Origin of the sequence: Corynebacterium sp. KPL2861, assembly GCF_040225475.1 — a bacterium.
In the GTDB taxonomy this organism is placed as follows: domain Bacteria; phylum Actinomycetota; class Actinomycetes; order Mycobacteriales; family Mycobacteriaceae; genus Corynebacterium.
The window spans coordinates 56,510-113,573 of the sequence record NZ_JBEHFW010000002.1; the positions used below are offsets into that span (position 1 = coordinate 56,510).

Annotated in this window: 53 protein-coding genes (2 of these 53 cut by a window edge); 27 read left to right on the forward strand and 26 right to left on the reverse strand. The window is 59.0% G+C overall.

The features are described 5' to 3' along the window. Window positions 1–179, reverse strand: the start of a protein-coding gene (locus ABRP84_RS01870) for a DNA-3-methyladenine glycosylase I (RefSeq protein ID WP_349852424.1). The gene continues 481 nt to the left of window position 1, outside the view; only the first 179 of its 660 coding nucleotides appear in the window; its start codon is at window positions 177–179; its stop codon lies off the left edge, out of view. Window positions 180–351: 172 nt separating this feature from the next. Here ABRP84_RS01870 and ABRP84_RS01875 point away from each other — a divergent pair, with 172 nt between their 5' ends. Both ABRP84_RS01875 and ABRP84_RS01880 read left to right on the forward strand, forming a co-directional pair. Then, window positions 352–765, forward strand: coding sequence for a DoxX family protein (locus ABRP84_RS01875; protein WP_005279936.1), 414 nt, complete (start codon window positions 352–354; stop codon window positions 763–765). Then, window positions 752–1,453 (forward strand): zf-HC2 domain-containing protein, encoded by a 702-nt coding sequence (locus ABRP84_RS01880; protein ID WP_349852426.1) that lies wholly within the window; start codon window positions 752–754, stop codon window positions 1,451–1,453. Before ABRP84_RS01875 ends, ABRP84_RS01880 begins: the two co-directional genes overlap by 14 nt. A gap of 20 nt (window positions 1,454–1,473) precedes the next feature. On the opposite strand, the gene pmt is transcribed toward ABRP84_RS01880, so the two are convergent. Then, window positions 1,474–3,099, reverse strand: a complete 1,626-nt coding sequence (pmt, locus tag ABRP84_RS01885; protein WP_502879766.1) for a protein O-mannosyltransferase — start codon at window positions 3,097–3,099, stop codon at window positions 1,474–1,476. Window positions 3,100–3,123: 24 nt separating this feature from the next. Between pmt and rsmI the strand changes: the two genes are divergently transcribed. The 3 genes from rsmI to metG all read left to right on the forward strand — a co-directional run bounded on the left by rsmI (window position 3,124) and on the right by metG (window position 8,078). Next, the gene (gene rsmI / locus ABRP84_RS01890) at window positions 3,124–3,972 is read left to right on the forward strand and encodes a 16S rRNA (cytidine(1402)-2'-O)-methyltransferase (protein ID WP_349852428.1); all 849 of its coding nucleotides are present in this window, start codon (window positions 3,124–3,126) and stop codon (window positions 3,970–3,972) included. 282 nt (window positions 3,973–4,254) lie between these two features. Beyond that, window positions 4,255–6,111 (forward strand): BCCT family transporter, encoded by a 1,857-nt coding sequence (locus tag ABRP84_RS01895; RefSeq protein ID WP_349852430.1) that lies wholly within the window; start codon window positions 4,255–4,257, stop codon window positions 6,109–6,111. Window positions 6,112–6,245: 134 nt separating this feature from the next. Next, window positions 6,246–8,078, forward strand: a complete 1,833-nt coding sequence (gene metG, locus ABRP84_RS01900; RefSeq protein WP_284902126.1) for a methionine--tRNA ligase — start codon at window positions 6,246–6,248, stop codon at window positions 8,076–8,078. A 93-nt stretch (window positions 8,079–8,171) separates the two neighbouring features. Here the strand turns inward: metG and ABRP84_RS01905 are convergent, their stop codons facing one another. Both ABRP84_RS01905 and ABRP84_RS01910 read right to left on the reverse strand, forming a co-directional pair. Continuing rightward, window positions 8,172–8,672 (reverse strand): GNAT family N-acetyltransferase, encoded by a 501-nt coding sequence (locus ABRP84_RS01905; protein WP_349852433.1) that lies wholly within the window; start codon window positions 8,670–8,672, stop codon window positions 8,172–8,174. Window positions 8,673–8,786: 114 nt separating this feature from the next. Continuing rightward, complete coding sequence (locus ABRP84_RS01910) at window positions 8,787–9,167, reverse strand: GNAT family N-acetyltransferase (protein WP_349852435.1); 381 nt, start codon at window positions 9,165–9,167, stop codon at window positions 8,787–8,789. Window positions 9,168–9,192: 25 nt separating this feature from the next. Here ABRP84_RS01910 and ABRP84_RS01915 point away from each other — a divergent pair, with 25 nt between their 5' ends. From ABRP84_RS01915 to ABRP84_RS01930, 4 genes are all read left to right on the forward strand, one after another. Continuing rightward, window positions 9,193–10,032, forward strand: coding sequence for a TatD family hydrolase (locus ABRP84_RS01915; RefSeq protein WP_349852437.1), 840 nt, complete (start codon window positions 9,193–9,195; stop codon window positions 10,030–10,032). 269 nt (window positions 10,033–10,301) lie between these two features. Continuing rightward, window positions 10,302–11,477 (forward strand): resuscitation-promoting factor, encoded by a 1,176-nt coding sequence (locus ABRP84_RS01920; RefSeq protein ID WP_349852439.1) that lies wholly within the window; start codon window positions 10,302–10,304, stop codon window positions 11,475–11,477. Between the two features lie 88 nt (window positions 11,478–11,565). Further along, complete coding sequence (rsmA, locus tag ABRP84_RS01925) at window positions 11,566–12,429, forward strand: 16S rRNA (adenine(1518)-N(6)/adenine(1519)-N(6))-dimethyltransferase RsmA (RefSeq protein WP_349852441.1); 864 nt, start codon at window positions 11,566–11,568, stop codon at window positions 12,427–12,429. Continuing rightward, window positions 12,426–13,406, forward strand: a complete 981-nt coding sequence (locus ABRP84_RS01930; RefSeq protein WP_349852443.1) for a 4-(cytidine 5'-diphospho)-2-C-methyl-D-erythritol kinase — start codon at window positions 12,426–12,428, stop codon at window positions 13,404–13,406. The genes rsmA and ABRP84_RS01930 overlap by 4 nt, the downstream gene beginning before the upstream one ends. A gap of 51 nt (window positions 13,407–13,457) precedes the next feature. Here the strand turns inward: ABRP84_RS01930 and ABRP84_RS01935 are convergent, their stop codons facing one another. Further along, window positions 13,458–14,777: a hypothetical protein gene (locus ABRP84_RS01935; protein WP_349852445.1), complete on the reverse strand. Its 1,320-nt coding sequence runs from the start codon at window positions 14,775–14,777 to the stop codon at window positions 13,458–13,460. 91 nt (window positions 14,778–14,868) lie between these two features. On the opposite strand from ABRP84_RS01935, the gene ABRP84_RS01940 reads away from it, so the two are divergent. The 4 genes from ABRP84_RS01940 (at window position 14,869) to ABRP84_RS01955 (ending at window position 19,518) form a co-directional block, all read left to right on the forward strand. Continuing rightward, on the forward strand, window positions 14,869–16,677 hold the full coding sequence (locus ABRP84_RS01940; RefSeq protein WP_349852448.1) for an ABC-F family ATP-binding cassette domain-containing protein: 1,809 nt from the start codon (window positions 14,869–14,871) through the stop codon (window positions 16,675–16,677). Further along, a complete protein-coding gene (locus tag ABRP84_RS01945) occupies window positions 16,644–18,377 on the forward strand; it encodes an alpha/beta-hydrolase family protein (protein ID WP_349852451.1) in 1,734 nt (577 codons plus the stop codon). The genes ABRP84_RS01940 and ABRP84_RS01945 overlap by 34 nt, the downstream gene beginning before the upstream one ends. A 138-nt stretch (window positions 18,378–18,515) precedes the next feature. Beyond that, entirely contained in the window at window positions 18,516–19,094 is a 579-nt protein-coding gene (locus ABRP84_RS01950) for a hypothetical protein (protein WP_349852453.1), read from the forward strand. Window positions 19,095–19,194: 100 nt separating this feature from the next. Next, entirely contained in the window at window positions 19,195–19,518 is a 324-nt protein-coding gene (locus ABRP84_RS01955; RefSeq protein ID WP_005279956.1) for a putative quinol monooxygenase, read from the forward strand. Between the two features lie 225 nt (window positions 19,519–19,743). Here the strand turns inward: ABRP84_RS01955 and ABRP84_RS01960 are convergent, their stop codons facing one another. Both ABRP84_RS01960 and ABRP84_RS01965 read right to left on the reverse strand, forming a co-directional pair. After that, complete coding sequence (locus ABRP84_RS01960) at window positions 19,744–22,797, reverse strand: acyltransferase family protein (RefSeq protein ID WP_349852456.1); 3,054 nt, start codon at window positions 22,795–22,797, stop codon at window positions 19,744–19,746. Window positions 22,798–22,935: 138 nt separating this feature from the next. After that, window positions 22,936–23,733: an HAD family hydrolase gene (locus ABRP84_RS01965; protein ID WP_349852458.1), complete on the reverse strand. Its 798-nt coding sequence runs from the start codon at window positions 23,731–23,733 to the stop codon at window positions 22,936–22,938. A 68-nt stretch (window positions 23,734–23,801) separates the two neighbouring features. On the opposite strand from ABRP84_RS01965, the gene ABRP84_RS01970 reads away from it, so the two are divergent. Then, window positions 23,802–24,836, forward strand: a complete 1,035-nt coding sequence (locus ABRP84_RS01970) for a 3-hydroxyisobutyryl-CoA hydrolase (RefSeq protein ID WP_349852460.1) — start codon at window positions 23,802–23,804, stop codon at window positions 24,834–24,836. On the opposite strand, the gene ABRP84_RS01975 is transcribed toward ABRP84_RS01970, so the two are convergent. From ABRP84_RS01975 to ABRP84_RS01985, 3 genes are read right to left on the reverse strand one after another with little or no spacing between them, the layout of a single operon-like run. Then, on the reverse strand, window positions 24,826–26,007 hold the full coding sequence (locus ABRP84_RS01975; protein ID WP_349852462.1) for a DUF6882 domain-containing protein: 1,182 nt from the start codon (window positions 26,005–26,007) through the stop codon (window positions 24,826–24,828). The two genes, ABRP84_RS01970 and ABRP84_RS01975, sit on opposite strands and share 11 nt — an antisense overlap. Before the next feature lie 25 nt (window positions 26,008–26,032). After that, window positions 26,033–26,632 (reverse strand): TetR/AcrR family transcriptional regulator, encoded by a 600-nt coding sequence (locus tag ABRP84_RS01980; protein WP_349852464.1) that lies wholly within the window; start codon window positions 26,630–26,632, stop codon window positions 26,033–26,035. Next, complete coding sequence (locus ABRP84_RS01985; RefSeq protein WP_349852466.1) at window positions 26,625–29,003, reverse strand: MMPL family transporter; 2,379 nt, start codon at window positions 29,001–29,003, stop codon at window positions 26,625–26,627. Before ABRP84_RS01985 ends, ABRP84_RS01980 begins: the two co-directional genes overlap by 8 nt. A gap of 184 nt (window positions 29,004–29,187) precedes the next feature. On the opposite strand from ABRP84_RS01985, the gene ABRP84_RS01990 reads away from it, so the two are divergent. Further along, a complete protein-coding gene (locus tag ABRP84_RS01990; protein ID WP_284783375.1) occupies window positions 29,188–29,841 on the forward strand; it encodes a hypothetical protein in 654 nt (217 codons plus the stop codon). 7 nt (window positions 29,842–29,848) lie between these two features. Here ABRP84_RS01990 and ABRP84_RS01995 read toward each other — a convergent pair whose 3' ends face one another. Together ABRP84_RS01995 and ABRP84_RS02000 are read right to left on the reverse strand one after the other, a co-directional pair. After that, window positions 29,849–30,388: a gamma carbonic anhydrase family protein gene (locus ABRP84_RS01995; RefSeq protein ID WP_349852469.1), complete on the reverse strand. Its 540-nt coding sequence runs from the start codon at window positions 30,386–30,388 to the stop codon at window positions 29,849–29,851. Continuing rightward, a complete protein-coding gene (locus ABRP84_RS02000; RefSeq protein WP_349852471.1) occupies window positions 30,388–30,792 on the reverse strand; it encodes a hypothetical protein in 405 nt (134 codons plus the stop codon). Before ABRP84_RS02000 ends, ABRP84_RS01995 begins: the two co-directional genes overlap by 1 nt. A 74-nt stretch (window positions 30,793–30,866) precedes the next feature. On the opposite strand from ABRP84_RS02000, the gene ABRP84_RS02005 reads away from it, so the two are divergent. Then, window positions 30,867–31,736, forward strand: coding sequence for a patatin-like phospholipase family protein (locus ABRP84_RS02005; protein ID WP_349852473.1), 870 nt, complete (start codon window positions 30,867–30,869; stop codon window positions 31,734–31,736). Window positions 31,737–31,889: 153 nt separating this feature from the next. Next, window positions 31,890–33,455, forward strand: a complete 1,566-nt coding sequence (locus ABRP84_RS02010) for an aspartate-alanine antiporter-like transporter (RefSeq protein ID WP_349852475.1) — start codon at window positions 31,890–31,892, stop codon at window positions 33,453–33,455. 44 nt (window positions 33,456–33,499) lie between these two features. On the opposite strand, the gene ABRP84_RS02015 is transcribed toward ABRP84_RS02010, so the two are convergent. Then, complete coding sequence (locus tag ABRP84_RS02015; RefSeq protein WP_349852477.1) at window positions 33,500–35,134, reverse strand: peptide chain release factor 3; 1,635 nt, start codon at window positions 35,132–35,134, stop codon at window positions 33,500–33,502. Window positions 35,135–35,158: 24 nt separating this feature from the next. Then, entirely contained in the window at window positions 35,159–35,995 is an 837-nt protein-coding gene (locus tag ABRP84_RS02020) for an SDR family NAD(P)-dependent oxidoreductase (RefSeq protein ID WP_349852479.1), read from the reverse strand. Between the two features lie 117 nt (window positions 35,996–36,112). On the opposite strand from ABRP84_RS02020, the gene ABRP84_RS02025 reads away from it, so the two are divergent. Further along, on the forward strand, window positions 36,113–37,465 hold the full coding sequence (locus ABRP84_RS02025) for a TrkH family potassium uptake protein (protein WP_349852481.1): 1,353 nt from the start codon (window positions 36,113–36,115) through the stop codon (window positions 37,463–37,465). After that, entirely contained in the window at window positions 37,458–38,150 is a 693-nt protein-coding gene (locus ABRP84_RS02030) for a potassium channel family protein (protein WP_349852483.1), read from the forward strand. Before ABRP84_RS02025 ends, ABRP84_RS02030 begins: the two co-directional genes overlap by 8 nt. On the opposite strand, the gene pth (ABRP84_RS02035) is transcribed toward ABRP84_RS02030, so the two are convergent. Beyond that, window positions 38,147–38,794: an aminoacyl-tRNA hydrolase gene (gene pth / locus ABRP84_RS02035; RefSeq protein ID WP_349852485.1), complete on the reverse strand. Its 648-nt coding sequence runs from the start codon at window positions 38,792–38,794 to the stop codon at window positions 38,147–38,149. The genes ABRP84_RS02030 and pth (ABRP84_RS02035) overlap by 4 nt on opposite strands. A 35-nt stretch (window positions 38,795–38,829) precedes the next feature. Here pth (ABRP84_RS02035) and ABRP84_RS02040 point away from each other — a divergent pair, with 35 nt between their 5' ends. Next, window positions 38,830–39,825: a nitronate monooxygenase gene (locus ABRP84_RS02040; protein ID WP_349852488.1), complete on the forward strand. Its 996-nt coding sequence runs from the start codon at window positions 38,830–38,832 to the stop codon at window positions 39,823–39,825. A 63-nt stretch (window positions 39,826–39,888) separates the two neighbouring features. Beyond that, window positions 39,889–41,343, forward strand: coding sequence for a glyceraldehyde-3-phosphate dehydrogenase (locus tag ABRP84_RS02045; RefSeq protein ID WP_349852491.1), 1,455 nt, complete (start codon window positions 39,889–39,891; stop codon window positions 41,341–41,343). Between the two features lie 70 nt (window positions 41,344–41,413). On the opposite strand, the gene ppk2 is transcribed toward ABRP84_RS02045, so the two are convergent. The 7 genes from ppk2 to ABRP84_RS02080 form a co-directional block, all read right to left on the reverse strand. Beyond that, window positions 41,414–42,289: a polyphosphate kinase 2 gene (gene ppk2, locus ABRP84_RS02050; RefSeq protein WP_349852493.1), complete on the reverse strand. Its 876-nt coding sequence runs from the start codon at window positions 42,287–42,289 to the stop codon at window positions 41,414–41,416. A gap of 100 nt (window positions 42,290–42,389) precedes the next feature. Next, window positions 42,390–43,229, reverse strand: coding sequence for a fumarylacetoacetate hydrolase family protein (locus ABRP84_RS02055; RefSeq protein WP_349852495.1), 840 nt, complete (start codon window positions 43,227–43,229; stop codon window positions 42,390–42,392). A 5-nt stretch (window positions 43,230–43,234) separates the two neighbouring features. Then, entirely contained in the window at window positions 43,235–43,768 is a 534-nt protein-coding gene (gene pth / locus ABRP84_RS02060; RefSeq protein ID WP_349852497.1) for an aminoacyl-tRNA hydrolase, read from the reverse strand. A 187-nt stretch (window positions 43,769–43,955) separates the two neighbouring features. Next, window positions 43,956–44,615: a 50S ribosomal protein L25/general stress protein Ctc gene (locus tag ABRP84_RS02065; protein ID WP_239269139.1), complete on the reverse strand. Its 660-nt coding sequence runs from the start codon at window positions 44,613–44,615 to the stop codon at window positions 43,956–43,958. A 458-nt stretch (window positions 44,616–45,073) separates the two neighbouring features. After that, window positions 45,074–46,048 (reverse strand): ribose-phosphate diphosphokinase, encoded by a 975-nt coding sequence (locus ABRP84_RS02070; RefSeq protein ID WP_284771310.1) that lies wholly within the window; start codon window positions 46,046–46,048, stop codon window positions 45,074–45,076. Between the two features lie 16 nt (window positions 46,049–46,064). After that, window positions 46,065–47,510 (reverse strand): bifunctional UDP-N-acetylglucosamine diphosphorylase/glucosamine-1-phosphate N-acetyltransferase GlmU, encoded by a 1,446-nt coding sequence (gene glmU, locus ABRP84_RS02075; protein WP_349852499.1) that lies wholly within the window; start codon window positions 47,508–47,510, stop codon window positions 46,065–46,067. 69 nt (window positions 47,511–47,579) lie between these two features. Beyond that, window positions 47,580–48,776: an MFS transporter gene (locus ABRP84_RS02080; RefSeq protein ID WP_349852501.1), complete on the reverse strand. Its 1,197-nt coding sequence runs from the start codon at window positions 48,774–48,776 to the stop codon at window positions 47,580–47,582. 137 nt (window positions 48,777–48,913) lie between these two features. Here ABRP84_RS02080 and ABRP84_RS02085 point away from each other — a divergent pair, with 137 nt between their 5' ends. After that, complete coding sequence (locus ABRP84_RS02085; protein ID WP_023026098.1) at window positions 48,914–49,630, forward strand: trimeric intracellular cation channel family protein; 717 nt, start codon at window positions 48,914–48,916, stop codon at window positions 49,628–49,630. 38 nt (window positions 49,631–49,668) lie between these two features. Here the strand turns inward: ABRP84_RS02085 and ABRP84_RS02090 are convergent, their stop codons facing one another. From ABRP84_RS02090 to ABRP84_RS02100, 3 genes are all read right to left on the reverse strand, one after another. After that, window positions 49,669–49,818, reverse strand: a complete 150-nt coding sequence (locus ABRP84_RS02090) for a hypothetical protein (RefSeq protein WP_349852505.1) — start codon at window positions 49,816–49,818, stop codon at window positions 49,669–49,671. A gap of 119 nt (window positions 49,819–49,937) precedes the next feature. Continuing rightward, window positions 49,938–50,564 (reverse strand): Ltp family lipoprotein, encoded by a 627-nt coding sequence (locus ABRP84_RS02095; protein ID WP_023026102.1) that lies wholly within the window; start codon window positions 50,562–50,564, stop codon window positions 49,938–49,940. Window positions 50,565–50,653: 89 nt separating this feature from the next. Next, window positions 50,654–51,031 (reverse strand): hypothetical protein, encoded by a 378-nt coding sequence (locus ABRP84_RS02100; RefSeq protein ID WP_023026104.1) that lies wholly within the window; start codon window positions 51,029–51,031, stop codon window positions 50,654–50,656. 324 nt (window positions 51,032–51,355) lie between these two features. Between ABRP84_RS02100 and ABRP84_RS02105 the strand changes: the two genes are divergently transcribed. From ABRP84_RS02105 to ABRP84_RS02115, 3 genes are all read left to right on the forward strand, one after another. Then, window positions 51,356–52,264, forward strand: coding sequence for an NAD(P)/FAD-dependent oxidoreductase (locus ABRP84_RS02105; RefSeq protein WP_349852508.1), 909 nt, complete (start codon window positions 51,356–51,358; stop codon window positions 52,262–52,264). A gap of 185 nt (window positions 52,265–52,449) precedes the next feature. Next, the gene (locus ABRP84_RS02110; RefSeq protein WP_232208523.1) at window positions 52,450–53,415 is read left to right on the forward strand and encodes a DUF4300 family protein; all 966 of its coding nucleotides are present in this window, start codon (window positions 52,450–52,452) and stop codon (window positions 53,413–53,415) included. Between the two features lie 585 nt (window positions 53,416–54,000). Further along, on the forward strand, window positions 54,001–54,465 hold the full coding sequence (locus tag ABRP84_RS02115) for a hypothetical protein (protein ID WP_349852510.1): 465 nt from the start codon (window positions 54,001–54,003) through the stop codon (window positions 54,463–54,465). Between the two features lie 250 nt (window positions 54,466–54,715). Here the strand turns inward: ABRP84_RS02115 and ABRP84_RS02120 are convergent, their stop codons facing one another. Next, window positions 54,716–55,129, reverse strand: a complete 414-nt coding sequence (locus ABRP84_RS02120) for a hypothetical protein (protein ID WP_349852512.1) — start codon at window positions 55,127–55,129, stop codon at window positions 54,716–54,718. A gap of 606 nt (window positions 55,130–55,735) precedes the next feature. Between ABRP84_RS02120 and ABRP84_RS02125 the strand changes: the two genes are divergently transcribed. Together ABRP84_RS02125 and mfd are read left to right on the forward strand one after the other, a co-directional pair. After that, window positions 55,736–56,353, forward strand: coding sequence for a TetR family transcriptional regulator (locus ABRP84_RS02125; protein ID WP_349852515.1), 618 nt, complete (start codon window positions 55,736–55,738; stop codon window positions 56,351–56,353). Beyond that, window positions 56,354–57,064, forward strand: partial view of a transcription-repair coupling factor gene (gene mfd, locus ABRP84_RS02130; RefSeq protein WP_349852517.1) — the 5' portion only. 2,931 nt of this gene lie beyond the right edge of the window; the window shows 711 of its 3,642 coding nt (coding positions 1–711); the start codon lies at window positions 56,354–56,356; the stop codon falls past the right edge of the window.

The following is a 57,064-nucleotide window of genomic DNA, read 5'->3' on the forward strand; positions in this document are numbered from 1 at the left end:
TGGAAGGACTCCAGGCTCAGGCGCTCAAATAGGCCGGCCTCGTCCCTAATGGGAAGGCCCCATTCGGTGTCGTAATAATCCGTCAATAGCGACGACGTCACGGCCCACGGCGTGCGGGCTACTCCGTGCTCGTCATAGGCCAGCGGGGTGCGTTCTTCGGTGGTGGTGTCAGTGTCCATGGATGGTTCTCCTATTGGTGTGTTGTGCCTATTTTCCTTGTCTTTCTCCATTGAAGCAGCGATTGCGGGTGGGATGCAGTGTGTACCTCGCCAGATGGTGAAATTGCGAGCTCAGGGCGTGGGGCGGCGGTGTCTTCGCGTTGGGGTGGGCATTCGATGTAGTCTATTGACCATGAATAGACCTGCCGTTCGTGATGCCGCGTTGCTGCTTTTTCGGTTGGTCCTCGGGCTCATCTTTATTGCGCACGGCGTGGACAAGATGTTCATGGACGGAATGGATGAGACGGTTGGGCAGTTTTCTGCCCTCGGCATCCCGCAGCCACAGATAGCCGGTTATGCCGCCGCAATCGGGGAGATGGTGGGTGGCGCCTTCCTCGTCATTGGTTTGTTAACCACCTTTGCCGCTGCGGCGCTGGCCGTGGACATGGTGGGCGCGCTGTACTTCGTGCACTGGGGAAATGGCCTCTTTGCCGGCGACGGTGGCATCGAGTACCCCTTGGTGCTGTGCATGTCCCTCATAATGATCGTTATTTTTGGTTCTGGCCGGGCGAGCTTGGATAGGGCGTTAAGCAATGTTGACGCATAGCCAAGTGCAAGCGGCGATTTCCGCCCAGCTGGATGGCGAAGAAGCGGAGCTTTCCGCAGACGTCATCGACGCCCACCTAGAACACTGCGCGGAGTGCCGAGCGTTTCGCGATAAGGCAGCGGCGCTATCGCGTTCCTTAAGTTTCGTGGAACCGGCGGATTCCGGCATGTCGCCGCCGACCGATCTGTCAGAGGTGATCCTCGCCGGGGTAGAACCGGAGTGGAAGCGGGCATCGAGCGCCAGGCAGGCCAACCTCACGGTGGCACGCAGTGCCTTGGTAGTCATGGGACTCGTTTTTGCGGTGTGGGCCATCGCACAAGTGGTGCGCGCTTCCGGCCTCGTGCCGCTGGGCACAGAGGGTTCGGTGCTGGATCCTTCGGCCGATCCAGACCGCGCCAACCTGCTGATGGAAGGCGCGGCCGTGCGCTTTGGCATGGCGTGTGGCCTGCTGTGGAGCGCCTGGCGCCCAGCCTCTGTGACCGGGCTTTTCCCGGTATCCGCCACGATGTTTGCATTTCTTTTTGGCTTTGGCGTGCGCGATATTGCGCTCGGCACCGTCACCATGGAACAGGTCTATTTGCTCATCGCTACCGCGCTGTCGACCATGAGTCTGGCCTGGGCGTGGGCTGCCGAGAAGGGCTACCTGGTGCGCGCGTGGTGGAAATCCTTGAACGCGCAGCCGCACTAAGGCGAACGGGTTTCTGGCACCTATTTCCAGCTGGGCAGCCACATCATGGATTGATACCAAGACTCCGGGATGATGAAGCCGTATAAGATGGGCGCGAAGTAGAAGAACATTGCGACCACCAGCGCGAGGTAGCAGGCGGCTGCAAACGTTCCCCGCCGCATCGACCCGCCAGCGATGCGCCTAATCCACCGCCACCTGATGGGCTTACCGCGTCCGACCATTTGGCCTAGCGTGAGGGCGAGAAGCACGATGACAAACGGGATAAACGCGGTGGCATAAAAGAAGTACATCTGCCGGTCAAAGGCCGCCAGCCACGGGAGAAATCCGGCCGCAAAGCCCACGAGGGGAATGAGGAAGGCGCGGTTGCGGCGGATGATAAGCGACCACAGCCCCCAAAGTACTGCGGGGACTACCAGCCACCAGATCGCCGGGGTGCCAAAGAGGTAGAGCATCTTGCGGCATTCGCCACCGCCGCTGCATTCCAGGTCCGTACTTGAGTAATACAAAATGGGCCGAGCCCCGGCCAGCCATGCCCACGGCTTGGAATCCCACGGGTGGTGGTGGCCACCAGAAGAGGTCAAGCTGGCGTGAAAATCCAATACGGATAAGTGGTAATAAAACCAGCCGGCCACAGGCTCCGGTAAGTGCATGAGCCAAGAGTCTTCCCCGATGGTCCCATCCACCTTGGCGTGCCGGTAGACCGCGGTCTCTGAGGCAAACCACGCGCGCCAGCTCCACACATAAATCATTACGGGCACGGCGACCAGGGAGGCGAGTGCTGCGGGAGTATCGCGAATGAGCGTTCCCACAATATAGCGGCGAATGCCATACTTGCGACGCAGCGCGAGGTCACTAAAGACGCAGAGCAGGCCGAAAAACATGATGTAGTACAGCCCAGACCATTTCACCGCAAGTGACAGGCCTAAAAAGACTCCGGCGGTAAAGCGCCACCACCGGAAGCCAAAGCGTGGCCCGAATGGGGAGGTGCCCATCCCACCGCTCAACAGGGCGTGGTGGAGGCGCACGCGCATCTGCTGATGATCGCGGGCTAGTGCCCACGCTGCGGCCACGATGAAAAAGACCTGGAAGATATCCAGCATGCCGAATTTCGCGGAGACCAAGAGGACGCCATCGCAGACGGCCAGAATGCCGGCAAAGGTGGCCACTTGCCAGGAAAAGGACAACCGACGGGCCAGCGCCATGGTCATCAGGACGGTGCCGACGCCGAAGAGGGCCGTCATCAAGCGCCAGCCCAGCGGGGTATAACCAAAGACCCATTCCGAAATGGCAATGATCTGCTTGCCCAGCGGCGGGTGAACCACGAGCCCAAAGCCCGGGTTGGTCTCGATGCCGCCGATGAATAAGTTATCCCAGCTTTTGACCATGTCCCAGGCCTGGGGAACGTAGTGCTTTTCATCGAAGACGGGAGTGCCCTGTGATACCGGCGCGGTAAGGCCCACGAACCGCGTGATCAGTGCGAGAACGGCGATGATGCCGGTGCTTATCCAATCGGCCTTGCCCCACGTGTAGGTGCGCGGTGCCGGCGGCATCACGCGGTTATGCGGGGTGCGCGGTGAGCTAGCGGGGGCAGCGGTAGCAATAGTCACGAAGAAGAGTTTAGGCGACGAGCCTTCGCGCGGGCGCATAGGAGAATGTGGAATGCTAGAGGCATGTCAGCTTTAGGTCTGGAACCACTTCCGCGCGGCGTTATCCTCGCCGCCACGCCCTTGGGGAATGTCGGTGATGCCTCTGCGCGCCTGATGCAGGCATTGGCGCATGCGGATGTCATCGCCGCCGAAGATACCCGCCGCGTGCGCAACCTGGCGCAGGCCCTGGGCATCGAAATTTCCGGCTCTGTGGTGTCCAACTTCGACCACAATGAGCAGGCGCGTGCGCAGCAGCTTATCGATGCCGCCCAGCACGGCACCGTCCTCGTGGTCACCGATGCCGGCATGCCAATCATCTCCGATCCCGGTCTGTCACTGGTGGCCGCGGCCGCCGAGCGCGATATCCCCGTGACGTGTTTTCCGGGTCCTTCGGCGGTGCCCACGGCGCTTGCCTTGTCTGGCTTGGGCGTGGGCCACTTCCTCTTCGATGCATTCCCGCCGCGCAAGCCCGGCCCGCGAAAGGCGTGGCTGGAATCGCTGCGCAATGAAAAGCGCGCCATCGTATTTTTTGAATCTCCCCACCGCATCGCCGATACGCTTGCCGATGCCGCCCAGGTCCTCGGCGCCGATCGCCCCGCCGCGGTATGCCGCGAGCTGACCAAGACGTACGAGGAGGTGCGCCGCGGTTGCCTAGCAGAGCTGGCCGAATGGGCAAGCGAGGGCGTGAAGGGCGAAATTACCGTGGTCATCGAAGGCGGAACCGGCGCTGCTGTGACCGCCGCAGACTTGGTCCCGCAAGCCTTGGAGCTTGCCGAGGCCGGCATGCGCTTGAAAGACGCCTGCAAGCAGGCTGCCAAGGGGACTGGGGTGTCCAATCGGGAGCTTTATGATGCCGCGTTGGATGCCCGCTGAGCGCCCGCTATTTGAGCTCTTGTTGAGCCGTCCGCAGGTTATTTCTATGCAGCGTATAAAACGTCACAATTACTCGTGCTAACTGGTGGTTTCACGCTTCTATATATGTTATCGAATCGTTATCTTTCCCGGGCGTGTGACGCCTAAAAGCTGTCTACGTGGGGATATGCAGCCTATAAGCATGCAGGAAGCCTTAAGGAAGTACTCAAAAATGTATGTAAGCTGGGGTTTTGGTAGCAAAACGGTTTGAAAAATTGGGGTCGCGCCACCAGTCTAGAGAGCATGACTAATACTGAAAATAACGGCGCTGGTCTGCCCGAAGAGGGGAAGGGGCCCGGCGAAGCGCCGGCTGGGACCACTTCTGCTGCTTCGAGTGAACAGCCGATTGAGGATTATCAAACGGTAGAAGAGGCACTGGACGAGCAAACGGCGACGAGCCAGATCCAGGACATGATCAACTCTGAGGGGTTCCACCCCGAAGAGTATGACGATCCGGAAATCGAAATCGCCGCAGACCGCGATAATATCCCCATTGACTGGACCATCATGGGCATCGCGGGTGTGCTCGTGGCCGCCATCGTTATCTGGGGCCTTGCCGCACCGGATAACTTCGCGGACTTTTCTTCCGCGGCCCTGACGTGGGTCGTCGATAAGTTCGGTTGGGCCTATGTGCTCTTCGGCACCGTCTTTGTGGCCTTCGTTATCTTCATCGCGTTCTCTAAGTTTGGCTCCATTAGGTTGGGCCACATCAATGAGGAACCGGAGTTTTCCACGCCTTCGTGGATCGCCATGATGTTCGCTGCCGGTATGGGCATCGGCCTGATGTTCTACGGCGCTTCCGAGCCGCTGGCGAACTACCGCGACGGTACGCCTGGCCAAGGAACGGAAAACGTGGGCTCGTCCATGGCCTATGCCATGTTCCACTGGACGCTGCACCCCTGGGCTGTCTACGCCATTGTTGGTTTGGCCATCGCGTACTCGACCTACCGCATCGGCCGCAAGCAGCTGTTGAGCCAGGCCTTCGTGCCGCTCATCGGCGAGCGCCGCGCCAACGGCGGATTGGGCAAGTTCATTGACATCTTGTCCATCTTCGCCACCGTCTTCGGCACCGCCTGCTCCCTGGGTCTTGGCGCGCTGCAGATTCAGGCCGGCTTGGAAGCCTCCGGCATCATCGATAACCCAACCCAGTCTGTGGTTATCGGTATTGTGTTGGTCCTGACCTTGGCTTTCTTGCTGTCCGCGCTCTCCGGTGTGGGCAAGGGCATTCAGTACGTGTCCAATGCCAACATGGTCTTGGCTGCGGTGCTGGCTATCTTCGTCTTCATCTTGGGCCCAACCGTGACCATCCTGAACCAGATTCCGGGATCCATCGGTAACTACTTCAACTACTTCACCGAGATGATCGGCCGTACCGCCGAGTCCGAAAACGGCACCGCCGGTGAGTGGCTGTCTGGCTACACCATCTTCTACTGGGCATGGTGGGTCTCCTGGTCCCCATTCGTGGGCATGTTCCTGGCACGCATCTCCCGCGGCCGCTCCGTCCGCGAGTTCTGCTTGGGCGTCCTGCTCATCCCAGCGGGCGTTTCCACCCTGTGGTTCGCCATCTTCGGTGGCACCGCAATCCACATGGAGCAAAACGGCGAATCCATCACCGGCGAATCCGCCGAAGTAGAGCTGTTTAACCTCCTGCACAACCTGCCCGGTGGCTTCATTGCCGGCGTCGTCGCCGTCATCTTGCTGTCCACCTTCTTCATTACCTCCGCAGACTCCGCTTCCACGGTGATGGGTTCGATGACCCAGAATGGTGCCGCAACCGCGAAGCCGTGGCTATCCGCCCTGTGGGGTGCCCTGACCGCAGCCGTTGGTTTGACCCTGCTCTTGGTCAATGAGGACGCACTGTCCAACCTGCAGAATGTCACCATCGTGGCGGCGCTGCCGTTCTTGTTCATCGTCATTGGCCTGATGTTCGCCATTTACAAGGACTTGAGCCAGGACATCATTTACCTCGAGTACCGCGAGGCGCAGCAGTTCCAGCGCAAGATGGCCCGCGAGCGCCGCTTGCACCGCGACTACCAGCGCACGCAGGTGCTCAAGAAGCGCCGCAACGAGCGTTTGAAGAACCCGATGAAGCGCAAGTAGATAGAGCATCTACCGCCTTCGGTAGCAGCGCCCGCCGCTTTCCCATACTTGGGAGGGAGGCGGGCGCTTTTCGGTGGTAGAGATAATGTGCCCTCAACGTGTGTTCGTGCAGGTGCTTCGATAAACTGGACTCCATGACTGAGTCTTTAGTAGTAAATGTTGCCTGGCCATACGCCAATGGCCCGCGCCACATCGGTCACGTGGCTGGTTTTGGCGTTCCCTCTGACGTATTCGCTCGGTTCCAGCGAATGCGTGGCCGCAACGTACTCATGGTCTCCGGCACGGATGAGCACGGCACCCCGTTGCTGGTCCAGGCCGATAAGGAAGGCGTATCCGTCCGCGAACTCGCAGACCGCTATAACCGCCAAATCGTCAACGATCTGGCCAACCTCGGGTTGTCGTATGACCTTTTTACCCGCACCACCACCCGCAACCACTATTCGGTGGTACAGGAGCTGTTCAAGGGTCTCAATGAGAACGGCTACATGCTAAAAGAGACCACAAAGGGGGCAATCTCTCCGTCCACCGGCCGCACGCTGCCGGACCGCTATATCGAGGGCACGTGCCCCATTTGCGGTGCCGATGGCGCCCGCGGTGACCAGTGCGATAACTGCGGCAACCAGCTGGACCCGGTAGACCTGATTGACCCAGTGTCCAAGATCAACGGCGAAACACCGCAGTTCGTGGAGACCGAGCACTTCCTGCTGGATCTGCCGTCGCTTAAGGACGAGCTGCAAAAGTGGCTTTCCACCCGCGAGGATTGGCGCCCGAACGTGCTGAAGTTCTCTTTGAACCTGCTGGAGGATATGCGTCCGCGCACCATGACCCGCGATATTGACTGGGGCATTCCCATTCCGGTGGAAGGCTGGCAGGACAATAACGCGAAGAAACTATACGTGTGGTTCGACGCCGTCGTGGGCTACCTGTCCGCCTCCATCGAGTGGGCGCACCGCACCGGCCAGCCGGAGGCGTGGAAGGAATTCTGGCAGGACCCAGAAACCCGTCATTACTACTTCCAGGGCAAGGACAATATCACCTTCCACTCGCAGATCTGGCCGGCGGAATTGCTGGGCTATGCGGGCAAAGGCTCGAAGGGCGGCGAGCTGCACCAGTACGGCGAGCTGGACCTGCCCACGGAAATCGTCTCCTCGGAATACTTGACGATGTCCGGCTCCAAGTTCTCCTCCTCCAAGGGCGTGGTGATCTACGTTAAAGACTTCCTGGCGGAGTTTGGCCCGGATCCGCTGCGCTACTTCATCGCCGTGGCTGGTCCCGAAAACAACGACGCGGACTTTACATGGGATGAATTCGTGCGCCGCGTCAATAATGAGTTGGCCAATGGCTGGGGCAACCTGGTCAACCGCACCGTGTCCATGGCGCACAAGAACTTTGGAGAGGTTCCGGTCCCGGCGGCCCTAGAGGAGCGCGACGAGGCCATTTTGCAGCTGGCGGAGGAGACCTTTACCACCGCCGGTAACCTGCTGGAGCAATCCAAGTTTAAGCAGGCCATCGTCTCCATCATGCACGTGGTGGGCGAGGCGAATGCGTATATCGCCTCCCAGGAGCCGTGGAAGTTGGCCAAGGATGAAACCCAGCGCGAACGCCTGGCCACCGTTTTGTGGACCGCTCTGCAGGTCGTGTCTGACTGCAACGTCATGCTCACCCCGTTCCTGCCGTTTACCGCGCAGAAGGTGCACGAGACCTTGGGCCGCACCGGCGAATGGGCCGCGCAGCCTGAGGTACGCGAGGTCAAGGACGATATCCCGGTTGAACTCGTGGGTGCGGGCCTTCCGCCAGAAAACCACGAATATCCGGTAATTATGGGTGACTACACCCAGCAGCAGGCCAAGTGGGAGCGCATCCAGGTGGCACCGGGTACGACCTTGGCAAAGCCGAAGCCGCTGATTTCCAAGCTGGATCCAGAGCTCGGCGAGACCGGCCCGGAATGGGCGCCGGTGATGAACTAGCTCGGTAACCCCAGCGTAGATACGAAGGCGCGGTGGCCAATCCCAATGAAAGGGGAAGGCCACCGCGCTTTTGCTATGCCTAAAAGGTTCTGCCTAGTGCTGGAAATCACGCTGCAGGTGAACCAGGCCTAGGCGCACGCCGTCCTTGGTGTGGATATTGGGCATACAGCCGGTTTCTTTAAACCCAAACTTCTTGTGCAGTGCGATGGAACCGGCATTGGTATCCACGATGTAGGTAATCATGGTCTCGATATAGGGATCGTCGGCGGCGATGTCCATGAGGGCATCGAGAAGCTCAGAGCCCACGCCCTTGCCCTGGGCTGCGGGGGAGATGTACACGGAGTCTTCGACGGTGCCGTAGTAGATGGCGGGTGTGACGAATTGAAAGTAGGCGGCCCAGCCGATGATTTCATCATCGTCTACGGCAACAAGCACGGGCGAGCCCGCCTTGGACATGTCCTTGAGCCAATCCTCGCGGTCTGCAACCTCTTCTTGCCAGGTAATGAGGTTATTGGCCGGTTTAGCGGCGGAGGCGGCGTTGTAGATGGCGGAAATGGAGGGGGCATCGGCAAGCTCAGCGGGGCGAATGTGCATTAAAAGTCCTTTACACCAGAAGTTCTAAGTGAGTGAGGCTAAGCCAGTGATCGAATTTGTAGGTTACCTCTTTGAGAGTTCCCACGTTTTCAAACCCGAACTTTTCATGCAACTTTAATGATGCCGTATTAGTAGGGCGAGCAGCGAATGCACCTTGTCATCCGCCCGGGCGCGGTCTACCAGCTCGCGCATAAGGGCGGTGCCCACGCCTTGGCCCTGGGCATTGGGGGAAAGGTAAATCGTGGTTTCATAGCAGCCCTGCCAGATGCAGGGATCGCGGTAGGGGTGATAGAGCGCCCAGCCCAAGTATTCGCCCTCGTCGGTTTCGGCAACGAGGAAGGGACAGTCCAGTTCCTGGATGTGGCGCAGGTGTTCTTCGCGTTCAGCCACGGTGACTGGGGTGGAATCAAAGATGACATCGGTGTGCTCGATGGCCCAGTTGAGGGTATCGGTCATGGCGGGGACATCACTCAGGTCCGCTGGTCTGATCAACATAGCTGCCAATATTACAATTGTGGGTATGTCTAAAAAGAAGCCACGTCCTACTCCCATTCCGGCCCCAGGGCTCAGCGGCCTCAGCGATGCACATACCCACCTTTTCTCGCATAAAGATACCGATGAGGTGCTGGTCAACCGCGCCCGCGCTGCTGGGATATCCCGCCTGGTGACGGTTGGCGATGACCGCCGCGAGTCCGAGGCAGCCCTTGCGACCGCGCGCGCGTTTCCCAACGTGTACGCCGCCTGCGCCATCCACCCGGTGCGGGCGAATGAGCTAGACGCGCCCACCAAAGCCGCGTTGGAGGAGATGGTGGCGGATCCGCGGTGCGTGGCGGTGGGAGAGACCGGCATGGACGCCTATTGGGTCCACCACGAACCGGAGACCACCGCGAGCTTGGTCCAGCAGGAAGAATCCCTACGCTGGCATATCGATCTGGCGGTGCGCACCGGCAAGACGCTCATGATCCATAACCGCGAGGCGGATCAAGACTTGCTGCGCATTCTTGCCGATGCCCCCACGCCTGAGACCGTCATGCTCCACTGCTTCTCTTCGCCGCTGCGGGTGGCAGAAGAAGCATTAGAGCGCGGCTACGTTTTGTCCTTTGCTGGCAATGTCACCTTCAAGCGGAATGCGGAACTGCGCCAGGCAGCCGCGCTGGCCCCGGCCGGGCAGTTGCTTGTAGAAACCGATGCGCCGTTTATGACTCCAGAGCCGTTCCGCGGGCAGCGCAATGAGCCGTCCCTCATCGGGCACACCTATGACTGCATTGCACGGGCCCGCCACCAAACCACTCAGGCATTGGCGGCGGAGGTCAATGAGACTTTTGACCGTGTGTATGGAATTAGCATGACAGGAAAGTGAGGATTGTCACAAAATTAAATCCGCTGGTCGCTGGTGGTATGGGTGCTGGATGTGACAACTGTTTTCGCCCGTTATAACTGTGGCGCACCGCTTCTCGACTTTCCCTACTCGTTATCGTATTGTTATTGATTGTTCGTTGAGGCTTTACGCCTCTACCTTCCCGCCGCGCCGGTTCACAGTGGAGCAGCGCGGCATCGCCGCTGGTTTTCCCTAGCCAGCGGCAACAATTGTGATACTGGATAGACAGCACCACCGGAGATTAACTACACATGGCACCTCACCACATTAAGCGCATCAATAATTCACGTTCCCTGCCCCTGCGCCTGGCAACGGGTGGCGTCTTGAGCACCCTCGCCGTCGGCGGCGTCGTGGCGATTGCCGCGCAGAAAGACTTGGTCGTAGAAGTCAACGGCGACAAGGTAGAGCTGGCCACCTTTGCCAAGGACGTGGACGGCGCCCTGCAGGCCGCCGGCGTCCAGGTGGGCGAAGAAGATATCGTCTCGCCCGCACCATCTGAGTCCGTGGCCGATGGTGATGAAATCTCCGTGCGCACCGCTAAGCCGGTCGCCGTGTCCATCGATGGTGATCAACAGCAGCTTTCTACTACCGATCTCACCGTGTCTGACCTGCTCAATAACTTGCAGGGCGTAAACCCGGGAGCTGCCGTGAAGTCTGGCGAGGATGACGTGGATAAAGATACCCAGCTGAAAGACGGTATGGATCTAGAGGTCGTTTCCCCCAAGATCATCAAGATCAACGATGGTGGCAAGAATACCTACACCAAGATTGCCGCCAAGACCGTGGGCGATGTGCTCAAGAAGCGCGGTATTAAGCTCGATGAGGATGACCGCGTCTTCCCAGCCAAGGAAGAAAAGGTCACCGAGGGCATGTCTATCAAGGTAGAACGCATCGACATTCAGACCGAGGATGTCACTGAGGAATTCGACGCCGAGCCGCATTTCGTGGATGACCCCGAACTGGAAGCCGGCGCCGAAGAGGTGCGCGAACAGGGCGAAAAGGGCAAGCGCGAGATCACCCGCAAGGTAACCCTGAAGAATGGCAAGAAGGAATCCGAAGAGGTCATCAAGGACGAGGTCGTTGTAGGGCCAAAGCCTGCGACCATCGCCCGCGGCACCAAGCAGGCGGAGCCGGAGCCGCAAGGCGGTAACTCGGGTGCGTCAGCCCCCGCCGTGGCCGATGGCTCCGTATGGGATTCCATCGCGCAGTGCGAGTCCACCGGTAACTGGTCCATCAATACCGGAAATGGTTTCTCCGGCGGCCTGCAATTCACGCCTTCCACGTGGGCTGGCTTTGGGGGCACCGAATACGCGCCCGAGGCATGGCAGGCCACCCGCGAGCAGCAGATCGCCGTGGCACAGAAGGTACAGGCTTCCCAGGGCTGGGGCGCATGGCCTGCATGCACCTCTAAGTTGGGGCTGCGCTAAAAAGCACGCACAGCACCGCGCACTCTGCACCCCGCGTCATTACGGCGCGGGGTGCGATTTTCTGCATTCTTCTACTAGGTTAGAAAACATGACTGATTCCCCGGGCGCCGCGCTTTTAGGCCCAGTAGAAATCCGAGCTTTAGCAGAGAAACTGGATATCACGCCCACCAAGAAATTGGGGCAGAATTTCCTCCACGATCCCAATACCATTCGCCGCATCATCGCGGCCTCGGACCTGGATCCCGCAGACCGCGTCGTGGAGATCGGCCCCGGGTTGGGGTCGCTGACCTTAGGGCTGGTGGAATCCGTTGAGGATCTCACCGCGGTGGAAATCGATCCGCGCCTGGCGGCGCAGCTGCCGGCAACGGTGAGTGAGCGCGCGGCGGACTACGCTAAGCGCCTGCGCGTGGTGGAAAAGGACGCGCTGCGCGTGACCAGCGAAGATGTCGCGGCACCTACGGCGCTGGTGGCCAACCTGCCCTATAACGTGGCAGTGCCGGTGCTCTTGCACTTTTTGGAGACCTTTCCCTCCATCCGCCGCGTGCTCGTCATGGTGCAGCTGGAGGTGGCGCAGCGCCTCGCTGCGGAGCCCGGCAGTAAAATTTACGGCGTGCCTTCCGTGAAGGCCGGATTTTATGGCACGGTGAGCCAGGCTGGGACCATAGGCAAGAATGTCTTTTGGCCCGCGCCCAATATCGCCTCCGGTTTGGTGCGCATCGATGTCTTCGATACCCCGCCTTGGCCGGTTGACGATGCCGCGCGCGCTGCGGTCTGGCCGCTTGTCGATGCCGCCTTTGCCCAACGCCGCAAAACCCTCCGCGCCGCGCTATCGGGCCACTACGGCTCCGGCGCGGCCGCCGAGGAGGCCTTGCGCGCGGCCGGAATCGATCCGAAGCAGCGCGGGGAAAAGCTCGCTGTTGCAGACTTTGTACGATTGGCAGGACTACAGTGAGCGCACCACACGGAAACGAGCCGATCACCTATACCGCGCATGCGCACGCCAAGGTCAATGTGCGCCTTGGCGTGGCGGAACCGCGGGAGGATGGCTTTCATGAGCTAGTCACGGTCTTTCAGTCCCTGAGCCTGCACGATACGGTAACGCTGACTGATTTAGGCAACCCCGAAGTGGATAAGCCCCGCGTGCAGCACCTCAAGGTATCCGGTCCGCACGCGGCGGGCGTGCCCGAGGACGATACGAACCTGGCCTGGACTGCGGTAGACCGCATCATGCAGCACCTGTATGTCACCCGCGGCGGCATCAAGATTCCAGAGGTGGGCCTTGAGATTCACAAGGCGATTCCCACCGCCGGCGGCATGGCGGGCGGTTCTGCGGATGCCGCGGCGGCGCTGCGCCTTGCCGAGCGCTGCTACGGCCGTTATTACGGGATTGATTCGGTAGGAGATCACATTCTGAATGCCTTGGGCGCCGCCCTCGGCTCCGATGTGCCGTTTACCTTGCTGGGCGGCACAGCGCTTGGTACTGGGCGCGGGGAGCAGTTGACCTCCATGATGACCAGGGGCACCTATCACTGGGCGCTGATCGCTTCTGACCGTGGGCTCTCAACACCAAGTGTGTTCAGCAAACTCGATGAATTGCGTGATGCAGGGCGGGTAACCGCGCCGGCGCTCGATACGACGGAGGTTTCCCAGGCGCTTATCTCCGGCGATGCCCACCGTGTGGCGGCGCACCTACACAATGATCTACAGCCCGCCGCGCTATCCCTGCGCCCAGATCTCCGCAAGACCTTAGAGGCGGGCATGGATGCGGGCGCGCTCAACGGTATCGTCTCCGGCAGCGGGCCCACCTGCGCGTTCTTATGCGCTTCGCAGGAAGATGCGGAGGAAGTTGCAGCACAGGTCAGCATAGAAATACCGGGCACCAAGGGCGTTGTAGCCCAGGGCCCGGCTGCGGGTGCGGAGGTGCTCTAGCTTGGGGCGAGTGGGGGCATCGCCAAGCACGAGCACTAGAGCGCTGGATATTTAGAGCACGGCCATTTCGGTGGGCTCAAAGTCCAGCTCGTAGCGGTCGGTTTCCTTACCGCGCAAGAGGTCGATGACGACGAGCTCCTTCTTCTGCGCGTCCGTGATGTAGGCATAGCCATTGGCGGCCTTCAGGATTGGGCCCGGCTGCTGCCACTCCTCGTTTTCCTTCCACTTGGAAATCGCGTCGATCTGCTTGGTGATTTCGCCGGAGTCTGGGTCGATGACATTGAGCTTGCCATCGGTGGTGAGCACTAGGGCCTCGCCCATCGGGCCGCGTGCCAGGGAGCGGAACCAGTAGGAGCCGTCCAAGTCCACCTTCTTGGCGGAGTAGTCCTCGGTATTGATCAGCGTCACGGAGGTGGGGTGCTCGGACTCGGCGTCCTTGTCGGTCTTATTATCGGCCAGGATGACGTTCGATTCCTCAGAACCCGCGGCGTTTCCGGAGCGCTGGTAGCCATCGGCACCGGCATAGCCGGAGACGTCTACCTTGTGGAACTTGGAGCCGTCAAAGACTACGGGGCCGTCTTCGCAGCCAAAGAAGAGCTTTCCATTTCCAGCGGCTGCTTCGCCGTGGACGCCGGGGCACTTGGTGGTCTCATCCAAGACCTTGCCGTCCTTGTCCAGGTGCTGGATGGTGTGGCGCTCGTCCTCGGTGCCCTTGGTGATGACCACGGAGCCATCCTCAAGCGGGACGGCCACGCCGTGGTGCGCCTCGCCCGTCTTGACGGTGTTGACGGGCTTGGCGTCCTTGGAGCCGATGTCCTCGGTCTTATAAATCTTGGCTACGCCATCGCCATCAGAAAATAGGGCGGTAAAACCATCGTGGTGGACTACGTGGCCAGCGTGGGGCGCCTTAATCTTGTCATCGCCTAGCTCTGGATCTGCGGTGTAGTAGTGATTGTGGTCGCCGTGAGCCTTGGTGATGCGGCCGGTGTCGTAGGTGAGGAAGTTATCGCCCTTGGTCACCATGACGTGGCGGTCGTTGCCGGCGTCATTGAGGCGGAGGAAGGCATTCATCTCTTCTTCATCGAGGACGTCTCCGGATTTGGCATCGTAGGTGGTCAGACCATCAGCGTGGGAGAAGACGATGCGCGTGGGAAGCTGGGCTACCTCGGTCTGTCCTTCTTCGGCCTCCATGCCGTCGTGGGAGTGGCCCTCGTGATCATGATCGTGGTCATGGTCATGTTCGTGGCTTTCCGCGGTGGTGGATTCGCTGGTGTTTTGGGCGTCGGTGTCTTCTTCCGGCGCCGAGCAGGAAGCGATGGTGAGCGCTGAGGCAGAGAGGATAGTGCAGAGGGTAAGTGTGTGCTTCTTCATACACACGCAGAGTATTGCAAGTGAAATTCGGTAGCAACATGTTTTGGAATGCGGGGGTGACGGTAGGGAGGTATTAAGATGAGTCCCTGTTATGGCAAACCTGATTAACCTCGAGCAAGTCACGAAATCCTATGGCTTAAAAACTCTCCTTGATGGGGTATCACTCGGCGTGCAAACCGGGGATCGCATCGGCATCGTGGGCGTGAACGGCGGCGGCAAGACCACGCTGCTGGAAGTACTCACCGGCATCGAGCCGCCGGATTCCGGCCGCGTATCCCACACTTCGGATCTGCGCATGGCTGTGGTGACGCAGCGATTTGATCTGCCCGAAGAGCTCACCATCGCTCAGGCGATCATTGAACCCCTCGAGCTCGAGACCTATGAATGGGCTTCCAATGCCAAGGTGCGCGACGTGCTCGGCGGCCTTGGCATCGTGGACCTGGGGCTGGATACTCCCGTGGGCTCCCTGTCCGGCGGCGAGCGCCGCCGCGTCAACCTTGCCGCCGCGCTGGTGCAGGATTTAGACCTCGTGGTGCTCGATGAGCCCACGAACCACCTTGACGTGGAAGGCGTGCAGTGGCTGGCGGATCACCTGCTCAAGCGCAACCTCGCCGTCATCGTAGTCACCCACGATCGTTGGTTCCTCGATACCATCGCCACTTGGACGTGGGAGGTTCACGACGGCACCGTCGATGCGTACGAGGGCGGGTACAACGACTGGACCTTCGCCCGCGCCGAGCGCGCCCGCCAGGCCGATGCGATGGAGCAGCGCCGCAAAAACCTGGCCCGCAAGGAATTGGCGTGGCTGCGCCGCGGGGCACCGGCGCGTACCTCGAAACCGCGCTACCGGATTGAAGCCGCGGAAGCGCTTTTTTCTAATGTCCCCGAGCCGCGCAACAAGGTTGAGCTCATGTCCTTTTCCAAGCAGCGCCAGGGCCGCGTGGTCATCGAGCTAGAAGATGCCACGATCAAGTCCCCGGATGGCCGCACCTTGGTAGACCACCTCACCTGGCGCCTGGCCCCGGGCGAGCGCATCGGTCTCGTCGGCGTGAATGGGTCTGGAAAGACCACGCTGCTGCGCACGCTGGCGGGTGAATACGAGCTCGCAGCCGGAAAGCGCATCGAGGGCCAAACCGTGCGCTTGGGCTGGCTGCGCCAGGAACTCGATGACTTGGATCCGCAGCGCCGGCTTCTCGATGCCGTCGAGGACGTTGCCACCTACGTGCAGCTAGGCAAGAAGGAGCTCAGCGCCTCTCAGCTGGCCGAACGCCTCGGCTTTTCCGCCAAGCGCCAGCGCACCCCGGTCGGCGACCTCTCCGGTGGCGAGCGTCGCCGCCTCCAGCTCACCCGCGTTCTTATGGCAGAACCCAATGTTTTGCTGCTAGATGAGCCCACTAACGACCTGGACATCGATACGCTCCAGGAATTGGAATCTCTACTCGATTCTTGGCCGGGTACCCTGGTGGTCATTTCGCACGATCGCTACCTCATCGAGCGGATTGCGGATAATACGTACGCGCTCTTTGGCGATGGCAACCTGACGAACCTTCCCGGCGGCATCGACGAGTATCTGCGCAAACGCGAAGAAATCGAGGCTGGCAAGAACACTGGGGTTATAAACCTGGGAGAAAAGGAGTCGGAGGCGGCGGCACCGAAGCCGGAGAAGAAGCTTTCTTCCCAGCAAGAGCGCGAAATCTCCAAGAAGATGAATGCCCTCGAGCGGAAGATGCAGAAGCTGGAAAAATCCGCCGCGCAGATCAATGAGAAATTGGCTGCGGCGGCAGAAGAAGTTGATACCGAAGCGATGACTCGCCTCGATACGGAAATGAAGGACAACCGCAGCGCCTATGAGGATTTGGAGATGGAATGGCTGGAGTTAGGGGAGAAGCTCGAGCAGTAGAAGCGCGCATCGCCGATATTGTCCGCCACCTCGATCCGTGGGGCATTATCGGCGCCGCCGTTCTGTCTACCTTGGGCCTTACTCCTTCCATTTTGCCGCGCGATTGGCCCTATCAAGGCCTGGTCTCAGGCCTTGCCGCCGGGCTTGGCTACGTGGTGGGCATCGGCGTGAAGCTGGTGTGGTACCGCTTCGTGGTCAGCAAATGGGCGGATAAGTATCCCTGGCTTGCTGCCTCTGCGTGGGAGCCTAAGCGCTACCGGCTACTCGCGCGCATCGCCACAGGCGCGTTTATCGCGTGGATGGTCGGTTTCGTCATTATCGCCGTCCGGTGGCAGCACCAGCTCGCACGCGTATATTCCGTACCCGCGCCGTCTATGTCGAGCTACCTGCTGGTGGTGCCTTTGGCCTTGGCGGTATTTACCGCCTTTCTGCTTATTCTGCGCTCCATTATCTTTCTGGTGCGCTGGTTAGCGCGCCGCTTCCCGCAGCGATTCCGCTCCACATACCGCCGCCTTGGGGCAGTGCTCATCGTTGCGGTCATTGTTATCTACACCGTTGAAAACATCATTCCCGGCGCCATCGTGGGCTTGGGCGATAGGGTATTTACCGCCCAGAACGCCGACCCCGATCCGGACGCTCAGCGCCCCACCCTGAGTGAGCGCTCCGGATCGCCTACTTCCGATGTCGACTGGAACGGCGTGGGCCTGCAAGGCTCCCGGTTCCTAAGCTCCGGCGCGCATAAGGCCGAGCTAGAACAGGTGACCGGGAAACCTGCCAAAGAACCCATCCGCGCCTACGCCGGCCTGGGTAACCGCGACTCCAATGAGGGGCGGGCGCAGCTGCTTATCGATGAACTCGAGCGCACCCACGCCCAAGACCGCAAGGCCCTCTTGTTGACCATGACTACCGGCACCGGCTGGGTATCGTCCTATTCCGCGCAAGCCTTCGAACTACTCTATGGTGGGGATACCGCCATTGCCGCGGCGCAGTATTCCGCCATGCCGTCTGTATTCCACTTCCTTGGCGGCGGCGGCCAAGTAGAGCGCGCCGGGGAAGAGTTCATCAACCCCATCGTGGACTGGTGGAATTCACTGCCAGAAGATGACCGGCCCAAGCTCTACCTCTACGGCGAGTCCTTAGGCACAACCGGCATCGAGGCCGCCTTTTCCGGGGTGCGCGATATTGCCAATTCCGTCGATGGCATCTTATTGACTGGCCCGCCGCACTTTAACCAGTTGCGCTCGCAGTTTGTGGAGCGCCGTGATCCCGGGTCCACAGAAATCTCGCCGGTCTACGCCGGCGGCCTCGTGGTTCGCTTTGCCAACGACGTGGACCAGGTTCGCCGCTGGGGACGCGTTCCGGAAGAGGAGTGGGGCAGGACCCGCATGCTGTATATTCAGCATCCTTCCGATCCGGTGAGCTGGTGGTCGCCCGAATTGGCCTTCAAAGAGCCGGATTGGATGAAAGAAGATACCCCCTATTCCCGTGAACGCGTGATGCAGTGGATGCCTATTATTACCTACCTGCAAGTTGCCGCGGATCTACCCGGAGCCAAGGATGTTCCCGATGGTGTGGGCCATAATTACGGGAACTCTGTCCTCGATGGCTTTGCGGCCATCGCCGGGCCCGATGTTGCCCGCTCCATTGATTCGGAGGAGCTGCAGCGGCAATTCGATGAACTCGATGTAGGTATTTATTAGGCCTCCTGGAGGCTTCTTCACTACCGCGAGGTAGCCGAGAACTCACCGAGCGCCGTTTCTATAACAAAGCCATATCGAAGTGCGGTGGAACCGGCGATATGCTTTCGCCCTCTGAAAAGTTATGACAGGCTGAAAATTATGAAGCCGATTCGAAGCGCCACCGCAGCAGTCCTGACCACCGTACTCGCCCTGTCCGGCACCACGGCAGTGGCTTCTGCGGAGCTTAACGCGACCCCGCAGGTTCAGCAGGTGTCTACCCTTGCTGAAAAGTACAACGTTACTTTGCCCAGCTTTCTAAAGGCCGCACCCGAAGCTGAACCGGAAGTAGCAGCGGAAGAAGCGCCTACGGCTGAAGCCGCACCGGAGCCTGAGGCCTTCGAAGCCCCGCAGGTTGCCGCTGACTTGCAGGTAGCCACCGCTGATCACCTAGCCCAGGCTGGCCACCACCCGGATGAGACCGCAAGCGCTATCGCGCAGGAATGGGCAAACCAGGGTGCAAACGGTGAGCTAAAGTACTACGGCGATGTGGCAAGCGGCGTGACCCACACTGAAGAAGGGCAGGGCAATGTTTACCGTCTGTCCGAAGAGCAAGCCCAGGAGCGCCTCAACTGGTTTAACCGGGGCCTCGAGGTAACCCCCGGACCTGAGTACGGTTATGGCGTCGCCACCGCCTTTGACGGCGAGTTCATCTACATCGCGGAGTACTTCCTCAACTAGTTCTTAGCTTCCGCGGAACCTGCCCCCGATTCTTCCGAGGTCCGCGTGCATGGCAGAACAGCCATGACGTAGTGGACACATCATTGGTAGAATCGGGGGCATGATTTTGATTAACGTACAGTTCCACGTAAAGCCTGAATACGCCGATACCTTCCTTGATGAGATCAACTGGTACACCGAGGCTTGCAACGCCGAGCCTGGATGCATCGACTTCAAGTGGTACCGCGATCCGGAAGACTCTCAGCGCTTCCTGCTGCTCGAGTCCTACGCAGATGGCAAGGACGTAGAACACGTTCAGGGCGAGCACTTCAAGCGCGCCTGCGACGAATTCCCTAAGTACCTCGTAGAGACCCCAGACATCATCAACGTCCACATCGATGGACGCACCGGGTGGGACAAGATGGGCGAGTTCGCCGTCGATTAATTACGCTGCCTAATACTAAAGACCGCACTCATGTGAACCATGGGTGCGGTCTTCATTTATGCGTTCACCTACGAGTCGGAGCTTATAACCCCGCCCTTCGCGGTCACGGGCGGGGAACCCGCCCGTGAGATCGAACCACCCCGCGAGCGCGAAGGGGCGGGCGAGGGTGGGGCCAAGGTAGGAAGCCGGCGCACATGCGCTAACTGCCTACCGCCGCGCTCTCCGTTAAGCCTGGCATTGTGAGGACACGCTCTTGTCGTATTTGGAATATTGCTTCAGAGCGTCATAGAAGGCGTCGGAATAGCCGGTGGCGCCTTCGGGAAGCGGGTGGACGCCATCGGAGTAGAGCATGTCCGGATTATTTTCGGCGTAGCCACACCAGTCAGCGATATAGGCATTGTCGTATTCCTTGGCGGCGTCGATGACGTCCTGCTGGGACTGCGCCATCCACTCGCGGTCACCGTAGGGAACCACCATTACCACGGTATGGTCTTTGCCGATGATGTCCATGGCCTGGCTGATTTGATTTGGCTGGGCGGCGCCGTTGGTACCGAATCCCAAGAATACGGTATCGCGCAACGTACCGGCATCCTTCATTTGCTGAAGGATTTGGATACCTACCGTGTAGTGGCGGGATTCCTGGGCGTCGATATAAATGCCAGGGAACCGTTGGCTGAGGGCATCACTAGCCGCCAGCATCACCGAATCACCGATCGCGGTAATGTCCGTTCCCTTCGGGATGGGGCGGGTCTTGGCGTCGTCCTTTTCCTTCGCCCCGTCTTTATCGTCTTCAGTCGATGCTGTCGATGGCGCGGATGCCTCCGGTGGAGGTGGGTTATTGCTTTCGTTTTGCTGCTGGAGCTGGTCGAGCTGCTGCTCCAACTCGGTCTTGCCGCTGGAATTGACCACGCCGTAGACAACACCAACCAGAGAGGCGACAACCAAGAATGGGACCACTGGCCACATGGCCTTGCCAAAACCATCCTTGAGTTCGCTGAAGCTCGGGCGCGAGGCCCAGTAGTTCTTCCACGTCTTCTTGTACCCGCCGCGGCGGAAAGGGTTCTCGATGAATTGATAAGAGATCTCTGAGAGGATCAGGGAGATGGGGATGGCGATCAAGCCTAGAATCCAGGAGTCCTCAGAGTTCTGATTGCCGTGGAATAGCGCCTGCAAAATCATGATGACCGGCCAGTGCCAGAGGTACAGCGAGAAGGAACGCTGACCGAACCATCGCATGACTTTGGTTCTAAATAGCGGCGTCATCGGGCCGTACTCGTGAATGACACCCCACACCATGAGGGCACCAAGGATGCTGGTGAGGAAGAGTCCGCCGCGGTAGGTAAATTCGGCATCGTCAGGCATGAGGAATAGTTGCGCAACGTAGCCGATAAGTGCCAAGAAGCCAATGATGCCGGCGGCGCGGGTTTCTACCCTGCCGGTGGTGGCCCAGGAATCCGCGTTGGGATCGGACTTCGTAGAGGTCATCAACAAGGAGAGGACTGCACCGGTCAACAGGCCGAAAGCGTGGGTATCCGTGCCGTAGTACACGCGGGTGGGATCTTCGCCTGGGGTGAAGATAAACCACATGGCCGCGAAGGAGGCAAGCCCCAGCACGCTGGCGACCACGACTGGAAGGCGGCGCGGCTGGCGCGATGAGATGCGGAAAATACCCAGCATGAGCAGCGGCCAAATGAGGTAGAATTGCTCTTCTACGGCGAGTGACCAGTAGTGGGCGAATACCTGGATCTCGTTATCAGCAAAATAGGATTGCGAGGTGGCAATCTGTGTCCAGTTATTGACAAAGAACAGAGTGCCGAAGAATTGCTGACGCAGGCCGACGGCCAAATCTCCGCCAATCCACGCAACGATTGCCGTACAGAAAACGAGCACGGCGACGGCGGCCGGCAGGATGCGCCTAAAGCGTCGGACCCAAAAGTCCTTCAGGCTAATCGTCCCGGATGTGCGGTATTCGCGCACGAGGAGCGATGTAATAAGGAAGCCGGAGAGGACGAAGAACATGTCCACGCCCAAGTAGCCGCCGGGTAGGGCGTCACCGAAAAAGTGGTATAAGACCACAGCGACAACGGCTAGGCCGCGCAGGCCATCCAGGCCCTTGACTTGGCGTAGCCGCGCGTGCCGCTTCTTGCGCACGTTTTTATCCTCTGGCGGTATTGCGAGTACTTCAGAGTCGTTTTGTTGATTCTGCAAGGCATATTTCGATTTATTGGCGCCCTGCTTGCCCTGCGAAGATGACTTCTCTGCAGAGTGATCGGTTGCAGGCTGTTGTTCTCGCGCGTTCTCTTCGGCAGGAATGCGCTGAGGCTGAGCGGCCCTCGTGGGTGCGGTCTTTTCTCCACCCGGGTTCCTAGTCTTTTGTTCTTGCGCAGAGGCAGGCTCCTGGACAGAGGCGGGCCCTTGGGCAGCGGCAGATTCTTGTGCGGTTTGGCGCTGCTCTGGTCGCTGCCGACTAGATGCGCGCTGTTCAGGCTTGTGCTGCTTGGGCTTTGCTTGCTCTGGCTTGTGTTGTTTGGGCTTTTGGGCGGGCCAAGACTGCTGGGTAGGAAATTCAGGGGTTCCTTGCGTGGCGCTCGCCGAATCATCGGCGGGCTTCGTAGGGCCAGAAGGCTTAGCCGTGCCCGAAGGACGAGCAGCGTCGGAGGACCGAGTAGTGCCGGAAGATTGGGATGCGCGAGCGGAGTTTTTAGGGCGGGAAGTATTAGGACTGCCGGATGTACCGGCGGGGCTCGCTGGGAATTCCTTCGTCTCGGTCGCGGGTTGCTGCGGTTTTTTAGATCCTTTGGCCGTGGCTGGCTTTATCGGTTGGCGCTTTTTCGCTTCGGTCTTTTTCTGCGCGGCACCGTTCTGTTTGTTTTGGGTAGTGCCCTTAGTCGGAGCGGATTTGGCAGCCTTCGCATTTTGAGCGCGGGTAGCCTGCTTTTGTTGCGGCGTGGGCGTACCTATCTGGCGCGACTGGCGCGCGAGACCACGGTCGATGTCCGTAGGCTTTGTTTGTGCAGCTTTCTTACTGTCCTGTTTGCCTTTGGACTGTGGTGTTGACTTGCTGTTTTGCCCACTCGAGCTGGGAGCCTGTTGTTGCTTTCGCGCGCCATTATCAGTGTGGCTTTCCGCATTCGGTTCGGCCGGTGCGCTGGAATTAGGTGTGGAAGCCTCAGTGGAGGAATCACCTGTAGGCCCATCTTTTTGCCGCGTCGGCGGCGGCGTGGCCTCATTACGCTCGGAATCTTTCTTCCCCAGCAGCGAGCGCAGAAAACGATTCACATGAACTCCCATTGCACTACGAAAATGTACTAATCGGCCAATTTTAGACCGCGAGCAGTGCCATTACTCAAAGTAGAGAGCACGGCGTGGCGCGGAAAATTGGCAATATTTTACGGATAGATGGTGAAAGAAAAGAGTCTAATCCTGTTCGCTGGCAAAAAGCTGATTAAGCACTGTCAGCACCCCATACTCGGTATTGGGCGGCGCGATGGTATCTGCGATGGCCTTGAGTTTAGGGTGCGCATTGTCCATCGCAATGGCGGTTCCAGCGGCCTGGAGTAGTTCGAAATCGTTGAGGAAGTCTCCAAACGCCGCGGTGCGGGATTGGGGGATACCTAGCAGCGACGCCATGGTTTCTAGCGCCACGCCCTTATTGACCCCGGCCGCCATCACATCGAGCCACACCGCCCCAGATACCGCAATATTATGTTCGGGCACAGCCTCGCGCAGCGGATCGTGGAGGTGTTTCTCGCTACCATCGGCGCAGAAGGCCGCGATTTTGATAATTTCTTCATCGAGCGGATCGTGCAGGTCATCCACCCAGGTGATGGATTTATAGTATTTAGAGATCTCGGCGGAGGCTTGCTTGTCGATGCCCCTTTCCACAAACGCCGTAGCCGGCGTGCACAGCACCACGGTGTGGGGTTGGGCTACCGCGTCGAGCGCGGTTACCGCAGCGTGGACGGCCGATGACGGCAGGGGCGTGGTGCTCAGCAGCTCGTTATTGTGCACAACCACGGAGCCATTTTCTGCAATAAAGGTCTCTTCATGGGGAAACATCTCTTGCAGGGTGGCGAGCTGGCGCCCCGATGCCGGAACAAGGGTGACGTCAAGCTCGGTTGCACGCTCGCTGGTCGCCGCGAATCCTGGCGGCAAGTCGCCGTTTCCATCGAGTAGGGTGCCGTCCATGTCTAGGGCGATAAGCTGTGGAAGCAAGATTAAGACCTATCTGTGAAGTCGCAAACGGTAGCTAGGTACATGAGTTGTGTGTCACAATAGAGGATATGACTAATGATGCACCTATCGTGTCCTCAATCCGCAACCATACCGGAGTCATTGAGCTCAACCGCCCAAAGGCTCTCAACTCCCTGAGCCCAGAAATGATCGATCTCATCGCCGCTGCCTTGGATAAGTGGCGCGCCGATGACGAGGTAGAGCAGGTCCTTTTGACCTCTACCAACCCCAAGGCCTATTGCGCGGGCGGCGATGTCCGCTTGGCCCGCGATGGCATCGTCGACGGCAACTACGACGAGGTGGATGACTTCTTTGGCTCGGAATACACCCTTAACGGGGATATTGCGGAATACCCCAAGCCGGTCATCGCGCTGGTCGATGGCATCGCTATGGGCGGCGGGCTGGGTGTGTCCGCGCACGGCTCGCACTGCGTGGTCACGGATAAGACCTTCGCCTCCATGCCGGAGATGAATATCGGCTACGTCACGGATGTGGGCATGGCCTATGCCTCCCAAAATGCCGTGGGCACGCGCGGCAAGGCTTCGCCAGAGCTCGCGAAGTTCTGGGGCATTACCGGCTACCGCATGTACGCCGCAGACCTCGTATGGAGCGGGCTGGCCACGGACTACGTCAAAGACGGCGATGCCTTTGCCAACGACGTCATTGACAAAGGTATTGATGCCGCGCTGGAACAGCACTCCGTGCAGCCGGAAGACGAGGCCCCGCTTGCGGAGCTCATCGGGGGAATCGAGGCTAGCTTCCGCCACGATTCCTGGCAGGACATCACCGCGGCCGCAGAGGAATACCCGGAACTAAAGGAGCTGGTAGAAAAGCTCACCGTGCAGGCCTGCCCAACCTCCATCGTGGCCGCGCTGGAGCTCTACCGGGCGGAGGCGCAGTGCTCGAGCATTCGCGATGCCCTCGAGCTGGAAAAGAAACTCGGCGCTTATATGTATCGCCGCGATGACTTTTCCGATGGCGTGCGCGCGGTATTGGTGGATAAATCCAATGACGCGGCATTTAACCCCGCAAGCGTCGCGGAGGTGGATGTAGACGCTATCCGCGACGTATTAGCTAAAGGCTAATCCCGCGGAAAGAGGCGTAGGCCGATCGGGCCTGCGCCTCATTGATCTCTCGGGGTGGGGTAGCCGCCAGCGTGGCCTCCGTGGCCGCGGAGGTAGGTTGCGGTAAATGCAGGGCTTCGGAATCGAGGAGGACGAGGCCGACGCGGCCATCGGCAAGCGTGGTGCCCACCAACGTCCACATGCCCAGGATGGGCAGGGCTAGTTGCGGTACCTGCCGGGCGCGCGCGTAGTCCAAGGGCAGCGCGGGCCTGATCAAGGCTGGGACTTGGTGATCGATGCCGAAGCGGTACAGGTTCGCGGCGGCCTGCGCGGCCGCGGTGTCCTTGACCGCGGGATCGGCCCACGCCCACAGGAATTGTTCCTCCGAAATGGTGGCGATGAGTACCGCCATGGCCTCGGATTTCCCGCCGGAATAGCGGATTTCCGCCGTAGCCTCGTCCGCATTGAGGTGCACCGTGGACTCGGGGAAATTGCCCTGGAAGTACATCTGGTGCTCCATACCGTAATAAAAGGCATCCTCGATGATGCGGGTATCCTTCATGCCCGGCTCGATGGCCGTGATCTGCGGCGCGCCTAGTGCGCTAGAAAAATGCAGCGTCGTTCCATCGGAGAAATGCTCGGCGGTCTCCGTAGCAGCATCCGCGGCAGATTCCGCGAGCGTAATGCCCAAGTGGTGGGCGAGTTCGTGCACCGCGCGCTGCTCATCGATGTCCGGCGAACTGCGGCGAAGCCCCGCGGCAATGCTGGTGGGAAAGTCGAGGCGAGGGTGAAAATCCACGGCAATGATCGCCTCATGATCGCCTTGCCACGCACGCAGCACCGGGGCATTGCCGGCCAGGAGGCGGGCGAGGGGGATAAACTTCGCCGGGTCATCCCCGCCCTGTGGCAGGTCAGCCTCTGCCTGCATCGCCCACCGCCAGGTAGGCGAGCCGGCGCAATCGATGACGGCGATGCGCGTGCCCCGGAAGTCTTTGACGCCGGAGGGCGAGCTGCAGCGGATCTCCACGGACTGATTGTGGTTGAGGTGCCCCTCGGAATCCGTTGAGGGGGTGAGGAAATTAAATTCCACATCGGTGGTATCGCCCAGGCGGGCCCGGAAGGCGGCATCAAGGCCCGCCTGAATAAAGCAGGCGTCACGGGTGGCCTGGGCAAGCGAATTTGAAGTATCCATAATTACCTACGAGGATACTGAAACCTCATACGAGCTCGCGCAGGGTGGCAAAGGCGTGGTGGACCAGCTCGTCGCGTTCCCGTTTGCTGGGTGTCTTGCCCTTTTCGCAGCGCCTTTTCAGCTCTTGTTGGCAGGCATTGCCGGTGCTGCCACACGCGTTCAAGATGATGGTGAGCTCAAAGGCCGAATATTCGGGGTAGCGATCTTGAAAGGCAACGATGACACGGTGTGTCACGCGATCGAATTTCTTCTTTTCCTCGGCGGTGTGGCTGAGGTTTTCCATCGCCTCGCCGATCTTGAACAGGCTGTGCAGCGAGCGCAGCTCCATGTATTCGTTGTCGAGGGCATCAATGAGCGTTAATTCCAGGACCGAAGAGATGGGTTCGCCGGGAAAGGCGGTGGGAATATCCGCCGCGAATGCCTCGAGGACATCCGCGGTGTAGTGCAAGAGGGAATCGGCCACCGAGGAAAAATAATTGTGGAACGTGCGCGGGGAGACGCCGACGGCGCTGGTAATACCCGAGACCGTGACTGCCTCAGCGCCGCCGTCCAAGGCGAGGCGGGCCGCGGCATCAGACATGGCTTGGCGCGTTGCTCGCTTCTTGGATTCGCGCAAACTAGTCACGATGAACCTTTCCTACCTTGTCGTGCTGAAAACGCATGAGTGTCTCGCGCTCCTTGTGCAGGGCCTCGCCCTCGATATCCATATTAGGCACGATCTTATTCAACCACTTAGGGAACCACCACGCCTTGTCTCCCAAGAGGAACATGGTGGCGGGGATGACCATCATGCGGATAACGAAGGCATCGATAAGCACGCCCATTGCCAGGGCAAAGCCCATGGTCTTGATGAATGGCTCGTCCATCAAGATGAAGGCTGCGAAGACCGAGATCATGATGAGCGCTGCGGCCGTCACCACGCGCGCGCCGTGCTTAAAGCCATTCGAGGTCGCGTTGGCGGCGGTCTTGCCGCTGACGTAGCCCTCGCGCATGCGGGTGACCAGGAAGACCTGGTAGTCCATGGCCAGGCCAAAGGTCAGGCCGATGAGCATGATGGGCAGGAAGGATAGCAGCGGCTGCGGGTCGTTGACGAGGCCGAACATGCCCTCTTGCCAGATGCCAACGGTGATGCCGAAGGTGGCGGCCACGGAAAGCCCGTAGCCCGCGGCCGCAATGAGCGGAACCCAAATGGAGCGGAATACCAGCATCAAGACAATGAAGGCAAGGCCCAAGACGATGGCAACATACGGCACGAGTACGCTACTCAGGCGCTCAGAAATATCGTCAAAGATCGGGGTGATGCCGGTAATGCCGTAGGAGCCGCCGTCCTTAGAAAACTCGCCCTGGTACTCGCGCAGGCGCTCCAAGGTTTCGGTGGTTTTCTCATCGGTTGCGCCGGTGGTCGGCGTGATCATGATCTGGGCGGCATCGCCATTGTCCGTGGTTTGGATGATTTGGGCGTTTTCCACGCCTTCGGTGTCGTTGAACTTGTGGAGCAGATCCTGGAAGGCCGGCATGCGGTCTTGTTCGGAGACGTCTTCCACATTGACAAAGGCGATCATCGGGGCATTGCGGCCTGGACCAAAGGCCTCCTCGGACATCTCGTAGGCCTCGCGCTGTGGGGTGCCAGGTTTGGCGGAGCCATCGGTGGGCATGGCCAGGCGCATATTCGCAAACGGGATGGCCAGGATGGCAAGCACGATAACGCCTACGCCTAGGTGCAGCCACGGGTGAGCGCGCACGCGGCGGACCCAGCGCAGCCCCATGGTTGGCTTCTCGTCTTCGGGGTCTGGAACCTTGGGGCCGGGCACGCGCCCGGCGAAGATCTTGGTGCCCAGCAAGCCCAGCACGGCGGGGATAAAGGTATTGGCCACTAGCACGGCGATGACCACGGTGCCCGCAGCGGCGATAGCCATGGTGGATAGGAACGGGATGCCGATAATGGTCAGGGCTGCTAGGGCGATGACCACGGTGGTACCGGCAAAGACGACGGAGCCGCCGGCGGTGCCCAGCGCCATGCCCATGGCGTGGGCGCGGGTTCCCTTATCCATCTTCTTCAGCTCCTTGGCCAGTTCCTTGGGCGTCAAGTTATTCAGGCCCGAGGAGGTGATGAGCTCATTTCGGAAGCGGTTGACAATGAATAGGGCATAGTCGATGCCCACGGCCAGGCCGATCATGGAGGCCAGCGTCGGGGTCATATCGGAGACGGTATCGGTAAAGACGGTGGCCAGCTGCACGCCGAGGATGCCGATCCCCACGCCGATAACCGCGGAAATCAGCGGCATGCCGGCCACGATGAAGGAGCCGAAGGTCACCAGCAGCACGATGGCGGCAACCACCATGCCGATGAGCTCGGCGCTGCCGTTCATGCCGGCCTCGGCCATCGCGAAAGCATTGCCCTGGTACTTAACGGAAAGGCCGTCGCCGTCATGCTCGTGCAGGACATCCGTTACCGCAGCCATATCGTCATCATTGATGTCCATGACGTCCTTGGCATCGAAGGCGATGGTGACGGTGCCGGTGGTCTTATCCTCGCTCAGCGGGGACAGCTGCTGCAGGTTCTTCGCAACCTGTTCTTCGGGCATGCCCTGGGCCCGCATCTGCTCGCCCATCTGCTTTTCCATGCCTGCTGCGGCGAGGACCGGGCTGACCAACTCATCCTCGTTCTTCAGCGCACCGGTGTCCTTGAGATCTTGGAGCAGCTTGTCGATGTCCCCGGCAACGACATCATCGCTTAGCTCCTTGCCCGCAGGGGCCTGGATGACCACGGTGCCCTCTGGGGCGCTCATGGCATCGGTATCTTGATCGAAGTGCTCCATCATCTCTTCTTGAGTGGTGGTGGAGTCCATCTCCGGCATGGCGAAGTTGGGGTTCGGGGTTTTGGCAAAGCCGGCGGTGAGGCCGACCATCGCCACCAAGACGATGAGCCAGAAAGCGAGGAAGGGCCATACCGTGCGGTATGACCAGCTTCCCAGCCGGTAGAGGAATCTGGACATGGGGTGAGCTCCTTAATGAGTGAGAGAGTGGGCGCTGCTTCTAAATTCGTGCATAGTCTATGCAATCTTGCGGAAATGGTGCAAAGTAAGGTGCAGGTGGGCATAGTGTCGTAATAATGTGACCTATAACCCAGGCCTGCCCAGAGCGCACAGGGTGGCGCGAAGGATAGGTAGACTATCGCGCATGATTCACGCGGTAAGTTTCGCCCTCTTGGATTCGGTCAATGCTTTGCTCATTGGCATCCTTGTAGCCATCGGCATCATGCTCCCGCGCGGGAAGTACCGCTGGATTGCCGGCCTAGTCATCCTGGGAGATTGGTTGGGAGTTCTTACCGCCGCGGCCGTGGTCATGTTCGTGCTTTTGGGCGTGCGCGAACAGATAGCGGCCATCTTGGAGTCACCAATTGCCGGCGGCATCCTCATCATCGTCGGTATCGCCCTGGCCTTCGCCGCCTGGCATTCCCAAGGAAAACCCAATGCCTTGATCGGGCGCATGCTGCAACCACTGCGCAGGCCTTCCATCACCACCGTGCTTATCGGGTTTGTGATGGGCGTAGTGCAATCGCTGACCTCCGTGCCGTTTTATTTCGGCCTCATGTTCTTGGCCACCGAGGATCTGTCGCTCGCCGCCCAATACGGCGGCCTGCTGTGGTACGCCACCCTGGCGCTTTCCCTGCCGGTGGTGTGCGGACTCTTCATTGCCGTGGTGCGCGCCCACCCAGACTCAGCTGCGGGCCGAGTCTTTGCGGCGGCGCGCGAAAACAGCACGCGGGTCGCGCTCATCAGCGGCTATGTCGTCGCCGCCTTCCTCATCATCATGGGTGTCGTGAACCTATAAGGATGCGCTAGTCAAAGTAAACATCATCCAGCGTCAGTTCGGTGCCGGATTGCTGCTTAGCTATGTCCACGTAGCGCGCGGCGTGCGGGATAAACGCCGCGGATTGCTCGGCGGAAAGCTCGCGGCGCACGGTGGCCGGGACACCGGCGGCCAAGGAACGCGCCGGGATATCTGCGCCCTCGCGCACCAGTGCGCCGGCTGCGATGAGCGAACCGGGCCCGATGGTGGAGCGAGATAGCAGGGTAGCGGACATGCCCACTAGGCTGCCAGCGCCCACATGGGTGCCGTGGAACATGGCCATGTGGCCTACCGTGACATCGTCTTCAAGGATGCACGGCACCTCCCGCTCCACGTGGATGACGCTATTGTCCTGAATATTGCACCGGCTGCCAATGCGGATGGGGCCGACATCGCCGCGCAGCACGCAGCCATAAAAGACGGAAGAATCCGGGCCGATTTCCACATCACCAATGATGGTGGCATTCGGCGCGATCCAAGCGCTGCGGTGGATGCGCGGGCGCTTACCCTGGAAGGGATAGATAGGCATTATTCCACCACCACCGCGAGGCTGGGGGAAAGCTCGTACTCGCCGGAGATGGGGGCATCGGCAAGCGGAGCACCTGCAATCTCTGCCTGAGAAAGCGCGCTCGCCAGCGACGGCGTGATGGGGATGATCCAGCCGTGTTTGGGGTCTTTGACCGGCAGCGCATCCTTCGTTAAGGCGGGAAAATGCGCCGTGGTGGTGGGGGAGATAAGGGTCGCGGACTCGCGCGAGGCGGCGAGCTCAGCAAGTGCCCGCGCGCCCTGCTGGCCGGTGATAATGATGATGAGCTGGCCGGCGGTCCTAATATCCAGCCGGTCCACCTGCACGGTGGTCGCCGCAGAATCGGGCCGCGCCAACTGCGGCGCCCCGTTCCCGGTGAGCTTGGCAAGAGCGTCCAATAATCCCATAGCCATTAAGTCTAGCCGCGCAGCCAGGTAGCGGGTTGACCGCCGTAACATCGCCGCGCGTACTATGGGAGACCATGATTGATGCCAGCAATACCGCCCTTGTTATCGAAGGCGGCGGAATGCGCAATTCCTATACCGCCGCCTGCATAGTCAAACTCATTCAAGAAAACGTCACCTTTGGATGGGTAGGCGGGGTATCTGCTGGCGCCTCCCACACGGTCAATTACCTCTCGCACGATGCCAAGCGCGCGGAGGAATCCTTCACGGATTTTGTCAATAACCCCAGCTTCGGTGGCGTGGGATCGCTGGTGCGCGGCAATGGCTATTTCAATGCGGAATATATTTATGAGCGCTCCGCGGATAAAGATATGCCCTTTGACTGGGATGCATACCGCAAGCACCCAGCGGATATGGTGCTCGCCGCCGCGCGGGCCGATACCGGCGAATCCGTGTATTGGACCCGCGAGGATGTGAAGGAACCAGAAGACTTGTACGTGCGGGTGCGTGCCTCGTCCACGCTGCCGCTGCTTATGCCGATCCGCATCATCGATGGCTCGCCCTATGTGGATGGCGCCTTGGGCTCGTCCGGCGGCATTACCATCGAGCAGGCTGAAGAAGCCGGCTACGAGAAATTCCTCTTCATCGGCTCCAAGCCGCGCGGGTATGTCCGCCCCGAGGTGGCGCGCCCGACGATCACCCGCCGCATCTTCCGCAAGTACCCCGCTATTGCCGATGCCCTCATTGGCCGCCCACCCATTTATAACGCGGCCAAGGACCGGCTCCTCGAGCTAGAGCGCCAAGGAAAGGCGCAGCTGTTTTTCCCAGAAGACATGCAGGTGACCTCCACCGAGCGCAACGTGGATAAGCTGCGCGCGAATTACCAGGCAGGCAAGGCACAAACCCATGCCGAGTGGCCAAAGTGGAAAGAATTCCTGCTGGACTAGCTCACCTCTAGTCGGTGGTGTGAGATCGCCCTCCTGATTCTTGACAGCATTAGGGGGAATAATCGCGTGCGCTGCACTAATGGCGGTAATCGGTGCAAAGCGCCAAGCTTTCTCAGCTAGCTAAATCGCGCCAAGCTCCTAAGATTGCACAGCGTGTTAGCGATTTTTGATGGACATATTTGGCTGAGCATTTTCTTCATGATCGTGCTCGGCACGCTATTTGGCATGATTCCCTTTGGCCCGCTGCGCTTCGGTGCGGCGGGTACGCTTTTTGTTGGCTTAGCCTTCGGATCCTTTATTGATCTGGATGACAATATCTTCAGCTCCTTGCAGGAGCTGGGCTTGGGCCTCTTTATCTATATGCAAGGGCTCTCTGCCGGCGAGGCTTTCTTCAAGGGCTTTTCTACCCAGCTAAAGCACATGTTGCTCGCCACGGTGGCGGTGATCGCCGCGGCGGCCGCGGCGCTGGGCATCGGCAGCCTCATGGGGTTATCGCCGCTGGCGGTGACCGGCGTATTCTCCGGTGCGACGACGTCCACGGCATCGCTCGCCGTGGCCCAACAGCAATCCGGCGAGGAGCTGCCCGCCGTGGGTTATTCCTTGGCCTATCCGGTTGGCGTCGCCGTGGCCATCCTCCTCGTGGCATTCGTCCTGCGGCATAGCTGGCCCGCGCAGAAGGACCAAGACCACTCGGCGGAAAAGATTTTCCGCTCGCGGACGATTAAGGTCACCCGCGATATTTCCTATGCCGATCTGCGCGAAAAATTCGCGAATCATTTCATCATCGCCACCATCCGCCGCGGCCGCGATATCGACGTGCCGGGCGATAACCCGGAGCTGCACCGCGGCGATGTCCTGCGCGTACTGGTGACCAAGGCAAAGGCCAAGGAGCTTACCGATGCCCTGGGAAAGCGCCAGCCCCAAACCCCGTTTGTGGATAAGCGCCTGGTCAATGAGACCGTGGCCATTTCCAACGAGGACATCGAGGGCCGCAAGGTCAAGGAGCTCAACCTCTTTTCGCGCTACGGCGCGCGTATCGTGCGGGTGCGCCGCGGCGATGAGGAATTCCTTGCCACCAATGAAACCCACCTTGAATCCGGCGATGACCTTGAGATCGTGGTCAAACACGACCGCTTGGGCGATGTCCGCGATTACTTCGGCGATTCCGTGACCGCATACTCGCAGCTTAACTGGGTAGCACTCGGCGGTGGGCTGACCATCGGCTACCTCATTTCCCTCATCGTCGTCCCGCTGCCCGGTGGCGCGTCCTTCGAGCTCGGGTTCGCGCTGGGCCCACTCATCACCGGCCTAGTCCTCGGCGCCCTGCACCGCACCAGCCGCATTCCGTGGCAGATTCCCTCCCCGATCAATACGGCATTCCAGCAGTGGGGCCTTGCCATCTTCTTAGCCTCGGTGGGCCTGTCCTCCGGCGAGGCCTTTGTCTCCACCGCTTTTTCCTGGATGGGCCTGAAATCCATGGTGCTGGCCGCGATCATCGCCGTTATCATCATCGGGATTTTCGCGGTGGCCAGCCGCTTTATGGGGCAATCCGAAACCCGCACCTCAGGCGGCATTTCCGGCCTCTTTGGCCAGCCCGCGGTGGTCAATTACGCCACGGGCGCCAGCTCGGATTCGCGCATCCTTACCGGCTATACCTCCACCATTGTGGTGGCGCAGTTCATGAAGATCGTGGTCATCCCGGTCATGCTGCTCTTTTAGGCTCTCCTGGCAAGTGTTTCGGACTTGAAAATGGCGGACGGGTATTAATCTGCGACCAACGTCTCCGTAGTCAGCTCTGGGTGTTCCTTTTCAATGAAGGCGAGCTTCCACTTATCGCCAAAGAGAGCGATGAGCTCGCCGTCCTGGCGGGTGAAGATCTCCACGCCGCGCTGGCGGCCGAGTTCCGGTGCGGATTCGGCATCGGTGCGCCGCGCCACGGAGTAGGGGATGGGCTCGGTGACGGTTTCGACGTTGTACTCGAATTCCATGCGGGCCTGCATGACCTCGAACTGCATGGGGCCGACCGCGGCCATGACCGGAGAGGCATCACCGCGCGCATCGTTGCGCAGGACCTGCACCACGCCTTCGGCCGAGAGCTGCTCCAAGCCCTTGCGGAAGGCCTTGTACTTGCCCAGCGATTTCGCGCGTAGGATGCGGAAGGCCTCCGGGGCGAATTGGGGCATGGGCTTAAACTGCACCTTTTTGCCGGAATAGATGGTGTCACCGGGTGCTAGCGCGCCTGCGTTGACGAGGCCCACGATATCGCCCGGGTAAGCGGTATCTACGGTATCGCGGGTGCGGCCAAAGACCGTCAGCGCATACTTGGTGGAAAAGCTGCGCCCTGATTGGGCGTGGTTGACCTGCATGCCGCGCTCGAATTCGCCTGAGACCACGCGCATAAACGCCAGGTTATCGCGGTGCTTTTGGTCCATGCCCGCCTGCACCTTGAAGACGACGCCGGAAAAGTCATCGGCGACCTCGCGCACCTCATCGATGGCGCTGGTGGCCGCTTCCACGGCCTTGGGATCGGATTCGCGGGAATGCGGGGCCGGGGCGATGGCGCACAAGGTATCCAAAATTTGGTGGACACCGAAGTTCAACATCGCTGAGGCGAAGATGAGAGGGGAGGTCACGCACTGCTCAAAGAGCTCTTGATCGTGCAGGGCACCATCGGCGGCAAGCAGCTCGGCTTCCTCTACCGCGGTTTCCCACACATCTTCTTCCTTTTCTTCTGCGGCCACCGGATCGTAGTGTTCCTCCGGTGCGATGGTGGAACCACCGGCGGTGCGGATGAAGTGGATGTAATTATCGGCCTCGCCGTCATCATTGATATGGGCCAGGCCGCGGAAATCGCCTGCGATGCCCACCGGCCAGTACAGCGGGGTGGGCTGCAGCTGGATTTCGTTCACGATTTCATCAACGAGTTCGAGCGGCTCGCGGCCCACGCGGTCCCACTTGTTGATCACCGTGACGATGGGCAGCCCGCGCGCCTTACAAACGCGGAAGAGCTTGAGTGTTTGTGGCTCGAGGCCCTTGGCGGCATCGATAAGCATCACTGCGGCATCCACCGCGGTGAGCACGCGGTAGGTATCCTCCGAAAAGTCCGCGTGACCTGGGGTATCAACCAGGTTGATCATATAAGGCTCGCCCTCGTGTCCCTCCGGGGCGTATTCAAACTGCAGCGCGGACGAGGCGACGGAGATACCGCGGTTTTTCTCCATGTCCATCCAGTCAGACACGGTGGACTTGCGGTTGCCCTTGCCGTGTACCGCGCCGGCCTCATTAATCACGTGCGCATGCAGCGCCAGCGCCTCCGTCAGCGTGGACTTACCGGCATCCGGGTGGGCGATAACGGCGAACGTGCGGCGGCGCGAGGCCTCAAAAGCGACAGAACTCATGCGCCATAGTCTAGTGGTTTCCCTCTACCACTCCACATTGAGGCGACGGCCCAGATCCTCAAAGACGCGGTGGGCCACGGAGGTGTTCTTCGCAATCGGGCGCTGCAGGCCCAGCGAACGCCTATTATTGTAATATTCCCCGGACTGGAAATGGATGCCCTCGGTGCCGGTGAGGAAGTAAGCCAAGTTCTCGCCGCCGGCCTCTGCGGTGCCAAAGGCCTTGCCGATGACCCCGGAATACACCTTGCCGGTAAGCCCGTTCGAGGACTTGCCAAACTCGGTGGCTAATACGCCCGGGTGAAAAGACACCGCGTTGATGCCGTGGGCATCGATAAACCGGGCGAGCAAGATATCCGCCAGCTTGGCATTGCCGTATGCGCGCTCTGGGCTGAAATGCTCCAGCGTATTGGGATCTGCCGGGTCGAAATTGGAGATCAGCATATTGGCCAAGGACGCCGTGTTGACCACGGTGGCGTTACTATCGCGCAGCTTTTCTTGCAGCAGGGATGTCAAAAGGAAGGGCGCGACGACGTTGACCTGCCACGTGCGCTCGAATCCATCGGCAGTCATGGTGGGGCCATCGAAGATACCCCCGGCATTATTGCCCAAAGCATCGATGCGCTCTAGTTGTTGCAGGTCATTAGCCAGCTGGCGCACTTGGGCAAGCGATTCGAAATTGGCGAGGAAATACTGTCCGTCCACCTCCTTTGCAACGGCCTTGGTCTTGTCCGGATTACGACCGATGATGACGAGGTTATCCTGCGGGCGCGTGCGGCGAATCTGCCGGGCGGCTGCGGCACCAATGCCTGACGATGCCCCGGTAATCACGATGGTCCTAGCGGCGGAATACGGCGAAGTCATACGCTAGATTCTAGCGATGGTCGCGACATTCGTTTGCGACATTCGTTCGTGATATTTCTCCGCGGCGTCCCGCCGCGCAGTTCCGCTTGGGGCTGGACGGGTCTATACTTCCGGTTTGTGAAGCGCCTGCTTTTTCTGCGGCAGTGGGGACCGGCGCGGCTAACAGCCACCGGGTTTCTACTGCTCATCCTGATAGGAACGGCATTGTTATTGCTGCCGTTCGCCGAGGCGGGAGATTCCCGCGCCTCGTTTTTATCTGCCCTTTTTACCGCAACCTCCGCAGTCTCGCTGACCGGCCTGGTCGTGGTCGATACCGGCAGCTTCTGGAGCCCGGCCGGGCAGGTCGTCATTTTGGCCCTGATCCAACTGGGCGGTTTGGGGATTATGTCGCTGGCCTCGCTATCCGGCCTGCTTTTGACCGGCCGGATTAGCTTCAAGGCGCGCAAGACCGGCGCCTATGAAAGCCGGCCCATCCTCGCCGGTGGCATCCGCCGCACCCTGATTTTTACCTTCGCCTTTACCGCGGTGGTAGAAAGCATTATCGCCGCGGCGGTCACCGTGCGGCTTATGGTGGGCTACGGGCATTCCTTCCCGCGAGCTTTGTGGGAGGGCATCTTCCATGCGATTTCGGCCTTTAATAACGCTGGGTTTAGCACCAATAGCGATAACCTCGTGCCCTTTGTGGGCGACGCCTGGATTCTCTTGCCGCTGGCCGGGGCGGTCATCGGCGGCGGGCTGGGTTTTCCAGTCTGGGCGGAATTGGTGCGCCACGTCCGGCGCGGGTCGGAGGCGATGCGCCGCTTTTCCATCACGGCGCGCATGACTCTGGCGGCCACCGGCGTGCTGCTTGTAGCCGGCACGATATTTTTTGCCTTGACGGAGTGGAATGGCGTCCTGGCACCGATGTCGTGGGGCGAGAAAATCCTCAACGCGTTCTTTGCCAGCGTCTCCCCGCGCACGGCCGGTTTTAATACCTTCGACTACGGTGAGGTTCACCCGGTAACGCTCATGGGCACCGATATTTTGATGTTCATCGGTGGCGGCTCAGCCGGTACCGCCGGCGGCATCAAGGTCACCACCGCGTGCGTGCTGCTGGCCGCCATGGCCGCGGAGTTCTTAGGCAAGGAAAAGACCTCCATTTACCACCGCAGCCTTCCCCACAGCGTTACCCGGCAGGCGCTAGCATTGAGCTTCGCCGGCGTGCTGGTGGTGACCCTCGGTGTGGCGGCGCTGCGCTTTTTCGATCCGCAATTTACCGGCGATCAGGTCTCCTTCGAAGTTATGTCCGCCTTTGCCACAGTGGGCCTATCCACTGGGATTACCGCCAGCTTGTCCGCACCCTCACAAATCGTACTGTGTTTCATCATGTACCTGGGCCGCGTTGGCCCAACCACCCTGGTAGCAGCGCTGGCGGCAAAGAATTTAAGCCGCCGCTACAGCTACCCCGAAGAAAGGCCCTTCATTGGCTAGCATTTTTAAGGCGCTGGGCCATTCCCGCGCCACCCTCGACATCGCCCCGGTCGTCGTCATTGGCTTGGGGCGGTTTGGTTGCTCCCTGGCAAGCGAGCTTATGGGCCATGGGGTAGAGGTCCTCGGTATCGATTCCGATGAAAAGATCGTGCGCGAACAGGCACCGCACTTAACCGAGGCCATTTCCGCGGATACCACCGATCCGGCGGCGCTGCGCCAGCTGGGCATCGATGAGGTGGAGCGGGTCATCGTGGGCATCGGCTCGCACCTGGAGGCGTCCATCCTCACTGTCTCAAACCTGGTGGAGCTGGGTGTCAAGGATATTTGGGCCAAGGCCAATTCGGAGGCCCACGAGCGCATCCTGCGCCAGATTGGCGCCCACCACGTCATCCGCCCCGAGCGCGATACCGGCCGCCGCGTGGCCTATCTCTTGGGCGGGCGCTTCCGCGACTTTGCTGAGATCGCCCCGTACTACGGCGTGACGCAAATGGCCGCGCCCTCCTCGGTCACGGGCCGCCCGCTCGATTTGGGCGAGGTTTGGCGCACCCACCACGTGCAGTTGGTCTCAGTCTGTCAGGCGGAGGGTGCTTGGGCCCCGCTTGCCGATGCCACCCAGCTCGCCCCCACCGATTTCATCGTCGCCGCCGGCAGCCCGCAGGCGCTGGAGAAATTTTCCCAGTCCTAGCGCGAGTGAATGCGGTTTTGGGCTTGTACGAGCCCTTGCGTCGCGATGAGCTGGGCGGCTTCGGCGGCGGTGGCGATGGCGGTATCGAAGCCGGGGCCGGCATCGACAGGCGCTAAGACATAGTCCGGAATCGACGAACCCTTGGGCAGGCGCGCGATGCCAATGCGCACGCGCACATAATCCCGCGTACCCAGGTTGTGTGTGAGCGACTTCAGCCCGTTGTGCCCATTTTCATTGCCGCCTTGCTTTAGCCGAATCTTATTGGCCGGCAGGTCGAGCTCATCGTGGATGACGATGATGTGGTCTGCCGCAATGCCCAAAGCCTGCGCCAACGGGGCAATCGGATCACCGGAAAGGTTCATAAACGTTGTCGTGCGCACCGCCAGCGCGCGGGTATCGCCCCAGCGCAGCGGGGCTGCCTCGAGGCCCATCCCGCGCACCGGCTCGAGTACGTCGCCGCCTTGGGCCAATACATCGTCCACGGCCATATATCCCACGTTATGGCGGGTTGCGGCGTACTTCGCGCCGGGATTGCCCAGGCCAATGATAAGCCAGTCCGCCTCCAACTCGGCCGGATCCAGCCCCGGCTGCGCTTGCGGGGGACCGCCGAAAAACCGGGCAATAAAATCTGTCAAAGCTGCCACGAATGCGCCTTTCTAGCTCGGTACAGTAGTTTCCTATGAGCCAGGTTATTCAATCTTTGCGCCGAACCGTAATGCCAGCGCCCATGGCGGGCGGGCCTACCACCGTGGATCTGGTGCGCGCCGCGCATCAGGCCGGTTCCTTTGGCACCTTGGGGCTTGGGCCTGCCAGCGTGGATTCCGCCCGCAGCCAGATCGATGCCTGCGCCGGCATCTCCTTTGGGGTGAACCTCTTTTGCCCGCAGGATCCGTTAACTCCTGAGCAGTTGGCCGCCGCCGCGGACCTGGCCGCGGCCGAAGGCACCTCGCTACCGGATCCCGATTATTCCTTCGGCTTCCGCGACAAGCTCGAGCTGGCGTTGCAGGGCGGCGCCCGCGTCGTGTGGTCCATGTTCGGCACCTTTGATGCAGCGCAGCTTGCCCGCATCCACGCCGCGGGTGCCGAGGCTTGGACCACCGTCACCACACCCGACGAGGCCCGCGCCGCCGCCACGCTGGGAGTGGACGCTCTGTGCGTACAGGGCCCTTATGCCGGCGGACACCGCGGCACGTGGGACCGCACCGCGCTTCCAGACGATCGGCCCCTGCCAGAGCTCATCGCCGCCGTCCACCAAGCCGTCCACGCCGTCGCACCGAGCATCCCGCTGATTGCCGCGGGCGGGTTGCGCACGGCAGGAGAGGTAACCCAGGTTTTAAGCCTGCCCGGCGTGGCCGCCGCGTCGTGCGGCTCTGCCTTTTTGCTGAGTAAAGAAGCCGGAACCAGTGACTACAACCGTAAGCTTCTCCAGCGCGGCGGGGCCACCGTCTCCACCCGCGCCTTTTCGGGGCGCCATGCCCGCGGTTTAGAGACCGACTACACCCGCGCCCACCCCGATGTACCTCCGGTATATCCCATGCTTAATTCCGTGCTCAAGGAACGCCGAGCGCAGCACGATGACGCCGTAGCCTACTGCCTCGTAGGTGAGCCGGCCGCCAAAATCCGCGGGGGTAGTGTCGCAGACATTCTGGACTCCCTATGCCAAAACAAACACTAAGACACGCTAAAATTTGGGGCGAAGATTTCTAGCCACCCCCGAAATAGAAATGGATGGAGCCTCGTGACTGCGAACGCACATATTGGACATGATGACTGGAACGAGCGCCTGGAATTGGCGCAGCATATGATTCCCCTCATCCACCAACTGCACCGCAATAACAACGTCGTCGCCACCATCTTCGGCCGCCCGCTGGTTGGGCAGACCGATATCGACATCATCAAGTCCCACCGCTACGGACGCCGCATTGCCCAGCGCCAGCTCTCCACGGCAGAAACCCTGCCCATCCTGTCCGAGTTAGCGGATATGAACCTAAGCTCCGCCTCCATCGACGTTGGACGCCTCCTCTTGGGCTTTGAAGAGTCGGGCGAAGATGATCTGCGCCGCTACCTCGAAGATGAACTCACGGAAATCGTCGGTGCCGGTGAAGACATCGACCCCACCGATGTCGTGCTCTACGGCTTTGGCCGCATCGGCCGCCTCCTTGCCCGCATCCTCGTCGCCCGCGAGGCCGCTTACGGCGGCGTGCGCCTGCGCGCGATCGTGGTGCGCAATAAGGGCGAAGGGGACATCATCAAGCGCGCCAGCCTCCTGCGCCGCGATTCCGTCCACGGTGCCTTCAACGGCACCATCAGCGTGGACGAGGAAGAACAGATTATCTGGGCCAATGGCACGAAGATCCAGATGATCTACGCCAACGACCCAGCGACTATCGATTACACCGAATACGGCATTAATAACGCCGTGCTGGTAGATAACACCGGTGTCTGGCGCGATAAGGAAGGCCTGTCCCAGCACCTTGAGGCCAAGGGCGTGGCCCGCGTGCTGCTGACCGCACCGGGCAAGGGCGATATCAAGAACATCGTCTTTGGCATCAACGATTCCGCCATTACCGATGACGATAAGATCCTCTCCGCCGCATCGTGCACCACCAACGGCATCACCCCGGTGCTCAAGGTCATCAATGACCGCTACGGCGTGGCCCACGGCCACGTGGAAACCGCGCACTCGTTTACCAATGACCAAAACCTCATTGATAACTACCACAAGGGCGAGCGCCGTGGCCGCGCCGCTGGCCTGAACATGGTGCTTGCCGCCACCGGTGCCGCTAAGGCTGTTGCCAAGGCCCTGCCCGAATTCGAAGGCAAGCTGACCGGTAACGCCATCCGCGTCCCCACCCCGGATGTATCCATGGCGGTGCTCAACCTGGAGCTGGAGCAAGAGGTCGACCGCGATGAGGTCAATGACTTCCTGCGCAACGTCTCCCTGCACTCGGATCTGCGCCAGCAGATTTCCTACATCGCCTCCCCAGAGGTCGTCTCCAGTGACTTCGTGGGAAATACCAACGCCGGCATCGTCGATGGCATCGCCACCATCGCCTCCGGCAAGCACCTCGTGCTTTACGTCTGGTACGACAACGAGTTTGGTTATTCCAACCAGGTCATCCGCGTGGTGGAGGGGCTTTCTAATGCCCGCCCGGTGGTCCTGCCCAAGCGCGTATCACCCTCTGAGCTTTAAGCTCGCATAGTTTAAGGCCCGCGGTAATCCCCGCGGGCCTTAGATATTTAAGCGGTGGGGCGAAGCAGGACTACTTCTTTTTGTCCTTCTTCTTGCCTTTCTTCTTATCCTTCTTTGTAGACGAGGCCTCCAGCTTGGCGGCTACATCCGGCACGTAGCGGAACTCTTCGCGGTCTGGGCGCTCGTAGGTCTTGCCATCGGAATCGGGACGGTGTGGGATTTCTGGCAGATCGCGCTCGATCTTCTCGTAGGGGATGGTATTGAGCAGGTGCGAAATGACGTTGATGCGCGAGCGCTTTTTGTCCTCAGACTCCACGGTGTACCACGGTGCGGTCGGGGTATCGGTGTGGATGAACATGGCATCCTTGGCGCGGGAATAGTCCTCCCAGCGGGTAATGGATTGGAGATCCATGGGCGAGAGCTTCCAGCGGCGCAGCGGATCATTGCGGCGGGATTCAAAGCGCTTAATCTGCTCTTCATCAGATACGGAGAACCAGTACTTGCGCAGGATAATGCCGTCTTCTACAAGCATCTGCTCAAAGGTGGGAGCCTGGTGTAAGAAGCGGACGTATTCTTGGTCCGTGCAAAAGCCCATGACGCGCTCAACGCCGGCGCGGTTGTACCAGGAGCGGTCAAAGATGACGATTTCGCCCTTGGTAGGCAGCTTTTCCACGTAGCGCTGGAAATACCACTGGCCCTGCTCGCGCGAGTTCGGGGCCGGAAGGGCCTCGATGCGGCAGGTGCGGGGGTTGAGGTACTGCGTGATGCGCTTAATGGCAGAACCCTTGCCGGCGGCGTCGCGGCCTTCCATGATGATGACCACGCGGGCGCCGGTCTCAACAACCCACTGTTGCATATCGACGAGCTCTGCTTGCAACCGCTCGAGCTCTTTTTCGTAGGCCTTCTTATTCAGCTTCTTAGGGGATGTGCTGCTTTTGGTGCTCATTCTTCCAGCTTAACGGCTTGGTGGCACTATCTAGAAAACTGGTGTGCCCTCGTTGGAGTGAGAACCCAGCCACAGCTAGTGCGGGGTATGTGCAGCAGGCTTAAAGGCCGGGCTCGCCGTAGCGAGTGGTATTAGAAATATGACCGAGCCCTTCGACGTCGATGGCGACCGTATCGCCGTCTTGGAGGAATTGTTGCGGGTCGCGGGCAAAACTAACGCCTTCGGGCGTACCGGTCACGATGACATCACCGGGGTTGAGGGGATAGAGCTGCGAGCAGAATTCGATGAGCTCAGCGATGGAAAAGATGAGGTCATCAGTATTGTCCTGCTGGCGCACCTCGTCATTAACCGTGGTGGTAAGGCGCGCGTTACCACCTGGCGCCCATTCATCAGGGGTAGTGAGCCAAGGTCCAAAGCCTGCGGTGCGGTAAAAAGACTTGCCTGCGTGGAATTGGCTGGTCTGGCGCTGAAAATCGCGCAGGGTGTAATCATTCATGATGGCATACCCCGCCACGTAATCTAGTGCATCCGCGCGGGTTACGCGGTGCGTGCGCTCGCCGATGACCACCGCAAGCTCACCCTCATAGTCCAGCTTCTGGGTAGCGTATTCGGGGATATAGACGTCATCGAAGGGGCCGGTCAGGGCATCGGCGAACTTGATAAACAGCGTGGGGTGCTCGGGAAAGTCGCGGCCCATTTCCCGGATATGCTTGGCGTAATTAAGGCCTACGCAGATGATTTTTCCTGGCGTTGGGACGACTGCTTCTAAATCATGCTGATCAAAGACTATCGGCTCGCCAGATAGTTGTGCGGCCTTGCGCCAATCTTCGCTGCGCAGCAGCGCCCCTACGTCTTCGTAGTCCAGCTCCACACCCACATTATCGCCTTCAATGCGGATTGCGGAGGTGCCGAACGCGGTGCGAAGAGTAGCCAATTTCATGCCAGCTAGTCTAGCGCACTCCTTATTTCTGCTACCGCGTCAGCGCAGAGGATGGGGATCTCCACCTTTTCTTGCTTGGACCACGGCTTGAGCACAAACGATGACGGATCCATCCGGCCTGGCGGCCTTCCGATGCCGATGGAAAGACGCTGATAGTCCTTAGTACCGAGCGACTTCGTAGTAGAGCGCAGACCGTTGTGCCCGTGATCGCCACTGCCTTGGCGCAATTTCACGGTCCCGAAGTCGAGCTCTAATTCATCGTGCACCACCACAATATCTGCGGGTGCCAGATGGAAGTACTGGGCGAGTGCCTTGATCGGCCCACCAGACAGGTTCATAAAGGACCGTGGTTTAGCGCAGATGACCTTGCGGCCGGATAGCATTCCTTCCGCGACCTCGGTATTCGTCTTCTTATGCACCGAAAAGCTGCTCATTAATTCACCGGCGAGCTCATCCGCAACGTCGAAGCCGATGTTGTGCCGCGTGCCGGAATATTTCGGGCCAGGATTGCCAAGGCCTACTACGAGTAGTGGAGTCACTGCATTATTGTCGCATAGATTGAAATTCTATTGGAAATACAAACCTATGCGGCACTGAATATGAACTTGAGTAGTAAGCCCAGAATTCGTGAACTTGCCGGACAAGATTTATAAAACCATCTATAAAACCACGACATCGCCGTGAGCAGCAATGCTCACGGCGATGTGTGCTTGAGGGGGTGAGAAATTACTCCTCGGAATCGTCGGACTTGGAGGACTCGCCCTCTTCGTCGACGGAGTCGGCACCAGCGTCGGCGCCGCCTTCCTCAGCAGCCTCAGCGGCCTCTTCGAGCTCCTCGTCAACCTCAGGCAGGGAGATGGAGAGGATAACGGTCTCTGGGTCTGCCACCAGGGTGGTGCCTTCCGGCATGGTGATGTCGGCGGCGGTGATGACTTCGCCGTCCTCGAGGCCCTCGATGGACAGCTCGATCTCTTCCGGAATGCTCAGTACGTCAGCCTCAACCATGAGGACGTCTGCGTCCTGGATGTGCATGGTGCCCGGTGCGGACTCGCCGGTCAGGGTAATCGGAACCTCAACCTCGACCTTCTCGCCGCGCTTAATCAGCAGCAGGTCAACGTGGTCGATGTCCATGGTGAGCACGTTCTGGTCAACGTTCTTGACCATGGTCAGGTACTGCTCACCCTCGATCTCGAGCTCCAAAACGGCGTTGACACCGTTGTTGCGAACGAGGGACTGGATGTCCAAAAGGGGCACTGCGAAGTGTACTGGCTCCTGGTCGCTACCGTAGATTACGCCGGGAACCTTCCAGTCGCGGCGCAGGCGGCGGGCGTAGCCCTTGCCAAAGACGGTACGTGGTTCTGCTTTAATGATTGGGCGCTCTGCCATGATGCAATCTCCTTTGTCGGTGTAGTGCGGCGAGGCTATCGAAGTTATAAAAACGACGAAAGCCTGCCGATGAACGTCTTGGACGAGTCATCGCAGGCGTCAATAAAAGCAACATGCTCTAACTTCAATCGCGTCGATAACGGCTTCCCAATTTTTGAGTCGCCCTCGCCGAGACTGAGTTAGATTAGCATCTCTCGACCGATGAAACCAAAACCCGCCCCGTTAGGCTTCCTTCGCGCCCGTCCCCCGTCGCGCCCTTCGCGCTCACCGGCGGCGCGTATGTCTGTAGCTCGGGTCACGTAGTGAGCGTGAAGGGCGGGTGGGAGAGCGGCAGGCGGTAGTGCTTGCGTGTACCTGCGCCGCCCTTGGCGCTCACGGGGATGGAAAACACCGACACCCCGCCGTTCACGGTGAGCGCGAAGGGCGGGGTGTGAGGTGTAGTGCGATCGGTGGAACGCTTATGCGCGGTCGAAAAGGGTAGTCACGGAACCGTTTTCGAAAATCTCGTGGATGGTTCGAGCCAGCAGTGGGGCGATGGACAGGACCTTGAGGTTGGACCAGCCTTCGGTGGACTGCGGCAGGGTATCGGTGGTGATGACTTCCTCGGCACCGCACTCGGACAGGCGCTCGCGGGCGGGGTCAGAGAATACGCCGTGGGTGCACGCGATGATGACCTTCTTTGCGCCCGCTTCCTTGAGCACGCGCACGGCGCCGGCGATGGTGCCGCCGGTGTCAATCATGTCATCGAGAAGCACGCAGTCCTTGCCCTCAACTTCACCCACCACGCGGTTGGAGACCGTCTTGTTGGCCTCGGTATTAGAGCGGGTCTTGTGCACGAAGGCCAGCGGGGCATCGCCCAGGTCGTGGGCCCACTTTTCGGCGACCTTCACGCGGCCGGCATCGGGGGAGACGACGGCGATGTTATCGGTGGCGTACTTGGACTTGATGTAGTCCGTCAAGATGGGCTGGGCGTGCATGTGGTCCACCGGACCGTCGAAGAAACCCTGAATCTGGTCCGTGTGCAGGTCCACCGAGACGATGCGGTCCGCGCCGGCTGCCTGCAGGAGATCTGCGACCAGGCGGGCGGAGATGGGCTCGCGGCCCAAGTGTTTTTTATCCTGACGCGCGTATGGGTAGAACGGCAAAATCGCGGTGATGCGCTTGGCGGAACCACGCTTCAGTGCATCGATCATGATGAGCTGTTCCATCAACCACTTATTGAGCGGCTGGGAGTGCGATTGCATGACGAAGCAGTCAGCGCCGCGCACGGACTCTTCGAAGCGGATAAAAATCTCGCCATTGGCGAAGTCCCGGGCGGTGGTAGGAACCAGATCGGTCTTGAGTTCCTTTGCCACTGCCTCAGCCAATTCTGGGTGTGCGCGCCCAGAAAAGAGCTTCATGTTCTTGCTACTACCAGTTACCTTGCCAGTCATAGGAGAATATGCCCCTTTACTTCTCGTTGTCCTGTGCACGGGCTGCGGCTTCTGCCGCTGGGGTGCCCGGACGCTTCTTTTCAACCCAGCCTTCGATATTGCGCTGTTTGCCACCGGAGACTACGAGTGCTCCCGCGGGAACATCGTCTTTAATTACTGTACCCGCACCGGAGTACGCGCCATCACCGACATTGACCGGAGCGATAAACATCGTATCCGAACCGGTGCGCACATGGCTGCCAATGGTGGTGTGGTGCTTGTCCACACCGTCGTAATTGACGAAGACCGAGGACGCACCGATATTGGATTCCTCGCCCACGGTGGCATCACCAATATAGGTAAGGTGCGGCACCTTGGTACCGCGGCCGAGCTCGGCATTTTTCGCTTCCACGAAGCCGCCGAGCTTGCCATCTTCGCCCACGATGGTATTCGGGCGAATAAAGGTAAACGGCCCGATCTTGGCGTTGACGCCGATGACGGAATCGCTACCGTGCGTGCGGACTACGGACGCGCCGGTACCGATCTGCATATTCGTCAACGTGGAATCCGGGCCGACCTCGGCATTATCGGCAATGCTCGTCGCCCCCCACAGCTGGGTGCCGGGGTGGATGGTGACATCGGTGCCGATGGTGACATTGACACCAATCCAAGTGGTTTCCGGATCGATGATGGTGGCGCCGCCGCGCATGGCCTTTTCCACCATGCGGCGGTTGAGCTCGCGGCCGGCGGCAGCTAGCTGCACCCGGTCATTGACGCCGGCGAGTTCCTGTGGATCTGCGGCGACGTGCGCACCCACGCCATGGCCGGGGGTGCGGGCGATTTCGAGGACATCGGTAATGTAGAGCTCGCCCTGCGCATTATTGGTATCAAGCTTGGTCAGGGCATCCCGCAATGCTGCCGCATCGAAAGCGAAAACGCCGGAGTTGACCTCACTAACCAGGCGCTGTTCTTCGGTGGCATCCTTGTGCTCCACGATGGCGGACACAGACCCGTCCGTGTCGCGAATGATGCGGCCATAACCGGTGGGATCTGCAAGGCGCATGGATAATACCGTGACCGCATTGCCTTGAGCGGTGTGGGTATCGCGCAACCCCTCGATGGTTTCTGGGGTCAAAAGCGGCACGTCACCGTTGGTGACAATGATGGTGCCTTCGAAATCAGAAATGGGAGAAATCCCGCAGGACACGGCATGGCCGGTACCGCGCTGGTCTTCCTGCACGGCCTGCACGACCTCGCGGTCCAGCTCATTTGAAATCTTTTCTACGACGGGCGAGACCTGCTCGCGCTGGTGGCCCACGACGGTAACGAGGTGATCCGGGTTAATACCCGCCGCGGCGTGCAGAGCATGTCCAAGCAGCGTGCGACCGCCGATTTCGTGCAAAGTCTTTTGCTTTGTGGATTTCATGCGCGTGCCGGCGCCCGCAGCGAGGACGACGACGGCACTTGGGGTAGTTGCTTCCACGGTCAACAAAACTCCTGGGGGTTGAGTTTGATTAGTTCTTCGGGCTTTATTTTATAGTCCATATTTAAACTATGTGCGAGAAACCTCCTTAAGGCTGCCCGCGCGCCACACTCCAACAAAGCCGACGAGCGCCAAGAAAATCAACGCTGCCTCTGGCCCCGCGAGAGCGATGACGGAAGAAATGCCACCCATGATGAGCAAAATAATGCCCATCATGGTGTTAGCCGCACCCACGTATTGCGTCCTTTTATCCCCACCGGCCATATCCACCACGTAGGTCTTTCGCGCCACGCGAACTGCCGTATGCGCGAGATTGACGGCAAAGAAGCCGAGCGGCATGACCCAAGCATTCACAGCGTCTGAGGCCCAGTGGGAACTAGCCACGATGAGCAGGATGATAACGGAGGAGGCGGCAGCACCAGCCGCCATGGTGTTCTTGGAAGACTTATCCGAAAATACGCCAGAAACTCGCCCACCGATAAGCGAGGCCAAACCAGAGGCAATCACGAAGCCGAAGACACCAGAAAGGTCATCGTGCAGCAGCACGATAAATGCGGTAGAAAGCGCCGAGACCAGCAGCAGAGCGCGAACGATGACGAAGTTGCGGAATTGGGCATCGTCAGTGAAAAGCTTCCACGTATCTGACCACCAGCTCTTATCGATGCCCTCTTGCTTACCCTCCGGCACCGGCTCTTCCACGTGCGAAAATACCCACGTGGCAATGGCCCAGGTAGAAGCGCCGACCAATAAAACGATGCCCATAGTAGAGATCGTGAGATCTCCTAAGAGGAATAAGATGACACCGACTAGCAGGGTGGCGCCGCCGCCCAAGGCCGTTGCGGATCCAGTCACCCGGCCGCGCTGTCCCTTGGAAATCGTGCGCGCCTGCACGTCCTTGCCGGCGATGGAACACAACGCGCGGAACAGGGAAAGCGCAGCCAAGGCGAGAAGCACGACCACACCCAACCATGCGCCGCGTATAAAGAATGCTGCAAGGGCAATCACGGCGGCGGAGATGGCTTGGCCGGTCGAGCCGATCATCCACAAGCGCTTGCGGGCGCGGTGCGTGGTCACCCAAGGGGTAAGAGCGGCCTGCGGCAGCATGGAGCCAGATTCCCGGATAGGGGTAAGCAGACCGGTGAAGAAGGCAGGGACGCCTGCCGCATTAAAGAGCGCCGGCAGCACCGTTTTGGACGCAACGATCTGGTCGCCTAAATTTTGTAGGCCATTGGACCAGATGAAGTACCTGGCATTTGAGTTAGACATGAAAGAACTTTCGAGATAACCGAGACAAAGCGGGATAACACTGTAATCCGGTCAGAAGAGACCGTCTATCAACTTTACTCGCTTCCTACCCCTGGAAAGGGCGAAACCGCTGCGATCGGCTATGTTCAGTAGTTGTTATGCACGACGTGGATCCCCTCATCAATACGATGTACCAGGCCTTCGATCTGATCGGAGTGGCCTTGAACGGCATCATCGGCGGCACGATCGCCCGCCGCCGCGAATTCGACATCGTGGGTTTTATTTTCCTCGCCTTATTTTCCGGCCTGGCTGGCGGCATGATCCGCGACATGCTTATCGATGACGGCCCCGCAGCCGCCATCTCAGATCCCTGGTACTTGGGCCTTGCCTGCGCCGGGGCGCTGACGGCCTTCCTTATGGAACTGAAGGGAAAGGCGTGGGAGATTTTCCGCGAGCACGGCGATGCCATCATTTTGGGTATGTGGTCTACCACCGGTTGCGTGAAGGCACTGGCTGCAGGCATGCCCATGATCCCGTGCGTGTTTTTAGGTGTCTTAACCGCCGTCGGCGGGGGAATGGTCCGTGATGTCGCCTCTGGACAAATCCCGTCCATTTTCGGCGGCAGCCCCCTCTACGCAGTGCCGTCTATCGTCACAGGCATTGTCATGGTGACCTTTGCATCCTATGACCAATTTGCCATGGGCATGGTGGTTTCCCCGATCGTCGGCAGTGGCATGGCCATCATTTCCTACTGGCGGGGCTGGGTCCTGCCCCGCGCTGGGGTCGCGCCAGTGAACTACACCGCGGCACAGGTGGCCGCGATTGCCAAGAAGGCGGAGATAAAAGGCTTCCGCCGCGGCCGGCGCAAGCGCTAGCGGCTTAAACGGCGCATAGGGCCGTACCGCAGCCAGCTTTAAGGCAGGTTGGTGACCATGGCGATGATAGTAAGGATAATCAGGACAAGAACGCTCCACCTGAGGAAAGGATCCTTGGTCAGGGGCAATGGCTCCCGGGAGTCGTCATCATCAGGTTCCGGGGAAGACGTGGAGTGTGGAGCGGTCATGGCAGGAATCCTTTCGAGTGCAACGCTGCTGCAATGCTAGTGAGGGCGACTATAAGCATCGCCCTCGAGCAAGAGCAAGGCACCTCGACGGCACTGCGTGAGTGCCTTGTGGAGGACGACTACAGATTATCCACTGCGTACTGTGCTTCTTCTGCGGTGAACTTTTCACCGTATTCGCTAACGAGCTGGTCATAGATAGCATTGGGCGACATGCTCATCATTTCTTCGTAATCGCGGGCCGTTTGAAGCGCATTATCGTGGTAGTCCGCTTCCAAATTATCAATTGCGTACTGGGCGGCTTCCGGGCTGAATTGTTCACCGTACTCGCTGCTGAGCTGGTCGTACAATCCCTGCTTGGACATGTGCATGGTATCTGAGTACACCTTGGCACTCTTCAAAGCATTCTTGAATTCGCGCGGAACATCCTGGTCTTCGCTTCGTTCTTCTGGTTGATCGTCTTGCTCATCGCGAGCATCGTCGTCTGGGTTTATTTCCTGGGCATCTTCCGCCGGGGTGGCCTCTACAGTGCCTTGCTGGGTGGTCTGGTCTGTGGAGCTTTCGCTGGTTTCATCATCGCTGCCGCCCAAATTGGCAATGATGCCGATAACGATGAGGACACCGATGATGATTGCGCCCCACTTAAGGCAGCCGCCCTTTTTCTTTTGGGGCTGCTCAGGAGCCGGCTGTCCAGCTGCTGGTTGACCAGCCGGTTGGGAATTATCGGAATAGGGGGATGGAGAGGTCATGGTGTGGATACCTTTCAAGGTGAGTGAGAGAGGAAAAGGGGAAAGTTTTCCGACATTGGCTGCAAGTTCGCAGCAGTGGTCGAGAACGATTAGCGCAGCGGATCTTTGGCAACGTGGACGGTACTGTCTTGAATATCGCCCAAATCAACGACAATGTTGCAGGAATAGAATTCTCGGACTGGAGTGCCAAATCCATTGGGGAAATCAACGTGGCCAAAGGCGTAGTACCTACGCGGCGAATCAGTGATTGAATCTGACGACTGAATGTCAATGTCTTCTGGAAAACTGACTCCACCGGGATACTTGGCACGGCTGGTTACCTGCTCACGGCATGCATCCAAAGCAGCTTTTGTATCTTCGGTTTCGCTTATTTTCAAAATGGCAAGATCAAAGAATATTAATGCTACGAGGGCGGATCCAACGAGCAATAGCCAGAACCACCACCGCTTTACAAGCGGCTTTTCCACATGTGCTGAAGGAAGTGGCGTCGCATTTTCAAGGGAGGGAGACGGGTGAGGAGAGGTGTCCAACGCATTGGTCTTTCGGAAGAGAGAAAATGAGTGATTATTGCCGGTGCACACCCCGGCATCGAGCTGTGGTGTGAAGTAGCAATGGTTTAACTAAATCAACCGGTCTGGACATAAGCATGCGGGCAAGGAAGGAAAATCGCCTATGTGTACGAAAGTTGTAGATTGCCTCGACTTTCCTTGGCTTAAAGTGGAGTAAGAAGTAGATTAAGGTATTTGCGATTATTGATGGCTCAGTAGTGGGGTAGAGAAAGGCTTATTTCTATGAAGGCGGACGTAGTAATCGTTGGCGGTGGATTTGCGGGCACTTCTGCAGCTATTACCTTGGCCCGCGCGAATCGGACTGTCGCATTAGTGGACTCAAATCAGCCACGAAATAGGTTTAGCGAGCATTCCCACGGAGTTTTAGGATTTGATTCAGCTTCGCCTATTCAAATGCTTGAAAGCGGACGCCGTGAATTTCAGTCGTTCGGCGGAGAGGTTATTTCTCAAATGGCGAAGTCGCTTGCTCTTGCTGATGGCGACACTCGTGGGTGGAAAACCGAATTGGAAAGCGGCGACGCCGTTTACTCGCGCCATGTAATCGTAGCTACAGGTATCACTGACAAATTGCCAGACATCCCCGGAGTAGCGCAGCTGTGGGGCAACCGGGTCTTTCACTGCCCTTATTGCCATGGTTATGAGGTAAAAAATAAAAACCTGGTCGTTATTGGTGGGAAGAACCCTCCATTTACTTTCCGTATAACGAAGTTGCTCACTAAATGGACGGATCGAGTGACTTTCTATCCAAATGGCTTGGATCTTTCCCAGGAAGAAAAACGCCTTATGGAATCGCTAGGAATCACAATTGAACCTAATTTGGTGCAAGGGGTTAGAGAATCTGAACGCTTTGATGGCGGCGTAGTACTTGACGTTGGGCAGGAAAAGAAAGAATACGAAGCTTGTTTTACCGGTCCGGAATTTGTTCCCAATGACTCAATACTTAAACAAGCCGGATGCGCTGTAGAACACGGTTGGGTTAAAGCGGACTCTGGGATGACGTCGCTGGAGGGCATTTGGGCTGCAGGAAATGTCATAAGCTCCCCAGACCAAATGCCGCAAGCCATGGGTGCTGGAGCCGCCGTTGCCATTAAGGTGGATCAGAAGATGTTTGACGAGGATATCTCCTACTAAAGGATTTACACTTTCATTGCTCATACCGGAGATTGGATAGTGGTGGCTTCCCCACAATGAGCTAATAAAGTCGTACCGAGACGCATTGGGAGTTCTTGCTACCCGATTTTTCGAGGGGCTATCTTGTGTGGGCCATTTTTCGCTAGCATGTGATGATGCGCTTTTCCTACCTGACTGTCCCTACTGTGACAGCGTGTTTATTGTTGGCGGCCTGCTCGAACCCAGATAGTGGTGACACGAATCAGGCTGCGAATGATTCCGAATCTGCGTCGGCCTCCAGTGCTGCCGCGCAGTCAAAGGCGGCGAGCGAACAGCACACGGAGATTCCGACCGCAGATAGCGATGCGTCGCAGCTTTTGGCGGGGATGACGATGAGCAATCTCGTCGATAAGCAATCGCAAGAGGTGGCCCGCACCGCGCTTGCCGATGCCGGAATGCCACAAGAAAGTATCGACGGCTTTTTTGAATTGGTAGACGAATACAACACTGCTGTACCGACGGACAGCATGGTGGCCGAAGGCTTCGCGGATTACGGGACGCAGGATCCGGACTACGATGTGGAGGCCATTTCAAAGGCGTGGAATGACCACCATGCGGACTATGTGGGTACCAATTGCCGCATTAATACCTTTACCCTGGCGGATTCGCTCTTTTCCGTTGATGACCAGGACAATCCCAATGATTCCTTGTTATTCCTAGATCAACAGTCCCTAGATAATGCGCCGGAGCAAATCTTTGATGAAGCCGAGCGCGCCAAGTTCGAGGCCTTCTATGGGAATGTGGAAACCACCATGGAGCAAGATCCAGGGCAGCACATCGCCGATATCAAGGCTTATTTTAAAGACCGCGGAATCGAGTTCGCGGATACGGATGCTCGGGTGGTGTCGGTATTCTCGCACGATACCTTGACGGAACCGGCCACGCTTTTTATCGGACATACCGGCGTTGCCGTGCCGTATGAGGATGGCTATCTATTCTTGGAGAAGCTTGCCTTCGATATGCCTTATCAGGCGGTGACGGTGAAGGATATGCAGCAGCTCAATGATTACTTGATGCATAAATACGATGACGGCCCCGATTTGGAATATGGCCAACCCGTCATCTTTGACAATGATGACGTGATAGAAGGCATGCGCTACGCCAAGAAGTAAAAGGGCAGTTTAACCCTGTGTGACAATAATGAACTGCTTCCTGCCAGGAGGCGCGTGGCCTTTAATAGCCAAACCACGGCGGAATAGTTTGAACATTCGCGACGGGGAGTAATTTCCCGCCAATCCTAACATTTTCTGAATGTTCAGGGGCCAGTGGGTGATAGAAGAACCCTGGCAACTCGATTCCTCTTTGTAAGCGATGCGCGGTCTAAACGGAGCGTGTCGTTGCGGCTGCATCGTTACGGGAAACAAGCCATCAACCAAATGGCCGTGGCTTACCCTGTTAGCTCTGACTGATACCTGTAATCCCGATTTCCCGAATAAACCACGTGACTCGCTCTTAGCGCATTCGGCAGGGACACCCGGTTTCGAAGGGTTGCCTAATTCCTTTAAGGCAAGCATAACCATCGTCACACCGTATGCTACTGTGATATATACCTCACATTTTAGGGCTAGGATAGGTAATCTATATGTCGCTATAGGTATACTCACTAACCGTGTCGAGCTGGAGTTCTCAGAGGCTGGACACCGCCTCCCCAGCAAACGTTGGGAAAACTCACAAGACTCATAAGAAGGGTTGAAGACATGAAATCGAATAATTTCCGCCGCGTTTCCATCGCAGCTGCGACTGCCGCTCTGGGCCTGACCCTGGCAGCCTGCAGCGATGATGGCAGCTCCGCCCCGGTGACCGTCACTGAGACCGCTACACCAGCGGAACAGAGCAACCAGAATAACCAGGATGATGGCAAGGAAACCGTCACCGTCACCTCTGGTGCAGACGCTAACGCGAATGGTGGCAATGCCGGTCAGGGCGGTGGCAACGCTGCCACCAACGACCTGCCCACCGAAATTACCGGTTACTCCGGTGAAGCAGAGCGTGACCTGAACGAAGAGGGTCTGACTAAGGATGAAGTGACTCAGGTTTTGCAGCGTGCCCACAACGGCGAAGGCAAGGTCAAGTGGGACAATGATGGCTACTGGGAAGTCGAAGTTGGTGGCGTTGACGTCGATATCGACAGGAACGGCCTAGTCCTTGACGTCGACCGCTAAATAGGTCACCCCGCTTCTGTATTGGCTTTATGACTATACAGAGCACTCAATAATTGGTTCTTTTGGGAACCCAGCGAGACCGTCCAATGCGCGCGTAGTGCACTGGACGGTTTTCTTATGGCCGGATTCCTTTAATCTCGGAGGTGTTTGCTCCAAAGAGGGGTTAGCTCGGTCAAATGGAGAAAAGAGAAATGCTCTGGGTGGTTGGAATACACCCAGAGCATTAGTGGAATTGTGGAGATCGTTGAAGTTAGGCGAGCTTAGCGGAGATCTCGATGATCTTTTCAACGACCTTCAGTGCGTCTTGAATTTTGCTGAAGTCAATGTTCTTGATGAACTTTTCGGCCTTTGCGTTGAAGTCATCAGTTTTGCTGGAGAGCTCGTCGAGCTTGGCGTGGAAGTTTTCCTTGTGCTTTTTGTGCTTGGCGTCGAGATCCTGCTTGTCGTCTTGGTGCTTGCTGGAAAGCTCGTCCAGCTTGTTGTGGATATCCTCCTTGTTGAGCTTGGAGGAACCGTTGTCGTCCTGCTCTGGGGTGGTCTCGGTGGTGGTTTCTACCGCTGCGGTGGTCTCGGCTGCAGTGGTTTCTTCAGCGAGTGCCGGTGCCACTGCGGTGGTGGTGGCGATGGCCAAGGTAGTAAGTCCGATGGATGCTTTGCGCAGCATGGTTCCTCCTTAGTGGAATTATGTTTTCAAAAGGTGGGTGTTTACACCGGAAACATACTAATGCTTATTCATAAAATATTCAGCTTTTGTGTCGGAACACACAGGAATACGTCAGGTGTGTATCAATTTTTGCTGGAGATTTGGGTGCACCCGCCTGCGTATCTTGGGGCGTACGGGGGTATACATGCGTAGAGGGATTGCATCGATGAGTCTTTGCGTTGCCCTATGCCGCCGGTAGCTCGAATGGTCCTAGGGAGAGGGAAGGGAAGCGCTAATTTGTCACCGTTGAACGTGATCGCTGAATACAGCGGGCCCCGAGGTTGGTAGATTTTCGCGGTCGGGCGATTCTCTTAGTGACTGCTTTCTGTGACCGCAGGAATGGGAAAACTAAACAATCCCTCTCGCCGGCGTTTATGCCTTTAGAGAGGGGGTATAAAAATGCTTCCCCACCAGGACTCGAACCTAGAATGGCGGTACCAAAAACCGCAGTGTTGCCGATTACACCATGGGGAACCACAGCGATTGCTGTAGCTATAGCGTACCTGACGCCCCCGGGTAAATAACAAATTACTAGGTAGGGGTGGGGCAAAGGATATGGTAGAAGGCATGGTTCGACAGAGAATGACCGGACGTGAGCGCCGCGAGCAATTGATTTCCATTGGGCGCGCCGCTTTTGCGGAATTGGGGTTTGAAGGCACCAGCGTCGAAGAGATTGCGTCCCGCGCCGGCGTATCGAAGCCGGTGGTCTACGAGCATTTTGGGGGCAAAGAAGGCCTGTATGCGGTGGTCGTAGATCGGGAGATGCTGGCGCTAGAAAGAGTCATCAGGGATTCTTTAGAAGAAGGCAGCTGGCGCGAGCGCATTGAGCAGGCCGTGATGGCGCTGCTGAATTACGTCGAGGAAGAAACCGATGGTTTCATCATTCTGGTACGCGATTCGAAGCCGGGCGAGGAGCGCAGTTTTTCTACGCTGCTCAATGCCGCGGTGGGGCAGGTGGCCTATATCTTGGGCGAAGCTTTTGAGCACCGCGGTATCAATCCGGAGTTAGCCAATATTTATGGGCAGGCCCTCGTTGGCATGGTCTCTACCACGGCGCAGTGGTGGTTGGATGAGCGCAGCCCGGATAAACCGGATAAGGAAGTCGTCGCTACGCATATAGTCAATCTATGCTGGAATGGTTTGTCCGGTATGGAAATTAAGCCCAAGCTAGGAGGCAGGAAGTAAATGGCGACGCCAATGCTGGCAGGTCTGCTTAAGGTCGCGGCCACGGACCCGAAGCTCAAGGGGCTTGTGGCCAATGTGGGCCAGGACCTGCACATTACGGGTATCGATCAGGCGCGCCCTTGGGCTCTTGGCACCCTGGCCCACCACGCGCCGGTGCTGGCGGTCATGGCCACCAGCCGCGAGGCTGAGGATCTCACCGCGGAGCTTACCGCCATGATGGGCGACAAGGTCGCAATGTTTCCTTCTTGGGAGACGCTGCCGCACGAGCGGCTGAGCCCGGGCGTGGATATCATCGGCAAGCGCGCGCAGGTGCTGCACAACATTGATGACCTGCGCATTATCGTTACGGCCGCGCGCGGGCTCTCCCAGCCCATCCTGCAAGAAATCGAGGGCCGCGCCCCGGTGCACCTGGAAGAAGAGCACGAGTACAACTTCGACGATGTGGTGCGCAGCCTGGAATTTAGGGCCTATAAGCACGTGGACATGGTGGCCAAGCGCGGTGAGTTTGCCACCCGCGGTGGCATTATCGATGTCTTTCCCACCACATTGGATTACCCGGTGCGCGTGGAATTTTGGGGCGATGAGGTCACCGATATTCGTCAGTTCTCTGTTGCTGACCAGCGCACCATCCCAGAAATCGAGGTCGGCCGCGTCGATATCTTCACCGCCCGCGAACTGCCGATTACGGATGCGGTAGCGCAGCGTGCGGCC

Bases quoted from the DNA above. Each gene is read 5' to 3' on its own strand.
- ABRP84_RS01875 (WP_005279936.1), top strand. From the start codon at position 352: ATGAATAGACCTGCCGTTCGTGATGCCGCGTTGCTGCTTTTTCGGTTG.
- ABRP84_RS01880 (WP_349852426.1), top strand. From the start codon at position 752: ATGTTGACGCATAGCCAAGTGCAAGCGGCGATTTCCGCCCAGCTGGAT.
- pmt (WP_502879766.1), bottom strand. From the start codon at position 3,099: ATGCGCCCGCGCGAAGGCTCGTCGCCTAAACTCTTCTTCGTGACTATT.
- rsmI (WP_349852428.1), top strand. From the start codon at position 3,124: ATGTCAGCTTTAGGTCTGGAACCACTTCCGCGCGGCGTTATCCTCGCC.
- ABRP84_RS01895 (WP_349852430.1), top strand. From the start codon at position 4,255: ATGACTAATACTGAAAATAACGGCGCTGGTCTGCCCGAAGAGGGGAAG.
- metG (WP_284902126.1), top strand. From the start codon at position 6,246: ATGACTGAGTCTTTAGTAGTAAATGTTGCCTGGCCATACGCCAATGGC.
- ABRP84_RS01905 (WP_349852433.1), bottom strand. From the start codon at position 8,672: ATGCACATTCGCCCCGCTGAGCTTGCCGATGCCCCCTCCATTTCCGCC.
- ABRP84_RS01910 (WP_349852435.1), bottom strand. From the start codon at position 9,167: ATGTTGATCAGACCAGCGGACCTGAGTGATGTCCCCGCCATGACCGAT.
- ABRP84_RS01915 (WP_349852437.1), top strand. From the start codon at position 9,193: ATGTCTAAAAAGAAGCCACGTCCTACTCCCATTCCGGCCCCAGGGCTC.
- ABRP84_RS01920 (WP_349852439.1), top strand. From the start codon at position 10,302: ATGGCACCTCACCACATTAAGCGCATCAATAATTCACGTTCCCTGCCC.
- rsmA (WP_349852441.1), top strand. From the start codon at position 11,566: ATGACTGATTCCCCGGGCGCCGCGCTTTTAGGCCCAGTAGAAATCCGA.
- ABRP84_RS01935 (WP_349852445.1), bottom strand. From the start codon at position 14,777: ATGAAGAAGCACACACTTACCCTCTGCACTATCCTCTCTGCCTCAGCG.
- ABRP84_RS01940 (WP_349852448.1), top strand. From the start codon at position 14,869: ATGGCAAACCTGATTAACCTCGAGCAAGTCACGAAATCCTATGGCTTA.
- ABRP84_RS01945 (WP_349852451.1), top strand. From the start codon at position 16,644: ATGGCTGGAGTTAGGGGAGAAGCTCGAGCAGTAGAAGCGCGCATCGCC.
- ABRP84_RS01950 (WP_349852453.1), top strand. From the start codon at position 18,516: ATGAAGCCGATTCGAAGCGCCACCGCAGCAGTCCTGACCACCGTACTC.
- ABRP84_RS01955 (WP_005279956.1), top strand. From the start codon at position 19,195: ATGATTTTGATTAACGTACAGTTCCACGTAAAGCCTGAATACGCCGAT.
- ABRP84_RS01970 (WP_349852460.1), top strand. From the start codon at position 23,802: ATGACTAATGATGCACCTATCGTGTCCTCAATCCGCAACCATACCGGA.
- ABRP84_RS01975 (WP_349852462.1), bottom strand. From the start codon at position 26,007: ATGGATACTTCAAATTCGCTTGCCCAGGCCACCCGTGACGCCTGCTTT.
- ABRP84_RS01985 (WP_349852466.1), bottom strand. From the start codon at position 29,003: ATGTCCAGATTCCTCTACCGGCTGGGAAGCTGGTCATACCGCACGGTA.
- ABRP84_RS01990 (WP_284783375.1), top strand. From the start codon at position 29,188: ATGATTCACGCGGTAAGTTTCGCCCTCTTGGATTCGGTCAATGCTTTG.
- ABRP84_RS01995 (WP_349852469.1), bottom strand. From the start codon at position 30,388: ATGCCTATCTATCCCTTCCAGGGTAAGCGCCCGCGCATCCACCGCAGC.
- ABRP84_RS02000 (WP_349852471.1), bottom strand. From the start codon at position 30,792: ATGGGATTATTGGACGCTCTTGCCAAGCTCACCGGGAACGGGGCGCCG.
- ABRP84_RS02005 (WP_349852473.1), top strand. From the start codon at position 30,867: ATGATTGATGCCAGCAATACCGCCCTTGTTATCGAAGGCGGCGGAATG.
- ABRP84_RS02015 (WP_349852477.1), bottom strand. From the start codon at position 35,134: ATGAGTTCTGTCGCTTTTGAGGCCTCGCGCCGCCGCACGTTCGCCGTT.
- ABRP84_RS02020 (WP_349852479.1), bottom strand. From the start codon at position 35,995: ATGACTTCGCCGTATTCCGCCGCTAGGACCATCGTGATTACCGGGGCA.
- ABRP84_RS02040 (WP_349852488.1), top strand. From the start codon at position 38,830: ATGAGCCAGGTTATTCAATCTTTGCGCCGAACCGTAATGCCAGCGCCC.
- ppk2 (WP_349852493.1), bottom strand. From the start codon at position 42,289: ATGAGCACCAAAAGCAGCACATCCCCTAAGAAGCTGAATAAGAAGGCC.
- ABRP84_RS02055 (WP_349852495.1), bottom strand. From the start codon at position 43,229: ATGAAATTGGCTACTCTTCGCACCGCGTTCGGCACCTCCGCAATCCGC.
- ABRP84_RS02065 (WP_239269139.1), bottom strand. From the start codon at position 44,615: ATGGCAGAGCGCCCAATCATTAAAGCAGAACCACGTACCGTCTTTGGC.
- ABRP84_RS02070 (WP_284771310.1), bottom strand. From the start codon at position 46,048: ATGACTGGCAAGGTAACTGGTAGTAGCAAGAACATGAAGCTCTTTTCT.
- ABRP84_RS02080 (WP_349852501.1), bottom strand. From the start codon at position 48,776: ATGTCTAACTCAAATGCCAGGTACTTCATCTGGTCCAATGGCCTACAA.
- ABRP84_RS02085 (WP_023026098.1), top strand. From the start codon at position 48,914: ATGCACGACGTGGATCCCCTCATCAATACGATGTACCAGGCCTTCGAT.
- ABRP84_RS02090 (WP_349852505.1), bottom strand. From the start codon at position 49,818: ATGACCGCTCCACACTCCACGTCTTCCCCGGAACCTGATGATGACGAC.
- ABRP84_RS02095 (WP_023026102.1), bottom strand. From the start codon at position 50,564: ATGACCTCTCCATCCCCCTATTCCGATAATTCCCAACCGGCTGGTCAA.
- ABRP84_RS02105 (WP_349852508.1), top strand. From the start codon at position 51,356: ATGAAGGCGGACGTAGTAATCGTTGGCGGTGGATTTGCGGGCACTTCT.
- ABRP84_RS02115 (WP_349852510.1), top strand. From the start codon at position 54,001: ATGAAATCGAATAATTTCCGCCGCGTTTCCATCGCAGCTGCGACTGCC.
- ABRP84_RS02120 (WP_349852512.1), bottom strand. From the start codon at position 55,129: ATGCTGCGCAAAGCATCCATCGGACTTACTACCTTGGCCATCGCCACC.
- ABRP84_RS02125 (WP_349852515.1), top strand. From the start codon at position 55,736: ATGGTTCGACAGAGAATGACCGGACGTGAGCGCCGCGAGCAATTGATT.